Source organism: Kitasatospora purpeofusca, assembly GCF_000718025.1.
GTDB lineage: Bacteria > Actinomycetota > Actinomycetes > Streptomycetales > Streptomycetaceae > Kitasatospora > Kitasatospora purpeofusca.
In genome coordinates this window covers 1-47,432 of record NZ_JODS01000048.1, presented here as the reverse complement: position 1 = coordinate 47,432, position 47,432 = coordinate 1, and the positions used below count along the sequence as shown (strand labels likewise).

Annotated in this window: 42 protein-coding genes and 4 pseudogenes; 27 read left to right on the top strand and 19 right to left on the bottom strand. The window is 71.8% G+C overall.

What is annotated here, in order from left to right; translation table 11 throughout:
• Positions 1-158: 158 nt before the first annotated feature.
• The 4 genes and pseudogenes from IF01_RS43080 to IF01_RS0138800 all read left to right on the top strand — a co-directional run bounded on the left by IF01_RS43080 (position 159) and on the right by IF01_RS0138800 (position 4,080).
• Positions 159-1,945 (top strand): annotated as a pseudogene (locus IF01_RS43080) (thiamine pyrophosphate-requiring protein).
• Between the two features lie 802 nt (positions 1,946-2,747).
• Positions 2,748-3,185, top strand: a complete 438-nt coding sequence (locus IF01_RS0138810) for a hypothetical protein (RefSeq protein WP_051757092.1) — start codon at positions 2,748-2,750, stop codon at positions 3,183-3,185.
• A gap of 4 nt (positions 3,186-3,189) precedes the next feature.
• Positions 3,190-3,660 (top strand): hypothetical protein, encoded by a 471-nt coding sequence (locus tag IF01_RS0138805; protein ID WP_157855473.1) that lies wholly within the window; start codon positions 3,190-3,192, stop codon positions 3,658-3,660.
• A gap of 45 nt (positions 3,661-3,705) precedes the next feature.
• Complete coding sequence (locus IF01_RS0138800) at positions 3,706-4,080, top strand: hypothetical protein (RefSeq protein ID WP_157855472.1); 375 nt, start codon at positions 3,706-3,708, stop codon at positions 4,078-4,080.
• A gap of 96 nt (positions 4,081-4,176) precedes the next feature.
• Here IF01_RS0138800 and IF01_RS0138795 read toward each other — a convergent pair whose 3' ends face one another.
• The 5 genes from IF01_RS0138795 to IF01_RS0138770 form a co-directional block, all read right to left on the bottom strand.
• A complete protein-coding gene (locus IF01_RS0138795; protein WP_063764416.1) occupies positions 4,177-4,512 on the bottom strand; it encodes an STAS domain-containing protein in 336 nt (111 codons plus the stop codon).
• Positions 4,503-5,009 carry a J domain-containing protein gene (locus IF01_RS44730; protein WP_078880707.1) on the bottom strand — a complete coding sequence of 169 codons (507 nt, stop codon included), beginning with the start codon at positions 5,007-5,009 and terminating at the stop codon, positions 4,503-4,505. Before IF01_RS44730 ends, IF01_RS0138795 begins: the two co-directional genes overlap by 10 nt.
• Before the next feature lie 295 nt (positions 5,010-5,304).
• Positions 5,305-5,946: a hypothetical protein gene (locus IF01_RS0138785; protein WP_030398353.1), complete on the bottom strand. Its 642-nt coding sequence runs from the start codon at positions 5,944-5,946 to the stop codon at positions 5,305-5,307.
• A 304-nt stretch (positions 5,947-6,250) separates the two neighbouring features.
• Positions 6,251-8,161, bottom strand: coding sequence for a molecular chaperone HtpG (htpG, locus tag IF01_RS0138780; RefSeq protein ID WP_030398352.1), 1,911 nt, complete (start codon positions 8,159-8,161; stop codon positions 6,251-6,253).
• A 314-nt stretch (positions 8,162-8,475) separates the two neighbouring features.
• Positions 8,476-9,153: a hypothetical protein gene (locus IF01_RS0138770; RefSeq protein ID WP_030398350.1), complete on the bottom strand. Its 678-nt coding sequence runs from the start codon at positions 9,151-9,153 to the stop codon at positions 8,476-8,478.
• A gap of 110 nt (positions 9,154-9,263) precedes the next feature.
• Between IF01_RS0138770 and IF01_RS0138765 the strand changes: the two genes are divergently transcribed.
• The 4 genes from IF01_RS0138765 to IF01_RS0138745 all read left to right on the top strand — a co-directional run bounded on the left by IF01_RS0138765 (position 9,264) and on the right by IF01_RS0138745 (position 11,041).
• Positions 9,264-9,698, top strand: coding sequence for an Hsp20/alpha crystallin family protein (locus IF01_RS0138765; protein ID WP_030398349.1), 435 nt, complete (start codon positions 9,264-9,266; stop codon positions 9,696-9,698).
• A 117-nt stretch (positions 9,699-9,815) separates the two neighbouring features.
• A complete protein-coding gene (locus tag IF01_RS0138755; RefSeq protein ID WP_030398348.1) occupies positions 9,816-10,109 on the top strand; it encodes an STAS domain-containing protein in 294 nt (97 codons plus the stop codon).
• A gap of 66 nt (positions 10,110-10,175) precedes the next feature.
• Entirely contained in the window at positions 10,176-10,580 is a 405-nt protein-coding gene (locus IF01_RS0138750; RefSeq protein WP_030398347.1) for a DUF2267 domain-containing protein, read from the top strand.
• A gap of 56 nt (positions 10,581-10,636) precedes the next feature.
• The gene (locus IF01_RS0138745; protein WP_030398346.1) at positions 10,637-11,041 is read left to right on the top strand and encodes a DUF2267 domain-containing protein; all 405 of its coding nucleotides are present in this window, start codon (positions 10,637-10,639) and stop codon (positions 11,039-11,041) included.
• An 81-nt stretch (positions 11,042-11,122) separates the two neighbouring features.
• On the opposite strand, the gene IF01_RS0138740 is transcribed toward IF01_RS0138745, so the two are convergent.
• A complete protein-coding gene (locus IF01_RS0138740; protein ID WP_208624403.1) occupies positions 11,123-11,416 on the bottom strand; it encodes a helix-turn-helix domain-containing protein in 294 nt (97 codons plus the stop codon).
• A gap of 208 nt (positions 11,417-11,624) precedes the next feature.
• Between IF01_RS0138740 and dnaK the strand changes: the two genes are divergently transcribed.
• From dnaK to IF01_RS0138720, 4 genes are all read left to right on the top strand, one after another.
• Positions 11,625-13,475, top strand: a complete 1,851-nt coding sequence (dnaK, locus tag IF01_RS0138735; protein WP_030398344.1) for a molecular chaperone DnaK — start codon at positions 11,625-11,627, stop codon at positions 13,473-13,475.
• The gene (grpE, locus tag IF01_RS43070) at positions 13,472-14,179 is read left to right on the top strand and encodes a nucleotide exchange factor GrpE (protein WP_037782839.1); all 708 of its coding nucleotides are present in this window, start codon (positions 13,472-13,474) and stop codon (positions 14,177-14,179) included. Before dnaK ends, grpE begins: the two co-directional genes overlap by 4 nt.
• A gap of 152 nt (positions 14,180-14,331) precedes the next feature.
• Positions 14,332-14,760: an STAS domain-containing protein gene (locus IF01_RS44725; RefSeq protein WP_157855471.1), complete on the top strand. Its 429-nt coding sequence runs from the start codon at positions 14,332-14,334 to the stop codon at positions 14,758-14,760.
• 9 nt (positions 14,761-14,769) lie between these two features.
• Positions 14,770-15,003, top strand: coding sequence for a DUF6296 family protein (locus IF01_RS0138720; RefSeq protein ID WP_030398341.1), 234 nt, complete (start codon positions 14,770-14,772; stop codon positions 15,001-15,003).
• A gap of 221 nt (positions 15,004-15,224) precedes the next feature.
• On the opposite strand, the gene IF01_RS44720 is transcribed toward IF01_RS0138720, so the two are convergent.
• The gene (locus IF01_RS44720) at positions 15,225-16,028 is read right to left on the bottom strand and encodes a GNAT family N-acetyltransferase (RefSeq protein WP_051757065.1); all 804 of its coding nucleotides are present in this window, start codon (positions 16,026-16,028) and stop codon (positions 15,225-15,227) included.
• Positions 16,029-16,306: 278 nt separating this feature from the next.
• Here IF01_RS44720 and IF01_RS0138710 point away from each other — a divergent pair, with 278 nt between their 5' ends.
• Positions 16,307-16,519, top strand: a complete 213-nt coding sequence (locus IF01_RS0138710; protein ID WP_030398339.1) for a hypothetical protein — start codon at positions 16,307-16,309, stop codon at positions 16,517-16,519.
• Positions 16,520-16,544: 25 nt separating this feature from the next.
• On the opposite strand, the gene IF01_RS0138705 is transcribed toward IF01_RS0138710, so the two are convergent.
• The 7 genes from IF01_RS0138705 to IF01_RS50635 form a co-directional block, all read right to left on the bottom strand.
• Positions 16,545-17,801: a PP2C family protein-serine/threonine phosphatase gene (locus IF01_RS0138705; RefSeq protein WP_030398338.1), complete on the bottom strand. Its 1,257-nt coding sequence runs from the start codon at positions 17,799-17,801 to the stop codon at positions 16,545-16,547.
• 287 nt (positions 17,802-18,088) lie between these two features.
• On the bottom strand, positions 18,089-19,960 hold the full coding sequence (locus tag IF01_RS49125) for a TniQ family protein (RefSeq protein ID WP_030398337.1): 1,872 nt from the start codon (positions 19,958-19,960) through the stop codon (positions 18,089-18,091).
• Positions 19,957-21,900 (bottom strand): TniQ family protein, encoded by a 1,944-nt coding sequence (locus tag IF01_RS0138695; protein WP_030398336.1) that lies wholly within the window; start codon positions 21,898-21,900, stop codon positions 19,957-19,959. The genes IF01_RS49125 and IF01_RS0138695 overlap by 4 nt, the downstream gene beginning before the upstream one ends.
• Positions 21,897-23,777, bottom strand: a complete 1,881-nt coding sequence (locus IF01_RS0138690) for a TniQ family protein (protein WP_030398335.1) — start codon at positions 23,775-23,777, stop codon at positions 21,897-21,899. Before IF01_RS0138690 ends, IF01_RS0138695 begins: the two co-directional genes overlap by 4 nt.
• Entirely contained in the window at positions 23,774-25,027 is a 1,254-nt protein-coding gene (locus tag IF01_RS0138685) for an AAA family ATPase (RefSeq protein ID WP_051757063.1), read from the bottom strand. Before IF01_RS0138685 ends, IF01_RS0138690 begins: the two co-directional genes overlap by 4 nt.
• Positions 25,024-27,300 (bottom strand): transposase, encoded by a 2,277-nt coding sequence (locus tag IF01_RS0138680; RefSeq protein ID WP_030398333.1) that lies wholly within the window; start codon positions 27,298-27,300, stop codon positions 25,024-25,026. The genes IF01_RS0138685 and IF01_RS0138680 overlap by 4 nt, the downstream gene beginning before the upstream one ends.
• Positions 27,297-28,361, bottom strand: coding sequence for a TnsA-like heteromeric transposase endonuclease subunit (locus IF01_RS50635; RefSeq protein ID WP_078880704.1), 1,065 nt, complete (start codon positions 28,359-28,361; stop codon positions 27,297-27,299). Before IF01_RS50635 ends, IF01_RS0138680 begins: the two co-directional genes overlap by 4 nt.
• 120 nt (positions 28,362-28,481) lie before the next feature.
• On the opposite strand from IF01_RS50635, the gene IF01_RS0138670 reads away from it, so the two are divergent.
• The 10 genes and pseudogenes from IF01_RS0138670 (at position 28,482) to IF01_RS0138625 (ending at position 39,035) form a co-directional block, all read left to right on the top strand.
• Positions 28,482-28,652, top strand: coding sequence for a hypothetical protein (locus IF01_RS0138670; protein ID WP_030398331.1), 171 nt, complete (start codon positions 28,482-28,484; stop codon positions 28,650-28,652).
• Between the two features lie 461 nt (positions 28,653-29,113).
• Positions 29,114-29,971: an acyl-CoA dehydrogenase family protein gene (locus IF01_RS0138665; RefSeq protein ID WP_208624402.1), complete on the top strand. Its 858-nt coding sequence runs from the start codon at positions 29,114-29,116 to the stop codon at positions 29,969-29,971.
• On the top strand, positions 29,968-30,783 hold the full coding sequence (locus IF01_RS0138660) for a PIG-L deacetylase family protein (RefSeq protein WP_051757062.1): 816 nt from the start codon (positions 29,968-29,970) through the stop codon (positions 30,781-30,783). The genes IF01_RS0138665 and IF01_RS0138660 overlap by 4 nt, the downstream gene beginning before the upstream one ends.
• On the top strand, positions 30,780-31,439 hold the full coding sequence (locus tag IF01_RS0138655) for an SAM-dependent methyltransferase (RefSeq protein ID WP_051757060.1): 660 nt from the start codon (positions 30,780-30,782) through the stop codon (positions 31,437-31,439). The genes IF01_RS0138660 and IF01_RS0138655 overlap by 4 nt, the downstream gene beginning before the upstream one ends.
• Positions 31,436-32,152, top strand: coding sequence for a glycosyltransferase family 2 protein (locus tag IF01_RS0138650; RefSeq protein WP_030398327.1), 717 nt, complete (start codon positions 31,436-31,438; stop codon positions 32,150-32,152). The genes IF01_RS0138655 and IF01_RS0138650 overlap by 4 nt, the downstream gene beginning before the upstream one ends.
• Positions 32,153-32,307: 155 nt before the next feature.
• On the top strand, positions 32,308-33,171 hold the full coding sequence (locus tag IF01_RS0138645) for a Rieske (2Fe-2S) protein (protein WP_030398326.1): 864 nt from the start codon (positions 32,308-32,310) through the stop codon (positions 33,169-33,171).
• A 146-nt stretch (positions 33,172-33,317) separates the two neighbouring features.
• The gene (locus IF01_RS0138640) at positions 33,318-33,854 is read left to right on the top strand and encodes a ferritin-like domain-containing protein (RefSeq protein WP_030398325.1); all 537 of its coding nucleotides are present in this window, start codon (positions 33,318-33,320) and stop codon (positions 33,852-33,854) included.
• Between the two features lie 431 nt (positions 33,855-34,285).
• Positions 34,286-36,558 (top strand): annotated as a pseudogene (locus IF01_RS43055) (catalase).
• 172 nt (positions 36,559-36,730) lie between these two features.
• On the top strand, positions 36,731-37,915 hold the full coding sequence (locus tag IF01_RS0138630; RefSeq protein ID WP_030398324.1) for an alcohol dehydrogenase catalytic domain-containing protein: 1,185 nt from the start codon (positions 36,731-36,733) through the stop codon (positions 37,913-37,915).
• Between the two features lie 64 nt (positions 37,916-37,979).
• Positions 37,980-39,035 (top strand): SDR family NAD(P)-dependent oxidoreductase, encoded by a 1,056-nt coding sequence (locus IF01_RS0138625; RefSeq protein WP_063764415.1) that lies wholly within the window; start codon positions 37,980-37,982, stop codon positions 39,033-39,035.
• Between the two features lie 201 nt (positions 39,036-39,236).
• Here IF01_RS0138625 and IF01_RS0138620 read toward each other — a convergent pair whose 3' ends face one another.
• The 4 genes and pseudogenes from IF01_RS0138620 to IF01_RS0138610 all read right to left on the bottom strand — a co-directional run bounded on the left by IF01_RS0138620 (position 39,237) and on the right by IF01_RS0138610 (position 43,721).
• Positions 39,237-39,791 (bottom strand): type 1 glutamine amidotransferase domain-containing protein, encoded by a 555-nt coding sequence (locus tag IF01_RS0138620; RefSeq protein ID WP_030398322.1) that lies wholly within the window; start codon positions 39,789-39,791, stop codon positions 39,237-39,239.
• An 869-nt stretch (positions 39,792-40,660) separates the two neighbouring features.
• Positions 40,661-40,864: pseudogene (locus tag IF01_RS46435) on the bottom strand (integrase core domain-containing protein); the annotation flags it as partial.
• A 56-nt stretch (positions 40,865-40,920) separates the two neighbouring features.
• Positions 40,921-42,120 carry a PP2C family protein-serine/threonine phosphatase gene (locus IF01_RS0138615; RefSeq protein WP_030398321.1) on the bottom strand — a complete coding sequence of 400 codons (1,200 nt, stop codon included), beginning with the start codon at positions 42,118-42,120 and terminating at the stop codon, positions 40,921-40,923.
• Entirely contained in the window at positions 42,117-43,721 is a 1,605-nt protein-coding gene (locus tag IF01_RS0138610) for a sensor histidine kinase (RefSeq protein WP_030398320.1), read from the bottom strand. The genes IF01_RS0138615 and IF01_RS0138610 overlap by 4 nt, the downstream gene beginning before the upstream one ends.
• Before the next feature lie 113 nt (positions 43,722-43,834).
• On the opposite strand from IF01_RS0138610, the gene IF01_RS43050 reads away from it, so the two are divergent.
• A complete protein-coding gene (locus tag IF01_RS43050; RefSeq protein ID WP_030398319.1) occupies positions 43,835-44,611 on the top strand; it encodes a response regulator in 777 nt (258 codons plus the stop codon).
• Positions 44,612-45,081: 470 nt separating this feature from the next.
• Here IF01_RS43050 and IF01_RS43045 read toward each other — a convergent pair.
• A pseudogene (locus IF01_RS43045) lies at positions 45,082-45,360 on the bottom strand (IS5/IS1182 family transposase); the annotation flags it as partial.
• 297 nt (positions 45,361-45,657) lie between these two features.
• On the opposite strand from IF01_RS43045, the gene IF01_RS44715 reads away from it, so the two are divergent.
• From IF01_RS44715 to IF01_RS44710, 3 genes are all read left to right on the top strand, one after another.
• Positions 45,658-46,032, top strand: coding sequence for a hypothetical protein (locus IF01_RS44715; protein ID WP_051757058.1), 375 nt, complete (start codon positions 45,658-45,660; stop codon positions 46,030-46,032).
• 148 nt (positions 46,033-46,180) lie between these two features.
• The gene (locus IF01_RS48755; RefSeq protein ID WP_157855469.1) at positions 46,181-46,348 is read left to right on the top strand and encodes a hypothetical protein; all 168 of its coding nucleotides are present in this window, start codon (positions 46,181-46,183) and stop codon (positions 46,346-46,348) included.
• A 203-nt stretch (positions 46,349-46,551) separates the two neighbouring features.
• Positions 46,552-47,432: NlpC/P60 family protein (locus IF01_RS44710; protein ID WP_510991315.1), on the top strand; the 881-nt coding region annotated here is incomplete at its 3' end.

Below are 47,432 nucleotides of genomic sequence, written 5' to 3'. Positions count from 1 at the left end.
TACGGCACATCCAACTTCGACCCGCCCTTATCGACGGATGCCTGGCCGGCACCGGCCTGCGACTCACCCCACCGACTCCACCCTGAAAGCCTCAGTAGCCGTGCTGGCGAGGCCTCTCCGGAGATCGAGAGGCCGGGGCGCTGCGGAGGAGATGGACGATGGAGGTTTCCGACGACGTGCTGGAGCGGTTGCGCGAGTGGGAGGTGGACCACGTCTTCGCCTTCCCCGGCGACGGGATCAACGGCCTGCTGGCCGCTTGGGGCCGCGCTGAGAACAAGCCGCAGTTCGTGCAGGCCCGGCACGAGGAGATGGCCGCGTTCGAGGCGGTCGGGTACGCGAAGTTCTCCGGGCGCACCGGGGTGTGCGTGGCCACTTCTGGGCCGGGGGCGATCCATCTGCTGAACGGTCTCTACGACGCCAAGCTCGACCACGTGCCGGTGGTGGCGATCGTCGGGCAGACCGATCGCAGCGCGATGGGCGGCTCCTACCAGCAGGAGGTCGACCTGGTCAGCCTGTTCAAGGACGTGGCCTCGGCGTTCTGCGAGATGATCACTGTCCCCGCCCAACTGCCCAACGTGCTGGACCGGGCGATGCGCATCGCGGCGACCCGCCGCACCGTGACCGCGGTGATCGTCCCGGCCGACGTGCAGGAGCTGGACTACGAGCCCCCGGCGCACGCCTTCAAGCAGGTTCCGTCCAGTCTCGGCCTTCCCCGGTACGCCCCGGTCCCCGCCGAGGACGACCTCGTGCGGGCGGCGGAGATCCTCAACGCCGGCGAGAAGGTCGCGATGCTGATCGGGCAGGGCGCGCGCCGTGCCCGCCCGGAGGTCGAGCAGATCGCTGACCTCCTCGGTGCCGGCGTCGCCAAAGCGCTGCTCGGAAAGGACGCGCTGCCGGACACCCTGCCGTACGTGACCGGGTCGATCGGCCTGCTCGGCCCCCGCCCGTCCTACGAGATGATGCGCGACTGCGACACCCTTCTCGTGGTCGGCTCCAGCTTCCCCTACACCCAGTTCCTGCCCGAGTTCGATCAGGCCAGGGCCGTGCAGATCGACATCGACCCGTCCATGGTGGGCTTGCGCTACCCCTTCGAGGTCAACCTCGTCGGCGATGCCGGCGAGACACTGCGCCGGCTGCTCCCGATGCTGGACCGCAAGGCTCACGGTGCGTGGCGCAAGACGATCGAGGACAACGCCGCCCGCTGGTGGGAGGTCATGCAACGTCGCGCCGAGGTGTCCGCGGACCCGGTGAACCCCGAGTACGTGGTGCACGCCCTCGACGCGCTGCTGCCCGACAACGCGATCCTCGCCGCCGACTCCGGCTCATCCGCGAACTGGTACGCCCGGCACCTGCGGATGCGCGGCGACATGCGCGGCTCGTTGTCGGGGACGCTGGCGACGATGGGCCCGGGCGTGCCCTACGTGATCGGCGCCAAGTTCGCCCGTCCCGACCGGCCCGCCATCGCGATCGTCGGCGATGGCGCCATGCAGATGAACGGCCTCGCCGAGCTGATCACCGCCGCGAAGTACTACCGGCAGTGGTCCGACCCGCGCCTGGTCGTCGCGGTACTGAACAACCACGACCTGAACAGGTCACCTGGGAGATGCGCGCGATGCAGGGCGCCCCGCAGTTCGAGCCGTCGCAGAGCCTTCCGGACGTGCGGTACGCCGACATCGCCCAGTCGTTCGGGCTGCAGGGGGTGCGGGTGGAGCGGCCGGAGGACGTGGAGACGGCGTGGCGTCGGGCGCTCGCGGCGGACCGGCCGTTCGTCATCGACTTCCGCACCGACCCGGCGGTGCCGCCGATCCCGCCGCACGCCACCTGGGACCAGATCAAGGCCGCCGCCATGTCGGTCCTCAAGGGCGACAGCGACCGGGGATCGGTGGTCCAGCAGGGCGTGAAGGCGAAGATCCAGGAGTTCCTGCCCGGCAACGGACGGAGCTGACCCGGTGGACCGGCAGCGACAGCGTGGATCCGACCGCGTGCGGCTGGTGCCTTTGGTTGACACATAGCGGGGATAGTTGTCACCAAGATCAACTGCGAGTGGAGCGGAAGGCTGGCAATGAGCTGAGGCGCGAAGAGTAGCCAAGCTGCCGCCCGTATCGACACGTTGCCGACCGACCGCCAGTTGGGTGCCGTCCGACGCTGTGACGGTCAGGGCGGCGCACGCCCGTGGGGGTGTGTCGTGCACCGCCCGACAACCGGCTTAACGAGTGGGCCGCGGGTCAGGTTGCGGGCGGTCCGCGCTACCCGGGCTGGCCCGCAGGGCGTTTGGCACGTAGTGGCACGTGAGTCCTGCTCGCCCATGCCGAGCAATCGGTCCAGCGGACGGGTGGACTGCTCGGAGTCCACCATCCAGGCCCAGCATGCCGTCCACCGACAGCACCTGGACCGGGGTGTTTCTCTGCCCGGGGCGGCGGGCACGTGGAGGTGCGGCTGGTAGTCGCCGCAGCTGCGCAACGCGAACATCCCGGCGCCGCCTATCGGATTACCGCGCCTCGGCACCGGTCCGGGCCTGGAGTCCTCTGTCCACGGCCGGCGGTTCTCCCGATGGCGCCGAAGCCCGCAGTGGCGGTGCAGCGGAAAACCTCCAGGTCGGTTCCGAGAGAACCTGGAGCTCGGGTTGCCTTGATGGGCCATTCGGGGGTATACGGACTGGTAGGGGTCTCCGGGTACCAACGGGCCGAGGCCGTTACGGCGGACCCGGAGCTGAATAGGGTGAAGTGTCGGCCGAGGAGGTGTCGGCAGTGATCACGGAACTGACTCTGGAGCGTGTGGAGTTCACCTGCGGCCATTGCTGGCATCAGTGGAGCATCGACTACGACGTCCAGCACTACCGCGACGGCGAAGGGCGTGACTGGGAGTACTTCTCCCGGGACGGGATCGCTGTGGACTCGCCCTACACCCCTGCGGGTGCGCCGCCGTGTCCCGAGTGCGGGCGCCACTGGGTGGGGCGCTGTGCGGCCCGCCGTCTGATCCCCACGCCGCCGGGTGCGCTCGACACGCCCCGCCAGCCGATCATGGATGGGGCGGGTCACCGGCCGGAGCGGCGCGGCGCGCCGATGCTCGCTGCGCGGGCCCACCGTCAGCCGGACCAGCTCGGCCCGCCCGCTTCCGGGGCGGTCGAGGCGGCCTCGCCCGTGCGGAAGGTGGAGTCGCAGGGTGGCGCCGGTGAGGGGGTGTGAGGCGATGGCGAGGCTGACGGTCGAAGGTGCGGACCTGGTGGTGCGGCTGATCTGGTGGGAGCGGCTCGTGGCGCGCTCGGGACCGGTTCGGGTGCCGCTTGCGGCGGTGGAGAAGGTCACGGTCACCCGGGAGCCGTGGAGGGTTGTTCGCGGGGTACGCGAGAGCGGCGTGCTGGTGCCCGGCCGGCTGTGCCTGGGGGTGTGGCGCCATCCCGGCGGCCGGGATTTCGTGGCCCTGCGCCCGTTCACGGACGTCGTGGTGAGCGTCGACCTGCGTCGGCCTTCTCCGTTCGCGCGCATCGCGGTCCACTCGACCGAGGCGCCGCAAACGGTGGCCGATCTGCGCACGGCGGTGAGCCGGGCCGCTGTCGCGGCGGACGGGCGCGATGAGGACATCCCCGGGGCGATGCCGGAGCCCGAGAAGCCGCTGGCCCGGCCCGGCGGCCGATGGGCGGGCGTTCCGGCCCACGCCTGAACACCGGCCTGCATCGCATGGGGCGCGGGCGATAAGGAGGTCGCCGTGATGCCGACGGAGCGAATGCCGCGTGAGATCGCGGTAGCGGCAGCCGACGAGATCCGCCGCCTCAACGAGTGCACCGGCCGGCCCGGCGCCTATCCGTATCCGACGGATGTCCATCACACGGTCGGCGCACTGGCGGGCCTGCTGGAGCAGCTTCCCCGCACACTGCACCAGCTCGCGGCGGGTCTGAACGCGATCGACCCGGAACATCTCGCGGTCCTGGAGGATCCGCCGACTCCGGTGCAGAAGCAGGCCGACGTCGCCTACGAGCTGGGATGCGCGATCGCGGCGATCGAACGCGCCGGAACCCATCTGCGCCAAGCGCAACACACCGCCGCGGAGCTGGTCTACACCGGACCGGTCCCAGGAGTCTGACCGGCGGCGAGTCTGACCGGCGGCCGGTTGCCGCGCTTACGCGCGAGTCGTGGCAGCGCCCGCGGTGCGCGGCACCCGGCGTCAGCCTGTCCGGGTTCAGCCAGATCGGCGGGGTTCGACCAGGTCGGTGAGGCCGAGAAGGTCGAACAGCCGGGCGACGAGCGGGGCCCGCACATCCGTGACCTTCAGGACGACGCCGTCCTCCTGTGCCTGGCGGTGGAGCCGTTCCAGGGCGTCCGCGCCCGAGCAGTCGCAGAACCTCACCTGCGCGAAGTCGAGGTCGACGCGCCTGGGCCGGCGCGCCAGGCACTCCTTGACGCGGCTCTCGAGCTCGGGTGCGGTGGCGAGGTCGATCTCGCCCGTGACCGCGACGGTGACCTCGCCGTCCCACCGGGAGACGGCGGTACGGAAGTCGTTGCCGTTCACAGCCATGGCTCCACCTCCCACAGCCGGTGCACCATCCACTCCCAGAGGTCGACGGGACCATCCCGCGCCCACGCCGACGCACCCGGCGGTGCGACCCGCACCGGGCCCACCCGCACGAGCGGTTCCGGTCCTCGCCGCATCACTGCGCCGGTGGGAGTGGGCGCCGCGTGCCAGGGCGCTGCGCCACCGGGTTCCCGGATGATGCGTACGGACACCCGCCGGCCCGTGGTCGGGGGGCGGGCCGAGGCGCGGCCGGCCTCCGGGTGGGGCCGGGCAGTCTCATGTTCGGCGTCGTATGCGGCCCGCAGCTCGGGATCGTGCAGGACCGCGTAGGCGGCGACCACCGCGCCGAGTCGCTGCGCCGATCCCGGCTCGACGGGGCGGGTGTCGGGGTGCAGCAGCCGGATCAGGCTGCGATAGGCCGAGGTGACCTGCCGAGCGGACGCCGTGGGCTCCAGTCCCAGCACCGCGTAGTGATCGCGTCGGTCTTGCGATCCTGTCATGGCGGACCACCTCCCGGGTGACCCCGGCAAACCTCCTCATTGACCTGGATAGAACCTTGGCCAGCACTTGTCAAGATGTCCGAAATGGGGCTGTACGGACGAGCGGCCGACAGCGGAGATCGGCGGCGGGACGCTCGCGGCCGACGTCGGCGACCTGTCTCGGCACAGTGAACGTGGCCCGGGTGCCGCCCGTGCCACAACGGCGCGTCCGGCACCCGGCGCCAGGATCCGGAGGGCAGGCCTTCAAGGTGCCCTCGACTACCGGGTGTGGGTCAGGCGCACGGCCTGCCATCGTTCACCGGGCCGCAGCCCATCGGCGGGCCTCGTTGCGGCTCTTGGAGACGACGGCGGCGTAGCAGCTGCCGGGCAGGTCGGTGGCCCAGTCGAAGGCGTCGAGGCTGATGCCGTGCCGGGCGGCGGCTTGGAGCATGTCGGCGAGCAGGGCGGTCGCCGCGGCCTTGTCCTGCTCGGTTCCCGGGTTGCTGCGCCGTTCGGCGGCGTCGTCGATCCGGTCCGGCAGGTGGCGGTTGCGGGCCACGGCGCGGTAGCAGCTGCCGGGCAGGTCGGTGGCCCAGTCGAAGCTGGCGAGTGTGATGCCGTGCCGGGCGGCGGCTTGGAGCATGTCGGCGAGCAGGGCGGTCGCCGCGGCCTTGTCCTGCTCGGTGCCCTGGTCGGGGCGTCGCTCGGCGGCGGCGTTGATCCGGTCTTCCGGGGTGCGGTTCCTTGAGACGGTGCGGTAGCAGCTGCCGGGGAGGTCGGTGACCAGGTCGAGGGTGTCGAGGTTGATGTCGTGCTGGGCGGCGGCTTGGAGCATGTCGGCCAGCAGGGCGGTCGCCGCGGCCTTGTCCTGCTCGGTGCCGTTTTGGGGGTGCCGCTCGGCGGCGGCCTGGATGCGGTCGGCCAGGGTGCGGTTCCTGCGGTCGGTGTACTCGTACACGCTTGGGGTCTCCTTGGTCGGTTCGAGTGGCCGTCGGCAGCGGCCGGTTCCCGTTGCCTGCTGCCGAAGCGGCCGGGTGAGGTGCAGCCACAGGGGCTCCTCATGCCGGCGAGGACAGCGGTGCTCTGCTCATGACTCCTGGAATGGGCACGCCACCGCGCCACGCCTGCTCGATCGGGCCTGACGGTGCGCGATCCGGTGGCGCCCTGTGCGGTGTTGGCCCGCCTGGGTGACGTTTCCTGTCCGGGGTGGGGTGCGGCGGGCCGGGGCCGCGTCGTGCCGCGGCCGGCCGCACCCCGTGCCGTTACAGGGTGTGGGTCAGTCGGTCGGCGAGCAGGCGGGTGAAGCGAGTGGGGTCGGGAAGGTCGCCGCCTTCGGCGAGCAGGGCGCTGCCGTGGAGGAGTTCGGCGATCTCGGGTAGCGCGGGGTTGTCGGGGTTGGCCTGGTGTGCCGTGCGCAGGGCGGTGATCAGCGGGTGGGTGGGGTTGAGTTCCAGGGTCCGCTTGACGGAGGGCAGTTCCTGTCCCATCGCCCGGTACATCTTCTCCAGGGTGGGGGTCATGTCGTGGGCGTCGCCGACGATGCAGGCCGCCGAGGTCGTCAGCCGGGAGGACAGGCGGACCTGCTTGACGTGCTCGGACAGGGTGGTGGTCATCCAGGGCAGCAGTGCGGCGAAGTCCTGCTCGTGCTGGGCCTTGTCGGCGTTGGCCTCCTGGTCGGCGTCGGCGGGTTCGTCGAGGTCGACCTGGCCCTTGGCAATGGACTGCAGGCGGTGGCCGTCGAAGGCCGGGATCCGGTCGGTCCAGACCTCGTCGACGGGGTCGGTGAGGATGATGACCTCGTAGCCCTTGGCTGCGAACGCCTCCATGTGGGGGGAGTTCTCCACCATCGCGCGGCTCTCGCCGGTGAGGTAGTAGATGGCGTCCTGGCCGTCCTTCATGCGCGCCACGTACTCGCGCAGGGTGGTGGTCTTCTCCGGATCGTGCGTGGAGGCGGCCGAGACCAGTTCGAGGAGGGTGTCGGTGTTGTCGGTGTCCTCGATCAGGCCTTCCTTCAGCACGCGGCCGAACTGGGCCCACAGCTTGGCGTAGCGTTCGGCGTCCTTGCCCTGCATGTCCTTGATCGCGCCGAGGACCTTCTTGACCAGCCGGCGGCGCACGCCCTGGATCTGCCGGTCGTGCTGCAGGATCTCGCGGGAGATGTTCAGCGACAGGTCGTGCGCGTCGACGACGCCCTTGACGAAGCGCAGGTAGTTGGGCATCAGCGCGTCGCAGTCGTCCATGATGAACACCCGCTTGACGTACAGCTGGACGCCGCGCCGGGCGTCGAGGGAGAACAGGTCGAACGGTGCCTGCGAGGGGATGAACAGCAGCGCCTCGTACTCGAAGGTGCCCTCGGCGCGCATGTGGACGGTTGCGGCGGGCTCCAGCCAGTCGTGGCTGATCTGCTGGTAGAACTCGTGGTACTCGGCCTCGGTCACCTCGCTGCGCGGCCGGGCCCACAGCGCCTTCATCGAGTTCAGCGTCTCCAGGGCATCGCCGCCGTCGGCGTCGGTGCGCTCGGTGGCCATCCGGATCGGCCAGCGGATGAAGTCCGAGTACTGCTTGACGATCTGGCGGATCTTCCACTCGGACAGGTAGTCGGCGAGGCCGTCCTCGCTGTCGGCGGGCTTGAGGTGCAGGGTGACCGAGGTGCCGGTGGGCAGGCCGTCGACGGCCTGGATGTCGTAGGTGCCCTGGCCGTCGGACTGCCACAAGGTGCCGGAGTCGGTGCCGGCCCGCCGGGTTCGCAGTGTGACCTTGTCGGCGACCATGAACGCCGAGTAGAAGCCGACGCCGAACTGCCCGATCAGGCTCTGCGCGGCGGCGGCGTCCTTGGCTTCCTTGAGCTTGTCCAGCAGGCCGGCGGTGCCGGACTTGGCGATCGTGCCGATCAGCTCGACGATGTCGTCCCGGCTCATGCCGATCCCGTTGTCGCGGATGGTCAGCGTGCGGGCGCCCCGGTCGACTTCGAGGGCGATGTGCAGGTCGGAGGCGTCGGCCTGGAGGCCGGAGTCGGTCAGCGATTCCAGTCGCAGCTTGTCCAGTGCGTCGGAGGCGTTCGAGATCAGCTCGCGCAGGAAGATGTCCTTGTTCGAGTAGATCGAGTGGATCACCAACCGGAGCAACTGACGGGTCTCGGCCTGGAATTCCAGCGTCTCGACAGTGCTACCCACTCTGGGTCTCCTTTTCCGGGTGAGGTGTGGGGAACGGGTTCGGCGTGAGCCCTGACGGCTCGCGCCTGCGGCAGCGGCATGGTAGGTGACCGTGGCTGCACGTGGCGCACTCCGGTCGTCGGGGATCGGGCGGCCAGGTCTCGGACGGGGGGACCCCGAGACGGTCGGCGAGGTCCTGGCGCACGGTGTCGAGCCTGCGCAGGCAGGCGTCGATGGAGGCGATGGCGGAGCCGGTCTCGGTCCGCATGCGGATGCCCACGGTCTCGAGCTGGTCCTGGAGTCTCTGCCAGCGTTCTTCGGCGGCGGCGACGGGGTCAGGTGCGCCGTTGGTCGCTGTCATGGCGGAGTTGGTCGGTGTGGCGGGTGAGGTCGTCGAGGCGGGCGGCGAGGTGGGGGTGGCCCGTGCCGAGGTGGGGGCGCATCGCGGCGAGCGGAGCTATCAGGCCGACCGGGTCGGGGGTGCCGAGGGCGGTGGTGAGGTCGGCGAGTGCAGGGCGAGCCTGGGGGGAGAGGTCGGCGAGTGCGGCGACCTGGGCGGCGAGCACGCGCAGGTCGGCGGCATGGTTGCGGGCCCAGGCGGTGACGGCGCGGTCCGCGGCCCGGCGGTCGCGGACCGCTTTGACGCGCTCGGCGCCGGTCTCCGCGCCGGCGGAGGGGCTCTTGGTGGGGCGCAGGCGCAGGTAGCGGTTCTCGGCGGCCTGGCGGCTGGCGACGCCCATGGGCTGGGCGAGGTCAGCCCAGGTGGCGCCTGCGGCGCGGGCGGTCTCCACCAGTGGGGCCTCCCAGTCGGCGAGCTGGGTGCGCAGCTCCCGCAGCAGTACCAGCGCGGCCAGGGCCTGTTCGGCACCGCCTTCCCGCGTGTCCTGGTCCGCGGGACGGCCGGGTTCCCGGGCGGTGCGGACGGCGTCGTCGATGGCGGCGAGCGCCGCGGCGGCAGCGAGGAAGGAGACCGGATCGGGCCTGGCGGCGGACTTCGGGGGCTTCTTGCTCATGCTGTCATTCTACGGACGACGCTCTACGTTTGTCATCGGATGGATGACGTGTTACAACGGTGTCAGGTGAAGCGCACTGGCACCCATTCGATCAGTGGAGGTGTTTCGCGATGCTGCTGCGCACTGACCCGTTCCGCGAGCTGGACCGGCTGACCCAGCAGTTCTTCAACACGACCGGCACCTGGTCGCGGCCGACTCCGATGCCGCTGGACGCCTACCGCGCCGGTGACGAGTACGTGATCTGCTTCGACCTGCCGGGTGTGGACCCGGAGGCGATCGACATCGACGTCGAGCGGAACATGGTGACCGTCAAGGCCGAGCGCCGTCCCCGCCACGAGGGCGAGGACGTGAAGTGGGAGCTGTCCGAGCGTCCGCTCGGCGTGTTCTCCCGCCAGGTCATGCTCTCCGACACGCTCGACCCCGAGGGGATCAGCGCCGACTACGACGCCGGCGTGCTGACCCTGAAGGTCCCGGTCGCCGAGAAGGCCAAGCCCCGCAAGATCGCCATCGGCCACAGCGGTGGCCGCAAGGAGATCAAGGCCTGACCGCGTCCCTGTGCCGTTCCGTGCCGTCCCCGCCCCCCCGAGGGGACGGCGCGGAACATCCCCGTATCCGGCCCCGCAACCCCCGGTCGGGCCCGCGCCATCGCGACTGGCGACGCCGTGCGCGATGGGCGGCCGGCACCGCTGGTGGTGAGGGTCGGCGGTGAGATCGACCTCGCCGCCGCCCCGCGGCTTCGCCGCCGGCTGACCACCGTGCTTGAGGCGCGCCGGGAGGTGGTGCTCGACCTGTCGGAGGTGACGTTCATGGACTGCTCGGGCCTGGGCGTCCTCGTACGGGCCCGCAACCAGGCCGACCGCAGCGGTAAGCGCCTGGTCCTGCGTGGGGTCGGCCGGCCTGTGGCCCGGCTGCTCAAGCTCACCGGCCTCAGCCGCCGCCTGGCCGGCGAATTCTGATCGGCCCCCCGCGCCCGCACCCCGGCAGGGACCTGGTCCTTGCCGGGAGGAAGGGAGGAATGCGCGGTGACTCTTCGATGGGAGGCGTTCTTGGACCGGGTCCAGGAACGCGGAGAGTACGACACACCCCAGGACGCCGAGCGCGCGGCCCGTGTCGTGCTGGCCCTGCTCGGCGCCCACCTAGTCGGCGACGTGCGCGCGAAGCTCGCGGCCCGTCTGCCCGAGACCTTCGCCCTGATCCTGCTCAACCCCCTGCAAGCCGCCGAACCGCTCAGTCCCAAACGGTTCGTGCGCGCGACTGCCGCCTGGATCGAGGGCGCCACCGAGAAGACCGCCGTGTGGGACATCGGAGCCGTGCTGTCCACGGTGGCCGACGCCGCCGGCGACGACCTCATGGAGGGTGTCCTGTTCCAGCTGCCGCCCGGCTACGACGTCCTGTTCGGCCGCCCTGCCCCCGGCCACCGACCCTGACCCGCTTTCGTGCCGCCGCCCACACGGCGGCGGCCAGCCTTGGAAGGCCACCCGTCATGACCCGGCACCGCCGCCTGATCCAGCAGGTCCGCACCCTCGGCCGCTACCCCAGCGACGAGGAAGCCGAACGCGTCCTCGACACCGTCCTGGCCGTCCTCGGCTCCCAGCTCACCGGCGATGAACGCTGCGAGCTGGCCGCCACGCTCCCCGAGCGGGCCCGCGCCGTCTTCGCCTCGCAGATCCCCCTGCCGAAGCCCGTCGCCGCCCCCGCCTTCGTCGAAGCCGTCGCCCGAGCCCTGAACACCAGCCTCACCGCAGCTCGCTGGGACGCCTCCTCCGTCCTGGCCGCCCTGGCATCCCTCGGCGGCGAGCGGCTCACCGACCGTCTTCTCGCCCGCCTGCCCCGCGGCTACGCGCTCCTGTTCGGCCGTGCCGACCTCACCGCCACCGCCGCCGCCTGAGAGCTGCCCAAGGGCGGGGATCAAGCGGCGGCACCCGGACGCGCAAGGACGCGCGCCCGCGCTACGCGGATGCGCCCGGCATCACTGGCCGCGGGCCCGGTCCAGGTCGGCCTCCAGCTCCTCCACCCGGACCAGGAGATCGAGAACCCGGCGCGCGCCTTCGAGCGTCAGTCCCTCGCTGATCAGCTTCACCAGGGCCGCGACCCTGTCGATCTCCCGGCGCGAGTACCTGCGCTGGCCGCCCGCCGAACGACCCGGCACCACCACGCCCTGCTCGTCCAGCCGCCGCAGGAAGGCCACCTGGACATGCAGCATGGCCGCGACCTGTCCCACCGCGTAGAGCGCCGCGTCCGGATCGTCGATCGGCAGCACCACGGCCTCACCTCGCCGCTCACGAAACCTCACCTCCACGCTACAGATTTCCTCCATCCCCAGCCACGCGTTGTGCAGCGACCCGCGCGCCCCTTCGCATCGAGCAACGCGACCGGCGGACCCCCAAACACAGACTTGACATGAGGAGGCTCAAGTTTTATGTGTCGATGTAGGGAAGTTCTGTAGGTGAATGCGATGAAGGAGGTCGGAGATGACTCGCGCAGTCGGTATCGATCTCGGAACGACGAACTCAGTGGTCTGCGTCCTGGAGGGCGGCGAGCCGGCCGTCATCACGAACGCCGAGGGCGCGCGCACCACCCCGTCGGTGGTGGCCTTCGGCAAGGGCGGCGAGGTGCTCGTCGGCGAGGTCGCCAAGCGCCAGGCCGTCACCAACGTGGACCGCACCGCCCGCTCGGTGAAGCGCCACATGGGCGAGAGCGACTGGCGCTTCCCGGACAAGGGGGATGTGGACGGCAAGCGGTACACCGCGCAGGAGATCTCGGCGCGGGTGCTGCAGAAACTGAAGCGCGACGCGGAGGCGTACCTGGGCGAGGAGGTCACCGACGCGGTGATCACCGTGCCGGCGTACTTCAACGACTCCCAGCGCACCGCGACCAAGGAGGCAGGGGAGATCGCGGGCCTGAAGGTGGCGCGGATCATCAACGAGCCGACCTCCGCCGCCCTCGCGTACGGGCTCGACAAGGAGAGCGACCAGACCGTCCTCGTGTTCGACCTCGGCGGCGGCACCTTCGACGTGTCGCTCCTGGAGATCGGCGAGGGCGTCGTGGAGGTGAAAGCCACCTCCGGCGACACCCACCTCGGCGGTGACGACTGGGACCAGCGGATCGTCGACCACCTGGTCACGCAGTTCAAGAACGGCTACGGCATCGACCTGTCCAAGGACAAGATGGCAGCCCAGCGCCTGCGCGAGGCCGCGGAGAAGGCCAAGATCGAGCTGTCCGCCGCGACCGAGACGACGATCAATCTGCCCTACATCACGGCCTCCGCCGAGGGCGCTCTCCACCTGGACGAGAAACTCACCCGCGCCCAGTTCCAGCAGCTCACCGCAGACCTGCTGGAACGCTGCGAGGGCCCCTTCCACCAGGCCGTCAAGGACGCCAAGATCAAGGTCTCCGGCATCGACCACGTCATCCTCGTCGGCGGATCCACCCGGATGCCCGCCGTCACCGACCTGGTGAAGAAGCTCACCGGCAAGGACCCGCACAAGGGCGTCAACCCGGACGAGGTCGTCGCCATCGGCGCCGCACTTCAGGCCGGCGTCCTCAAGGGCGAGGTCAAGGACGTCCTGCTGCTCGACGTCACCCCGCTGTCCCTCGGCATCGAGACCAAGGGCGGCATCATGACCAAGCTCATCGAACGCAACACCACCATCCCCACCCGCCGCTCGGAGGTCTTCACCACCGCCGAGGACAACCAGCCCTCGGTGACCGTGCAGGTCTACCAGGGCGAGCGGGAGATCGCTGCGTACAACAAGAAGCTCGGCATGTTCGAGCTGACCGGCATCGCACCCGCCCCGCGCGGGATGCCGCAGATCGAGGTCACTTTCGACATCGACGCCAACGGCATCATGCACGTCGGCGCGAAGGACCTCGGCACCGGCAAGGAACAGAAGATGACCGTCACCGGCGGCTCCGCCCTGCCCAAGGACGACATCGACCGCATGATCCGGGAAGCCGAACAGCACGCCGAGGAGGACCGCCGCCGCAAGGAGGCCGCCGAGACCCGCAACCAGGGCGAGCAACTCCTCTACACCACCGAGAAGTTCCTCACCGACAACCAGGACAAGGTCCCCGCCGACGTGAAGAGCGAGGTCGATGCGGCTCTGGCGGACCTGAAGGACAAGCTCAAGGGTGAGGACACCGCCGCCATCCGCGCGGCCAGCGACCACGTCGCCCAGGCCAGCCAGAAGCTCGGCCAGGCCATCTACGCCCAGACCGCGCCCGGCGCACCAAGCGGCGCGAGCGGCCCCCAAGGCTCGGAGGAGGAGGTCGTGGACGCCGAGATCGTGGATGAGGACGAGCACAAAGGAGGCACCGCATGACCACCCCATCCAGGCCGGGCGAGAACACCGAAGACCGGCGCCCACCGGTGGTCATCCGCGACAAGCGGCGCATCGACCCGGAAACCCTCCAGCTGCGACCCGGCGTCGAACGACCCGCCACGCACAAGCCCAGCGGCCAGGGCGAGCAGGGCGCCGGCAGCACCGCAGGCACCCTGCTCGGCGGCGGCGCCACTTCCACGCCCGACCAGGCCCCCACGGGAGCCGGCGGCGAGTCGCTGCGCGCCACGCTGGCCGAGCGCACCAGAGACCTGCAGCGGGTGAAGGCCGAGTACGACAACTACCGCCGGCGCGTCCAGCGCGAACGCCTCGCCATCCGCGAGGGCGTCATGGCCGAGGTACTCCGCACGCTCCTGCCCGTCCTCGACACCATCGACCGGGCCCGCACCCACCAGGACACCGCGGCGGCCTTCGACACCGTCGCCGCCAGCCTCCAGAACCAGCTGGCCGCGCTCGGGCTGCAGCAGTTCGGCACGGAAGGCGAACCCTTCGACCCCACCCTCCACGAGGCACTCAGCTCGACCGAATCCGACCGGGCCGACCACCCCACCTGCACCCACATCCTGCGGCCCGGCTACCGGCTCGGCGAGATCCTCCTGCGCCCGGCCCAGGTAGCGGTCGAACAGCCCCATCCGGACCAGCAGGCTTCCGGATCGTCGTCCTCCGAGCGCACCGGCCCGGCATAGTACGGAGGCTGTCCAATGGCCCCGCGCAGTGCCCCTCGGACGCCGGATTCGCCGCGGTCATCCCTGCGACAGTCCGGCGGGCGGTAGCCGGGCCCCTTCGGCCCCGGCATGATCGAAGTCGGACAGTCCCCGTACCGGAAGGGGGAACGCTCATGTCCGACCGGCATGGTCATCACGCGAAGAACACCGGCGCCACTCCACCGGTCCTGAGGACGACTGCCCGCCGGATTCCCGGCACGGCCGTGGTCTGCCGCCTTGACGGCGAGGTGGGCCAGGACCAGAAGGAGATGCTGGAGGCCCATCTCGCCGAAGTGGTCAAGGCCGGCCAACCGCGTCTCGTTTTCGAGCGACAGCACCTGGGCGAGCGGGGCCAGCGGGCACGCGTAGTCGCCCGCGACTCCACCGGCCTGAATCCTCTCCTGCAGACCCGCAAGGACGCCGAGGCGGCCGGACAACGGCTGGTCCTGGCCGCACCCTCGCCCACGGTCCGGTGTCTGCCGGAGATCACCGGAACCGACGAGGTCTTCACCATCTGCGGCAGTGTCCGAGCCGCCCTCGCCGCCACCGGATCGCCCGGCTGAGGAGCGACCATGGACACGCCCTGGTGCTACGCGATCACCCTGCCCGGCCCACCCGGCTGCCACGCCCCGCCGCAGGTCATCGTCGTCCATGCCACCGGCGAGACCACCAGGAACGGCGAGACGGTGTATGCCGACGCCGCCGGGACTCTGCGCGTCACGATCACCCGCGGGGTGGCCGAACCCATCGACGCCCCTGCCGGCCCAGGTCGGCACACGTGCCTGCATGCCCACCCGCTGCCATGACGGCCTCGGCGCGAATGCCAGCCGATCAGCCGGTCGGCATCCCCCGCGGCACGAGGCGCTTCGGCGCCCGGCGGCGCCCGAGGTCAGAGGACGCCAGTGCCGCGGATCTGGATGGCTGCCAGCAGAGCGGCGGTCGTACCTACGGGCGGTGCCCGTCCAGTGACGGCCGGAATCAGCGGGCAGTGTCGCTTCGCGACGTGCGCCAGCGGATCCACGATCGGTCATGGCCGTCGGCGGAAGGACCGCAGCGTCTCACCGGGGCGGAAGTCCAGTGCCGCCAGGAGCTGGATCGCACCGCCGTCGTCCTCCTCGGAGTCGGCGTCGGGCTCGCGGACCCAGGCGGTCATTTCCCGGGCATCGTGCTCCGCTGCCACATTCAGGCACTGTCCGAGCAGGTGGCGGCCCAGCCCTCGGCGGCGGTGGTCCGGATGGGTGGTCATCGACGTCAGGACAGCCGTCCGGTCCGCCGCCCGGTCGACGGTGGCCTCGCAGACGATCGAGCCGTCGACCTGGCGCAGCTCCAGGTGCCAGCCGGGCGGGTCGCCTCGCCCGGTGACGCAGGCGATGGGGTAGGTGGTAGGGCTCGGCCGATTTTTGAGCGCGTGGTGGAAGCCGTGCCAGGTGTGGCGGGTGGAGAACCCGGCTGCTTCAAGGGTGGTGCGGGTGGCGGGCCGCAGCCGTACGGCCAGACCGGCGGGGCTCTGGGGGTTGAACGGCGGCGGGCCGGCGAAGGCCTCCACGACCCTGGTCCGCCCGAGCGCCGTAAGGGCCCTGCCGATCAGCGCCGCGGCCACGGCATGGACCTCACGGCAGTGCAGCGCCAGGATCTGCCCCGCGCCGTCGCCGGGCGGCGAGGCGAAGACGACGACTCCCACGATGCGACCGGCAGCGTCCTGTGCGACCTCCCAGCGCGAGGCGGGGAGGTCCCGCCCGGCGTCTCCGCGTGCGCGGATCGCCGCGTCGAGGGCGCCCGGAGTGATGTGGGGCTGGTCGGGCAGCCGGTCGGCTTCGATCAGGTTGAGCACCTGGTCCCCATCCGCCGCCTTGCACGGCCGGATGGGCCGGCTGCCCGCTTCAACGCCCGTGATCGCCCCCCATAGCTCGCACGGCCGCCGGTCCTCCACAGAGTGCCGTTCGCATCCCACCCGGGCTGGAGCGCCCGCCGCGTGACAGCGGCGGGATCCACCCGTTCGGTGCAGTGACCGGACGACTGACGGGGTTCACCCGCGAAGAGCCCAGGGCTGGCGACGCGGGCGGCGCGGGGCTTGCCTGGCAGGGCAGGCCCGCCTCCTGGGAGGTCCCGATGTACGAGATGCGTGCTGAATGCGATCCGGCGAAGCCCGACTTCGTGCTGATGTGGCACGCGCTGCCCAAGGACTCGGGCGGCCTGACGCTGTGCGGCCGTCTGCTGCCACCGAGCCCGGCCGTGGCGAAGCCACAGGACGCGCCGACCGACCGGTACTGCCCGCCCTGCATCGCACTGGTCGCACAGGCCATGGAGTCCGCCCCGCGCTGAGACGAACGTCCGTCGGCACCACCCACTACAGGCGTACGACCACCAGGGCGGTGTCGTCGCCGGCGCTGCGGCCATCCGCCACGCCGAGGTCGGCGAGGACGGCGTCGGCCAGCGCCTGCGGGGCGAGCAACCGGTGCCGGGCCGCGCTGGCGGTCAGCCGGGCGAGTCCGGTGTCGATGTCCTCGCCGCGGCGTTCGACGAGTCCGTCGGTGTACAGCAGCACTGTGGCCCCGGGCGCGTAGTTCACCGCGGCCTCGGATCTTGTGGCGGATTCCGTCCATGCGCCGAGCGGCGGGTCGGTGGCGGCGTCCAGCAGGCGCACCGTCGCGTCGGCCTCCACCAGAACGGGCGGCACATGGCCGGCGCTGCTGTAGGTGATGCGGCGGGCGGCGCGGTCGATGACGGTCTGCACGGCGGTGGTGGCCAGCGCCCCTTCCAGGGTGAGCGCGTACCGGGCGAGGGTCTTCAGCGCGAGCGCGGGCTGCGGGGTCGCGCGGATCGCGGCGTTCAGTGCGGCGTGGAGCTGGCCCATGACCCCGGCGGCCTCGACGCCGTGGCCGACCACGTCGCCGACGGCGACCGCCAGGTGCTGCTGGTCAAGGTCGATAAGGTCGTACCAATCCCCGCACACGTTCGCCGCCGCGGTGGCGGGCCGGTAGCGCACGGCGGCCGTGGAGCGGCAGGCTTCGGGCATGGTGGGCAGCATCGCCCGCTGCAGCGTCATCGCCACTTCGCGTTCGCGGGCGTGGGCCTGGCGCAGCTGATCGTTGAGGTCCTGCAGTTCCTGGGCGCGGGTGAGCAGGTCGGCGGCCATCTGCTCCTCATGGGTCAGGGTCCCGCCGGGCGCCTCCCCGGGGCGGTGGGCCATGAGCTGGCGGACCAGGGCGGTGACCTCCTCGACGCGGTGGATGATCAGCGTGACGTTCCCGTCCTGGTCGAGGACGGGGGTGTTGACCGGGCTCCAGTACCGTTCCTCGAACACACCCGGCCGGTCGGGTACCTCCAGGTCGTACTTCTGCAGCGCCATGCTGTCGCGCCGGCCTGTCTGCATCACCCGTTCCAGGGAGGCCCGCAGCGCCCGGGTGCCGGTGGCCTGCGGGTCGGCGGGGTTGTCGGGGAAGGCGTCGAAGACGTTGCGGCCGATCAGCTCCTCCCGGCCCCGGCGGGCGACGCGCAAGTAGGCCGTGTTGGCGGCGGCGATGACCAGGTCCGGGGTCATGATCATCGTCGGGGTGGGCAGGGCCTCGAACACCGCCGCGAAATCGATATCCGGCCAGGCCACACTGCTTCTCTCGACGGCACCGCTGGGTGGGTGACGCCACTGTATGCCCGACCGCCCGCCAGCACCCGGAACCGCCCGCGCAGCCGTTTTCCGTGTCTGTCCGGGCGGATCAGTAGCGAAGGCCAATCGTCGGGGTGGACCGCCGGGCGGGCCGGCGCCACCACCACCGCGTGTCGCTGTCGGCCTGCGACCACGACCCCGCCCATGTGCTGGCGGCTCCGAGCTGGGCCCGCCGTTCATCGTCGGCGGCATCGAGGCCGCCCACCTCAGGGCGCCGTGTGGCGATCTCATCGCACTGACGGGGGCCTTCCGTGGTCGACGAGGGCGGCGAGCCGAGCGGCGTAGGTGTCGAGGCGGCCGCGCAGGATGAGGCGCACAGTGGCCGTCCGATTGACCGGTGTGTAGGCCTGGGCGAGATTGTCAACGAGCCTGCTGGTGTCGTACCCGGAGCGTCGCATCCCGGTCAGGACGGGGCTGTGCGCGTACTCGGCCTGGGTGATCTCGGTCCACACCAGCACGGTGGCCGTGAGCCGCCCGTCCTGGCCGGCCATCCGGACGAACCGCCGGCTCAGGTCGTCGGACAGTTCGGCCCAGTGGGCGGCGGGCATCTGCCAGTCGGCGAGCGCGGTGCGGCGCCTGGCGTAGTCGATGCGGGTCTCGTCGTCGTCCAGACGTTGGGCGATGTTCTCGATCCGGGTCTCGAAGTCGCCCCACAGGGTCCCTCCCGCCATCTGGGGACGCAGTTTGTTCATCGTGCTCATCGCCTTCTCGGCCGGGACGCCGAGTTGGCGCGCGCACTGGGGGTAGGAGCCGCCGGCCGTCATCTCGGCGAGCTTGAGGCTGGCGGCCCTGCGCAGGTGCCGCACCGTGTAGCCGGTCGGGTTGTCAAGGCGGTCGGCGAAGTCGGCGAAGTGATCGTCGTACCAGTGCCTGGGCAGGTAGGGCGGGACGTGCTCGATGCCGAAGCGGCAGTCGCGGGAGGGCACACGCACGCTCGCCTTCTCGGTGCGGCCGGCAGCGTGGAAGCCGTGGACCTGGCGGACGAGCGCGCGGGCAAGCGCTGGTGAGAGGTTCTGGCGCCGCAGCGCGGTGTACGGACCCGGGTGCCGGGCGAACGCGGCCTGGGCCAGCGGCTGGATGCGCTCGCGCAGGTGGGCGCGGTCGTCCGCGGTCAGGAGTGTCGTGGCGGCCAGCAGAAGGGCGCCGCACTGGCCTGCGTCGGGCGGCGCGGACCACAGGGCCGGTGTTCCGCCGGCGGGGCGGGCGTCGGCTCCAGGCCGGACCGCCTCCACGTGGTCGTCGATCAGGTCGAGCAGCGGCCCGGGCAGGGGGAGGATGCCTGGAGGTGGGGGCCAGCTGAGTTTGATCAGCTGGCTGGCGGCGCGCAGGTCCGGGAAGAACCAGGGATCGCGGGCTTCGGGGTCGTGCAGCCGCCCGAGGAGCCGCTGCTGCAGGCGTGTCAGGTGGTTCAGGGTGTCGGCGCTCAGCGCTGTGTCCCGGCTGTGGCAGGGCGTCTCGTCCAGTCGGGCGCCGCACGGTGGCCGCTGCGTCGGCGGTTCGCCGGCCGTGTTCGGGCCGTCGGCACGGCAGCCGGCCGGGTGGATTCCCGTGGCGCTCGGGCGGTGGAGCAGGGTGGCGCGACCGCGGTGGATCGGGTTGGAGGACGCTCCGCAGCTCCAGCATCGGTGCTCCAGGAGCGTGCCGTGGATCGGGCAGGCGAACACGACGGGCAGGTGCCAGGTGCTCTTCCACGCTCCGCCGAGGGTGAGTTGGACCGGGCTGCCGTCCCCGGCGAGGCAGGCGGGGCAGTACCGGGTGGAGAGGGTGAACGCCCAGCTGCCGGCGAAGGAGCCCGCCGTGCGGCTTCGGTGCGCGAACCCGAGTAGCGGGTACGCGCCTTGGTGGCGCCGCAGTCCCAGGGCGGTGACCTCCGCGGGGCTGAGGCGGGCGGCGGCACCGAACGCGGCGGCCGCCTCCGGGAGGAGGCCGAGGAGGAGGTCGGTGCTCAGCCGGTTGGTCTTCGCCGGGCCGAGCCCGGCTAGCTCCGCGACGCGGATCGGGGAGCGGTTCAGCCGGAAGGACAGCCGCAGCAGGTAGCCGGGAAAGGACTCCTCCGGGAGCGGGGCAAGGCTGCGGGCCAGCGCGCGTGGAGGCGTCACCGGGCAGCACTCGGCACTGGCGCCGTGCCCGTCTCGACGCTCGCCAGGACGACGTCGGTGCTCACCTGGAGGACCTTCCCGCGGTCGCTGGCCGCGGCCAGCAGGCAGGCGTAGGTGTCGAGCCGCTGGCGCAGGTGGAGCCGCGCGCCGCGCAGGTGCTCCGCCTGGAGGTGCTTGGCCTCCAGGCTGAGCGTCGCGCAGTCGCCGCCGCGGCGCCGCAGTTCGCGCATGAGGGGGCTGTGGACGGGCTCGCCCCGGGTGGCCTCGCTCCACACGAGGACGGTGCCGATGGCCGGGTCGCCCTGCTGGTGGAGCCTGGTCAAACGGGGAATGCCGTCGGACAGGGCCCACCAGTCCGGGCCGGGCATGTGCCAGGTGGCAAGCCTGCGGCGCCTGTTCGCGTAGTTGACGCGGTCGTCGGTGGTGTCGAGGTGGTCCGCGATCCGGTCGACCCTGAGTTCGAAGTCCGGCCACATCCTGGTGGCGTCGAGGCGGGCGCCGAGAATCGTGAGGAGCTTGGCCGCGATCCCCGGCGGAAGACCCAGGATCTCGGCGCACTCCGTCCACGGGGCGCCGCAGGCGAGTTCCGCCAGTCTCAAAGACGCCGCCCGGCGAACGGCGCGCGCCCTGGGGCGATGAGCCTGCGGGATGCGGTCGAGGAAGCCGTCGAAGTACGCGTCGAACCAGGCCCGGGGCAGGTAGGCCGGCACCTCCTGCGCCGAGTAGCCGCGCTTTCGTCCCGTGGCTCGCAGACTCCGGTGGCCGTGGCTGCCGTAGCTCCTGATCGCAAGGGCCCGCGCGAGGCGGGGTGAGATGTCGAGCGACCTGGAGATCTGGCCGCTGTACATCGGCGCGCTGCTGTAGGCGGCGCGCATCAGCGGTTGGGCCTGCTCGCGCAGCAGGTTCGGGTCGGACTCGCCGATCAGGGTGTCGGCGGCGAGCAACAGCGCCGCGCACTGCGCGGTGTCGGTGGGCGCCGCCCGGGCGCCGGTGCGCCTGGGCTGGTGCCCTCCGGTGGTCTGCCGCCGGACCAGGGCCGTCAGCGGTGCGGCGTGGGCGTCGAGGAGCGTTTGAAGAGGGGCGGAGGGCAGCAGATGGGCGCCGAGCGGCCAGCTGAGCCTGATCACGTGCGCGGCCATGATCAGGTCCGTGAAGTACGACGGGGGTGACGACTCGTACTTCGCCGCCGTGTCCGGGACGTGGTGGAGGTGGTGGTCGATGATGCGTTGGACGTCGAGGAGCCGGTCGAGATCCGCCCGGGACACGAGGGTCTCGGAGCTCTGGCCTGCAACGTCGCGGCCGTCGATCCAGGCTCCGCAGTGGCGGCTGCCTGGGCGGCCGGCCCCCGCGGGGGCGACCTCGTTGCGGCACTGCAGCGCGTGCAGGTGCGACGCGCGGGGGCTGCCGACCAGGTTGAGGCGGTCCAGCGTGGCGGTGTTGAGGGGTCGGCGGCAGGCCGGACAGGCGGCTTCCAGCAGGCGGTGGTGAATCGGGCAGGCGAAGGTGACGGGCAGATGCCACTGGAGCTTGAAGGCTCCGCCGAAGGCGCGCTGGATCGAGCTGGCGTCGCCGTGCAGGCACGGTGGGCAGTAGCGGGTGGAGACGTCGAGTGCCCACTGGGCCTGGAGCATCACGGTGGTCCGTTGCGGGACGCCGTGCACGGCCCGTAGCGGCGGGTAGGCGGTGGTGAACCGTTGCAGTGTCAGTTCGTGGGCCTCGGCGGTGCTGAGGCCCGCTGCCTGGGCGAAGGCCCGTGCCGTGGTGCCGGGCAGTTCCTCCAGCAGGCCGATGGGGATGCGGCCGGACCGTTCGGTGAGGCCGCACAGGGTGGCGAGGCGGCTCGGGGAGCGGCCAAGGCGCGTGGCCAGTCGCAGCAGGAAGCCGGGCAGCGATTCGTCGGGCAGCGGGGCCAGGCTGCGGGCCAGCGGCCGGGCGGTCATGGCGTCGTCCGTGGGTTAGCGGCCAGCGCCCCGTTGTCGCACCAGGCGGCCGTCCGCTGCGTGTAGGCGGCCAGCCGGGCCAGGAGGCGGGCCTTGTCGCCGCGGCGGGCGCCCGTGAGGGAGGGCAGCTCGCAGACGAGGCTCGGGCCGCCCGGCAGTCGCCCGCCCCAGCCGCGGTGCCGGACGAGCGGACTGAACAGGTAGTCGCCCTCGGTGACTTGGGTCCACACCAGGACCGACGCGCAGATCCGCAGCCCGGGAGTCGCGTCGAGCATGGGTAGGCCGTCGGTGAGATGCGCCCAGTCGGCCGGTGGGATGGTCCAGTCCTCGAGCGCCGTTCGGCGGCGCTGGTAGTCGATGCGGTCTTCCTGGTCGTCGAGTTCGGCGGCGATCGCGTCGAGCCCGTGGAGGAACCGCTGCCAGGCGCCCTCGCTGTCCGTGCGCAACCGGAGCTGCTGAAGGCCGGAGAGGGCGTGACCGCGCGGGATGCCGAGCAGGCGGGCGCCGTCGGCCAGGGCGCCGCCGCCGGTCATCTCGGCGAGCTTGAGGGCGGCGGCCCGCCGCACCAGGCGGGCGTTGTTGCGGCTGTCGACGGTGAGGCGCGTGGTGAAGTGGGCCAGGTGGCGCTCGTAGGCGGCGGCCGGCAGGAGCTGGGGGATCTCGCGGGCGGTGAAGAGGCAGGTGCGCGTCGGCACGCGCAGCGCGGCGGATGTGCCGGCGCCGACTGTGGCGTGGAAGCCGCCCCGTTGGACGGCAAGGGCGCGGGCGAGCGGCAGGGAGAACTGTCCGCGCCGGATGATGCCGACGAACCGGGTGCGGTCGCGCTCGACGGCCCGGCGGGCCAGGGTCTGGACGGCTTCGCGGGCTCCGGCCGGATCCGGGTGGGTGACCAGGCGCTCGCTCATGGCGAGCAGGCCCGCGCAGGCGGCGGCCGCGGGTGGCGGTCCGATGACGATGCGGCCGTTGTCCCCGTGGGGGCGGTCGGCCGTGCGGCGGCGCATGGCGTGGACGTGCTCGTCCAGGGCGTCGACCTGCACATCGGGCAGGCTGAGGTCGTCCACGGCGGCCGGCCACGAGATGGTGATCAGCTGGCTGACGGCGATCAGGTCCGGAAAGAACAGCGGCTCGTCGGGATCCGGCGAGGCCAGTCGCGCCAGCAGCCTGCTCTGGAGATCGAGCAGGGTGCCGAGGTCGGCGTCCCCTCTGGCGCCGGTGTCCGCGGCCGTCGCGGTCAGGTCGGCGCCGCATGCGGGCTTGGGTTTACGGGTTCCGGCGTCGAGGGCGTGGTTGCGGCACTGGGCGGGGTGCAGTACGTGACCGGTCGGGTGCAGGATCAGGGCCGCCCGGCCCTGGACGGACACATTCAGGGGCCGGCGGCAGCTCGGGCACAGGTGGTCGAGCAGACGCCGGTGGCGGGGGCAGGCGAAGACGACCGGCAGGTGCCACGGCAGGCGCCAGGGGCCGCCGTGGGCGTCCTGGACCGCGGTGCCGTCTCCTGCCAGGCACAGGGGGCAGAAGCGGCTGGCGGCGGTGAAAGCCCACACGTTGGAGCCGAACCGGCCGTCTGGGCGTTCCCCGGTGTCCGCGATCGGCGGGTACGCCACCTGGTGCGCTCGCAGCCCCAGCGCTTGGACCTCGGCCGTCGTCAGGCGGGTAGCGGCGGCGAAGCGGGCCGCGGACTCCGGCCGCAGGGCGACCAGCAGGTGCGCGGGCAGCTTGACCGTGTGGCCGAGCCGGTAGGGGGCGAGACCGGTGAGCACGGCGATCCGGGCCGGTGAACGGTTCAGCCGGTGGGCGAGCCGCAACAGGAAGCCCGGCAGCGACTCCTCGGGGAACGGGGCCAGGCTGCGGGCCAGCGGGCCGGGTGCCCTGGTCAACCCACCGCTCCCGTCGGGCCGTCGTCGTCGAAAACGGTGTTGCGGCCCGGCCGCTTCTTCTTCGGCACCTGCGGGATCTCGGGCTGCTCGCCGGAGGCGGCGTCCAGGTCGGGCAGGTCGGTGGGGCTGACCGTGCACCGTTGCAGAAGGTCGACCGTCAGACTCTCGGCCCGGGTCTCGATGGCGTGACGACAGCCGGTCTGGACCAGCTTCTCCAGCAGGCCGACCACGCCGTTGGTGCGCCGGAACAGGTACTCGGGCATGCCGCCGGCGGTGAGCATGCCATCGGTGTCGTTCAGCAGCCGCAGACAGCTCTCCAGGCCCCGCAGGTGCGCGGTCCAGGCCTCGATCTGGGCGGGGGTGTCGTAGCTGAACGCATCGAGGTCGATCAGCTCGAAGCGGCGTTCGTGCTGGGTCGCGGCATCCGAGTTGGGGCTGCGGCCGCGGTCCTTGACCGGCGGGAAGACCCACTGCTTGGTGACGGGGTCGCGCCGGCCGTCCCGCAGCAGACCGGAGGTGGGGATGCCGACACCGACGAGGATCAGGGTGACCGGCATGCTCATCATCTCGCGGATCAGGTCCAGCACATCCTGGTCCGCCTCGCGGTGGAGCTTGAGCCTCGTAATATCGTCGATTACAAGCGCCTTGGTGGCATGGTCTGCGATCGCGGCTTTCACCGTGCGGACGAGGTCCTCCAGGCGCATCCCCTTGTAGTCCTCGCCGTAGAAGTCGAGGATGCGCTGGCAGGTGGAGATCGGGGTGGCCTTGACCGGGCACCGCACGTACGCCACCGGGGCGAACAGGTCGCGGGTGCCGGGCATCGCGTCCGGGTTGACCTGCTGGTTCAGGGTCAGCCACTCGTCCTCGAAGGCGGCCACCGCCTCGCACACGGTCTCGGTCTTGCCCTGGGCGCCGCCGCCGTTGACCATCACCCCGGTGCGGGTGCCCGACTTGTGGCTGAACGCGCCGTCCTCGATCCGCGTGCGCACCAGCCAGGCGACGGCCTCGCTCATCGGGGTGGCCTGAACGGGCAGGCTGCTGTGGGTGGCCAGGCGGTGCAGGTCGTAGATGCGGCGCTGGCGCGGGCTCAGCCGCTTGTACTCCTCGACCGACATCACCGGTGCCGGGATGAAGCTCGCGCGTGTGGTGCGCCAGCGCTGCCAGCCGTCGTGGCAGGTGCGGTCCAGTGGCGGCCCGGGCAGGAACGTGGCCGCGCCGGCCCACGGTGGTGTGTTTCCGGCGCCGCTCACAGTTCCCCCTCGGTGTCCTCGTACTCGTCGTCGTCCGGCAGGGCGAGCAGGCTGCGTTCGCGCAGCCGCTGCCCGAGCGCCGGGGGCGGGGCGGGTCGCTCGGGCACCGCGTTCTGGCGCCGGCGGCGGCGCTCGTCGTCCACCGCCGCCTGCCCCTGCCGGGCCCGCTCCCGCCACTTGAGCGGCACGACGTTGGCCGCCTCCCCGGTCGCTGTCCGCCCGGCGGCGCCGGTTGCGCCCGGTGGGCGGTCGGCGGCCGCCGCGGCGGCTTGTGCCACCTCGCGGGCGTGCTCGGTGCGCTGACCTTTGGTCAGCCGGGTCGGCCACTGCTCGACGGGGATGTGGCCGCCGATCAACTCGAGCAGGAGCGGCAGCAGTTCCGCATCGGTCTTCGGGGCCAGGCCGCGGCTGCGGACCTCGCGCATGACCTCGCGCACCCGCGCGTCGCTGAACGCGGGCACCTCGCCCTCCTCCGGCAGGCCGGTCCAGCGCAGGGTGTGCCAGTCGTGGGTGCGCGGGTCCTGGAAGAACACCAGGCACGGATCGCGCGGGTCGCGGTGGAAGACGTACTTGTTCTTGGCAGCCCCGCCCCGCCCAGAGGGCGTGAACCGGTAGGGGTCCAGCGCGGCGCCGTTGTACCAGAGATTCTTGATCTTCACGCCGCGCTTGCCGTGGATCACCACCCGGTGGGTCGGCAGCAGCTGGTAGTACAGCTTCGGGCGAGGGATCTGCAGCGCGAAGCCGCCCTGGGCCATCGAGGCCGCGAACAGGCTGTTCGGGCTGTGGTCGCCGCCCGGGTCCCAGCTCGGCGCATAGGTCCCGAATCGGCGCCGCTGCCACACCGAGACGACCCAGGTCGCAACCAGGTGCTCCATCTCGGCCACGGTCAGGACTGCGTCGCCCTCCGGGTCCACGCCGCGGTCGGCCGCGTCCACCCCCTGGTAGCCCGGCAGGATCCTGAACAGCAGGGACTGGACGGCCCCGAACGCCCGCTCCACGGCCTGCTTGTCGGTCGGACGCAGGACCCGGCTGGGGCGTATGTTCGCCCCGATCACCCGCTGGACCTCGATCAGATGATGGTTCTTGTAGACCGAGCCGTGGTCGGTGGTGACGGTCTCGGGCGCGAAGAACGGCAGGCCCGCGACCTTGTGGCCAGCGAACTCGGCCACCAGCGTGGCCGGGACACCGGGGTAGGCCCACTCCATGTCCTCGCCCCAGTCCGGCCGCATCGGCAGCGGCATCATCACGTCGCGCAGCACCATGGCCACGTCGACCGAGGTGTCGGAGACCAGCGTCAGCCGGAACGCCACGATCGAATGCGTGTACACGTCCAGGGCCAGGGTCAGGTGGACAGAAACGGGGTCGCCGAAGACGTTCTCGCGGACCTTGACCGGCAGGATCGTGGTGTCGAGCGCCACCACTTGGCCCGGCCGGTAGACCACGACGTGCCTGCCGGTCGCGACCTCCTGGGCGCGGGCGGCCGAGCGCAGGTACCGCTGCCGTGCTCCGCTGGAGCCGAACCACTCCTTCCACACCGTCCGCAGCGTCGTGTAGCTCGGCACCGGCTCGTCGGGACCGAAGGTCTCCCGGACGTACTGGTGGATCAGACGCTCGCGGTCCTTCGCGCTGAGCTTGGAACGGTGCAGCGTCTCCGCCCGGACCGCGAACAACGCCTCCCGGACCGCCGGTGAGATCCGGCGCCCGGTCGCCTCGCGAAGCCACCGGTCGTCCGCCAGACCGACCGGGCCGAACCGGCGCCGATCCATGTCCCAGCGGATCAGCGTCCGGTACCCGGCCCGCTTCAGACCAAGCGCAGCGGCCTGGTCGGGGTTCTCGACCGCGGCCAGGCGCAGTTCCTCCGCCTTTGCCTGCCGGCGCTGCGTCAGCGTGGTGGCGTCCGGGTCGTACTGCGGACGCGGTTCGGCTGGTCCCGCCAGCAGCGGGTCACCGCTGAGGAAGCCGGTCTCCACCTCGTTCAGGTGGGCCAGCCGCAACAGGGTCAGCTGCTGCTTCTCCGGCGTCAGGTCGGTCATCGTCTTCGGCTGGCGGCCCCGGCTCGCGGCTGGCAGGTCCCTGCGCGTGCGGGTCGACTGGCGGCACCCGGGGTGGTGCATCAGCTCCCGCACCGAGGTGTGCCAGGAAGGCCCGTCGGCCGGGACCAGGACCACCTTGCCCACCTGGGGCTCGAACGTCTCCACTATCCACTCGGAGCCGTCGATGATCAGCTCGTTGCCGGGCGCCAGATCCCAGGCAGCCGCGGCGGGTGCCGTCACCGCTCTCCTCCGCGCAGGTGGTTGTCCGGCGCCAGGCGGACCAGGCTCGTATCGGTCAGCGGTGCGGACATGTCGATGCCCAGGTTCCGATGCCACAGCAGGTGGAGAGCGTGGGCCCGGGCGATCGCCGGGTAACTGCACTGCTCGACCAGCTCACCGAACGCGAGCGGCCCCGACGCGGCGGCCCGCAGCAACTGGTCCTGGAGGCCGAGTTGATCGGTTAACTCCCGCCGGCCCGCCGACAGAGCATCGACGATCCTCACCACGCGCCTGCGCCAGCCGGTTACCACGCTGTAGTTCCAGCCCACGGCCAGCGCGGCCTCGGCCGACGCCGCGAACTTCACCTCGTCCTCCGGCCGGATGCGTCCGGCCGGCCGGACATCCAGCAGCCACGGTCCCGAGCCGGTCAGCAGCAGGAAGTCCGGGGTGTGCTCGACCCTCCCACCGTCCGCAGTGAGGAACTGCAGCCGAAAGGGCTGGGCCAGCGCCTCCTCCAGATCGCCGACGAAGTCGGCCATGAGGAGCAGCAGCTCCTCCTCGAAGCTCTCGAAGCCGTGGTGCCGGTCGGTACTGACGAGGTACTCCAGGCCCGGCCTGTGCCACTGGCCCGTCCGCCACGTGAAGCGGCGCACCGGCCGACTCCGGGCCGCCTCGACCTCGGCGAGATTCCGTACCGAGCAGGTGACCGGGGTACGGCCGAAGCGCCATGTCGCGGTCCACCGGTCGCTCCAGCCGGCTGCAAGCTTGAGCGTCTTCCTGTAGGCGTCGAACCTCGTGTGGAGGCGAGCGAGATCGCCCAGGTCACAGGCATCGGACCATAAGCCAGTACATGCATCCGGCTCTGCTGAAGAGCCGCCAGATAACGCCGAAGCCACGCCCCAATGCCCTTCCCTGGCGACCGGATCACGTGGGACGAACCTACGGCGAAGATCCCTTCTCAGGGATGGGATTCCGGGAATCCGGTGCACGCGACTTCGACCCTGCTGGAGCGCCACCCGTACGTATGTGACAACAAGACCTGCCAACCCAGACGCAACGGTGTCGCAAGCAACTGACACCATCCCAGGTCAGAGGGCACGACTGGTGACATCTATGGCGGGCAGTCGCACCGCGCCCGAGCGGGCGCTGCGGGCGGAGGTGGGCGGACGGTTCAACATCACCACTGGCCTCGGAGGTCGACCGTGGTTCCTCCTCTCCTTGTCCTGCTGCTGGTCCTGATCCTCTTCGGCGCGGGATTCGCGCTGAAGATCCTCTGGTGGGTGGCGATCGCCGTCCTCGTGATCCGGCTGATCGGGTTCTTCGCGCGCGGCACCAGCGGCTCGGGAGGCCGCAGCCGCCGGTACCGGTGGTAACAGGCGGGACGGGTCCGCCTGTGGCCAACTGTTCACGAACGGGGCCCGAGGTGGTCGTCGGGTCTGTCCGGGCGTCCAGCACGGTGCCGTGTCGGAGTCACGGCGAAGGTCTGCGCTGTGCACGTCCGGCCCGATGGTGAGGAGCAGATCATGACCGCTGGGGTGTCCGTCCGTTCGCCTGCCCTGGTCCCGGGGCCTGCGGAGCTGCGGGGTCGGCCTGGTCCTCAGGGGGAGGGCGCACGATGAGCGCCATGGCGGGCGAGCGCCCGGAGGCCGGTGCGGGTGCGGGTGCGGGTGCGGTGCAACACCGTGCGGGTATCGCGGGTGCGGTGCAACACCGTGCGGGCGTCGCCGAGGCGTTCACACGAATGGCGGCCTGCGGCGACCTGGATCTGCCGTTGCCCGGCGGCGGTCGGACCCGCGCCCGATGGGAATCGCTCACGCGATGGGCGCAACAGGACTTGTCCCTGGCCCGGCTCGTCGAAGGGCACACCGACGCTGTCGCGATCCTCGCCGAACTCGACGCGGAGGGGGCACGCGACCTGCCGACGGGGGCCGACGGGGCTCGCTGGGGAGTGTGGGCGGCCGAACCCCCGGGCTACTCGCTGGAGGCGCGTCCGGCGGCGGACGGCTGGCGGTTGTTCGGGGTGAAGCCGTTCTGCTCCGGTGCCCGGGTGTGTACGCACGCGCTCGTCACCGCCCGCGAAGGCGAGCTGCGGCGGCTGTTCGCACTCGAGGTCGACCAGCCCGGTGTCGAACCGCTGCCGGACAGCTGGCCGGGTCCGGGCATGGCCGGCAGTGACACCCTGGATGTGAACCTCGACGGTGTCCGGGCCGGACCGGTCGGCGACCCGGGCGCCTATCTGGAGCGTCCGGGGTTCCACCACGGCGGGCTCGGTGTCGCGGCGTGCTGGTACGGCGGCGCCCGCGCGGTCGCGAGCACGCTCCTGTCCGCCTCACGGAAGTGGGACCTGGACCCGCACGCGCTGGCTCATCTCGGCGCCGTCGACGCCCGGCTGGCTGCTGTCGAAGCGCTGCTGGACTGTGCCGCCGCCGCGGTCGACTCCGACCCGCTCGACCACGACGGTACCGCGCACCTGCGCACGATGCGGGTACGCGCGGCCGTCGAGGACGCGGCCGCCGAGGTGCTGGTCCGGGTCGGCCGAGCGCTGGGCGCCACCCCGCTGGGCCACGACGCCGCTCACGCCCGCGCCGTCGCGGACCTGACCGTCTACCTGCGCCAGCACCACGCGGAACGGGACCTCGCGGCGCTCGGCAAGGCCGCCTCCGCGACCCACCTGGACTGGGAGGACGCGTGACGCACCGCCAAGCGCAGCCCCTCTCCGCCCGTGGCCCGCGGGCGGTTCCGGCCGACCCGATCCAGGAACCCGGCACCCCCGAACAGGCGTGGGAGTCCTGGTCCGGGCTCAAGGGCCTTCCCACCGTCGACGCGCTCGCCGTCCTGCCGGCCCGCCCGGACCGCCGGCCGCGGGTCCTGGTGGTGGCAGCCCATCCGGACGACGAGGTCCTCGGCTTCGGCGGCACGCTCGCCGTCCTGGCCGCGTCCGGGGTCCGGGTGCGCCTGGTGTCCGTCACGGCGGGGGAGGCCTCCCACCCGCACAGCCGGGCATCGGTGGCCCGCAACCTGGCAGCCGTCCGCAACCGGGAACTGCACGAGGCGCTGGCCCGGCTGGGCGCCGCCGACGTGCAGCGCGTGGCTCTGGCCGTGCCCGACGGCGAGGTCGCCCGGCACGAGCGAGAGGTGTCCGGCCGGCTGACCGAGCTGCTGCGGGACTGCGACCTGTGCGTGGCGCCGTACAGCCACGACCGCCATCCGGACCACGAGGCGGCAGGGCGTGCCGCCCTGGCGGCCGGCGCGTCACGGGGCGTGGCGGTGTGGGAGTACCCGGTCTGGGCCTGGCACTGGGCCGTGCCCGGGGACGGGCGGCTGCCGTGGCACCGCGCCGTCCGTCTCCCGTTGCCGTTCGCCGCCCAGGACCGCAAGCGGGCGGCGCTGGCGTGCTTCCGCAGCCAGATCGAGCCGCTCGGCGATCGGCCCGAGGACGCGGCGATCCTGCCGCCCGCCGAACTCGCCCACTTCCGTCGCGACTTCGAGGTGATCTGGCGATGAGCACCTGTCGACACGGCGCCGCGGACAGGGAAGCCGGCACGCCGGGGGAGTACTTCACCCGCATGTACGCCGCCGCCGACGATCCGTGGCGGCTCGAGGAGCGTTGGTACGAGCGGCGCAAGTACGCTCTCACGCTCGCCGCTCTGCCCAAGCCGGTCTACCGCAGTGCCTTCGAACCCGGCTGCTCGGTCGGCGTCCTGTCCAGCCTGCTCGCCGGTCGCTGCGGGGCCCTGCTCTCCTGCGACCGGGAGGAACGCGCCCTCGGCCGAGCCCGTGGCCGACTCGGTCACCTGCCGCATGTGCGCGTCGAGCGGCGCGTGCTCCCTGACGACTGGCCACGGGAGACCTTCGACCTCGTCGTCCTCTCCGAGCTGCTGTACTACTTCACCGCCGTCGACACCGCCGACATCCTGGAGCGCGCGGTGCGGTCCCTGGAGCCGGGCGGAACCCTGGAACTCGTCCACTGGCGCCACCCGGTCGCCGACCACGCTCGAAGGGCTGGGGCAGTCCACGAGCAGGCGCGCAGTCATCCGGCCCTGGTGCGGATCGCCGCACACACGGAACCGGACTTCCTCCTCGACGTGTTCACCCGACCCGAGCAGCCCGGCACCGCGGCGGAGCGCCTGTCGGTGGCCGCCATGGAGGGGCTGACGTGATCCGTGCCCTGGCCGTCGTCGTGCCGGCCCGCGACGAAGAGGACCTGCTGGCCGGCTGCCTGGGCACGCTGCACCGGGCTGCCCGGCACCCGCTGGTGCGGGACGTGCCGTGCCGGGTGATCGTGGTCGCCGACGCATGCCGGGACGCGACCGCCGCCATCGCACGACGCCACGGCGCGCAGCTGCTGGAAGTGACCGAGGGAAACGTCGGGGCGGCCCGCGCGGCGGGCAGTCGCCATGCCCTGGAGAGTGTCCTCGCCTCCTGGCCGAGCCTCGCCCCTGACGGTGTGTGGCTGGCCCACACCGACGCGGACTCCCGCGTTCCGGCGGACTGGCTCGCACGGCAGCTCGTCCACGCGGCGTGCGGCTGGCACGCGGTCGTGGGCACGGTCCGCGTGGCGGACTGGGGCGCTCATCCGCGGAGCACCGCCGCGGCCTTCCGACTGCTCTACCAGCAGGAGAAGCCTGCCGACGCGCACCGGCACGTCCACGGGGCGAACCTCGCCGTGCGGGCCGACGCCTACCTCGCGGCCGGCGGCTTCCAGCCGCTGCCCGTCAGCGAGGACCGGACGCTGGTCGCCGCCCTGGAGGCCGCCGGCTTCGGCGTGAAACGCACCAGCCGGAGTCCCGTCACCACCTCGGCACGGCGCGATCCCCGAGCCCGCGGGGGATTCGGCGACTTCCTCCGCGACCTCGACGAGCTGACCGGCTGACCGCAGCGCAGGCGCCGCACCCGCACCCGTCGCGGATGCCCGCCCGCCCCGCCCAGCCCGATTCGCAGTAATGCAGGAAGGAGAACAGCGTGATCCCCACGCGATCCCTGATCGGCCGTATCACCGCCGCCGCCCGCTCGGGAGGTGATGACGGCATCGGTGTCCGGACCCTGAAGGCGCTCGACGCCGTTGGGAATGCCGAGGAACTGGACGCGGTCACCGAGCCGTTGAAGCGCATCGTCCAGGGCGTGCCGCTGGGACCGCTGCGCGGTGTGCTGCAGGGCCGTCCTCTGGGTCACCCGCTGCATCCGGCCCTGGTCCAGGTTCCGCTCGGCGCGTGGCTGTCGGCGGGCGTTCTCGACCTCGTGCCCGGTTCGGAGCGCGCTGCGCGCCTGCTGGTCGCGGTCGGCGTCGTCACCGCCGCTCCGGCGGCCTGGGCCGGTTGGGTCGACTGGGCCGAGCAGCACGAGCAGAAGATGCGCACCGGTCTGCTGCACGCATCCTCGATCGCCGCCGCGGTGGGTCTCTACGGCGCGTCGTGGGCCGCACGCTCGCGCGGCCGGAACGGGCCGGGGCGCGCGCTGGGCTTCGCCGGCCTGGCGGCGGTCTGCGCCGGGGCCGCGATCGGCGGCCACCTCGCCTACCGCCAGGCCGCCGGCGCGAACAAGGCGGAGCCTGTTCCCCACCTGGTGGAGCCCGGCTGGCACTCGCTCGGACACGTCGAGGAGTTCGTGACGGGCGAGGGAGCGCGCCGGACGGTCGGAGAGGTGCCGGTACTCGTGGTGCGGGAATCCGACGACGTCTTCCACGTCCTGGCCGACCGCTGCAGCCACTCCTCGGGCCCCCTCTCCCAGGGCGAGGTGGCCGACGGCTGCGTGACGTGCCCCTGGCACGGCAGCGTCTTCCGCCTCCGGGACGGCTGGAACGTGGGCGGCCCGGCCACCGCCCCGCAGCCCGTCTTCGCCACCCGCACGGACACCGACGGCAACCTCCAGGCCCGCCTGCCCGACGCGGGCTGAGCAGGACCACGTCAACTCTGGCAGGCCGTCGGCAGAAGGCCGACGCCGGTGCGAACCGGGTGGTGTCGTGAGCAATCCGGCATGACGTCGCCGGCGGTCGGGAAGACGTGTGCGGACCGTCCTTCCCCGACCGTTGGGAGCACAGCATGACAGGCGACGACTTCGTGATCGACGTGAGCCGGATCCGGGACGAGGCCCGGCAGAAGATGGCCGAGGGCGCGGTGACGAGCACGTACGGCCTGGACACCGGGAAAGTGATCGCGGTCCTGAACGACGTGGTCGCCACCGAGGTGGTCTGCTGGCTGCGGTACACCCGGCACGCGATCTCGGCCACGGGCATCGACCGTGCCCAGGTGGCGGCGGAGTTCACCGAGCACGCCGCCGAGGAGATGCAGCACGCCCTGCGGGCCGCCGAGCGGATCGCCCAGCTCGGCGGTGAACCGGACTTCGACCCCGCCACACTCGCCCGGCGCGCCCACACCGACTACACCGCGCCGGACGAGAAGGACCTGAAGGCGATGCTGGAGCACAACCTGCTGGCCGAGCGGATCGTCATCTCCACCTACCAGGAGATCGCCCGCTGGCTCGGTGACCACGACCCCACCACCCGGCGCCTCATCGAATCCATCCTCGAAGAGGAGGAGGAACACGCGGATGATCTCACCGACCTCCTCGCTTCCTGACCTTCCAGCCGCCGCCATGAGGCCGCTGTACCGGTGGCCGGGACGCAGCCGTCCTTGCCGCCCTCAACTGCTGCGCGACATCCTGCGGCCGCCACGATGACGGGCTGCCTGCTCGAGGGACGCCATCGCGGTCGGCCCCGTGGAACGCGGCGGTCGACCCGTACCCGGGCTTTGCGGCGTACGGATGGGACACCGAGCAGACGAGGGCGGGCCCGGTCCGATGGGCCGGCACCGAAGGGACAGGGGCGTACGCCTCTAAGGCGGGGCGGACGACACGAGCGCGTCGACCGCAGCCGCCGGCCCGGCGCGGGGTGTGTCGTGCCGGGCCGGCCGCCTGTCGCCGGGATAGTCGTTCGTGCAGCATCAATGGGCCCGGGGCGCCGGTCCGGTCGCTCCCGCCCCCATGTACCCGACCCGATGCCGGCGGAACGATGGACGACAAGCAGCCCGGCCCCGTGAAGAAGATCGTGGACGCCCTCACCGAGGCGGTACGCGACGAGGACCGGTCGCCGGCCAGGGCGCCCGGCGCGCCGAGCAGCAAGCCGCCGAAGCCGGCGGAGCCGACCGAGCCGAGGGCTCCGCTGCCCCCGAAGCCGGACCAGAAGGCGCCTCTGCCGCTGTCGGCCACCGGCCGTGACACCGGCGTGCCGGCCGACGCGGCGGCGCAGAACGGCGGCTACCTGACCACCGCACTGGGAGCGCGGCTGCCGGACTCGGACCACTCGCTGAAGGCCGGTCCGCGCGGCCCGGTGCTGCTGCAGGACCACCACCTGCGGGAGAAGATCACGCACTTCGACCACGAGCGGATCCCGGAGCGGGTCGTGCACGCCCGGGGCGCGGCGGCTCACGGTGTCTTCCTCGGGTACGGCGCCGCGGGCGCGGTGACCAAGGCGGCGTTCCTGGCCGAGGGGGTGGAGACGCCGGTGTTCGTGCGGTTCTCCACGGTGCTGGGGTCGCGGGGCTCGGCCGACACGGTGCGGGACACCCGCGGTTTTGCGACGAAGTTCTACACCGGCCAGGGTGTCTTCGACCTGGTGGGCAACAACATCCCTGTGTTCTTCATCCAGGACGCGATCAAGTTCCCCGACGTCATTCACGCGGGCAAGCCGCATCCGGACCGGGAGATCCCGCAGGCGCAGAGCGCGCACGACACGTTCTGGGACTTCGTCTCGCTGCACACCGAGGCGACCCACCACACCATCTGGAACATGTCCGACCGGGGCATCCCGCGCTCCTACCGGATGATGGAGGGCTTCGGGGTCCACACCTTCCGCCTCGTCAACGCCGAGGGCGCGAGCACGCTGGTGAAGTTCCACTGGAAGCCGAAGCTGGGCGTGCACTCCCTGGTGTGGGAGGAGGCGCAGCTGAATGGACCCGGACTTCCACCGCCGCGACCTGGCCGATGCCATCGAGGCGGGCAACTTCCCGCAGTGGGAGCTCGGCATCCAGACCTTCCCCGACACTCCCGAGCAGATGTTCGAGGGGATCGACCTGCTCGATCCGACGAAGTTCGTCCCCGAGGAGCTCGCCCCGGTGCGGCCGATCGGGCTGATGACTCTCAACGCGAATCCCACGAACTACTTCGCCGAGACCGAGCAGGTCGCCTTCCACCCCGGTCACTTGGTGCCCGGGATCGACATCACCGACGACCCGCTGCTCTCCGGCCGCCTCTTCTCCTACCTCGACACGCAGATCACCCGCCTGGGCGGACCGAACTTCGCCCAGATCCCGATCAACCGCACCCATGCCCCCGTCAACGACATGCTGCGCGACGGCTTCCACCAGGACGCCGTGCACAGCGGTGTCGCTCCGTACAAGCCGAACTTGCTGGACGGCGGCTGCCCGTTCTTCGCCGGTGCCGGCGAGCACGCCTTCGTCGAGTACCCGACCCCGGTCGCAGCCTCGGCGAAGGTGCGTGAGGCGCCCGCCTCGTTCGCCGACCACTTCAGCCAGCCACGCCTGATCTGGCTCAGCCTGAGCCCGGTGGAGCGCGAACACGTCATCGCCGCCTACACCTTCGAACTGTCCAAGGTCTACGAGCGGGCGATCAAGGAACGGGTCCTGACCGTGCTGGCGCACATCGACGAAGCGCTGTGCCGCGAGGTCGCCTCGGGCCTGGGCCTGCCGGCACCGACCGCCACGGCCAAGGCCGACACCGCCGCCAGTGCGGCCCTGTCTCAGCTGGGGCAGCGCTGGCCGGCGACGGGCCGCGTGCTCGGCATCATCACCGGCGCCGGCAGCGACCCCGGGGCGGTGCGGGCGATGCGTGACGCCGCCCTGGCCGCAGGGCTGTCGCCGTTGATCAGCGGCCCCACGGGGGCGCCGCTGGCCGATGACCTCGGCGTGCAGCGGACCTTCGCCGCCGCCCGGTCCGTCGAGTTCGACGCGCTGCTGGTGGCCGACGCTCCTGCGCCGGGCGCCGGGCGCCGACGACCGCGGCGCGCGGGACGCCAAGTCCGGTGCGGTCGCGGGCGGCCAGCCGGTACTCGACTCCCGGATCGCCTTGCTGATCAACGAGGCCTACCGGCACGCGAAGCCGATCGCCGGCCTCGCGGATGCCCGCGCACTGTGGGCGGCGGCGGGCGTCGACCCGCAGGCCCCCGGCGTTCTCACCGAGCCCGAGGCCGCCAGGGCCGTCTCGGCCCTGGCGGAGCAGTTGGGCACGCACCGGGTCTGGGAACGCTTCCCGGCAGGCGCGCACTGAGCCTTCCGTCCGCCCGGGGCCGGTTGAAGCAGTCGCTTCGGCCGGCCCCGGGGCAACGTCGGCGCTGCTGACGACGCCGTGAGGAAACGCGCGGCCCGTAGGTCCGTTTCGCGCACCAGGGTGTGGACACACGCCCGAAAGAGCGTCGATGCGACCCCGGCGAGGAGTGATGATGAAGGCCCTGACCTGGCACGGCAGGCGAGATGTCCGTGTCGACAGCGTTTCCGATCCGGCGATCAAGGATCCAACCGATGTGATCATCAAGGTGACCACCAGCGGACTGTGCGGGTCCGATCTCCACCTCTACGAGGTGCTGGGCCCCTTCCTCGACGTCGGCGACATCCTCGGCCACGAGCCCATGGGCATCGTCGAGGGGGTCGGACCCGAAGTCACTGCCGTAACCGTGGGTGACCGGGTGGTGATCCCGTTCAACGTCTCCTGCGGGACCTGCCACACCTGCGAGCAGGGACTCCACTCGCAGTGCGAGACCACGCAGGCGCGGGAGTACGGCAGTGGCGCCTCGCTGTTCGGCTACACCAAGCTCTACGGGCAGGTCCCGGGCGGCCAGGCCGAGCTGCTGCGCGTCCCGTTCGGGAACAACCTGCCGATCAAGGTGCCGCACGGCCCCGAGGACGACCGCTTCGTCTTCCTCTCCGACGTGCTGCCCACCGCCTGGCAGGCCGTCGAGTACGCCGCCGTCCCCGAGGGCGGCAGCCTCGTCGTCCTGGGCCTGGGGCCGATCGGTGACATGAGCTGCCGAATCGCCCTGCACCGCGGCGCATCCCAGGTCATCGGCGTCGACCTGGTCCCCGAGCGTCTGGAGCGCGCCCGCGGCCGGGGCGTCCAGGTCCTGGATCTCGACAAGCACGGTAAGGGCCTCGCTGACACGATCCGTGAACTGACCGGCGGACGCGGCCCGGACGCCGTCATCGACGCGGTGGGCATGGAGGCCCACGGCTCACCCGGCGCGAAGCTCGCCGCGCAAGCCACCAACCTGCTGCCGAGTGCCGTCGCCGCGAAGCTGATGGAACACGTCGGCGTCGATCGCCTCCATGCCCTGTACCTCGCCATCGACATCGTGCGGCGCGGCGGCACGATCTCCCTGTCCGGCGTCTACGGCGGCCAGACCGACCCGCTTCCCCTGCTCACCATGTTCGACAAGCAGATCCAGCTGCGCATGGGCCAGGCCAACGTGCACCGCTGGGCCGGCGACATCCTCCCGCTGCTCACCGACGACGACCCGCTCGGCGTCGACACCTTCGCCACCCACCACGTCCCGCTCGACGACGCCCCTGCGGCGTACGAGATGTTCCAGAAGAAGCGGAACGGCGCGGTGAAGGTGCTCTTCAAGCCCTGAGCCGCCATGCCGGCCGGCCCGTGCCGAACCTACGACGACCGCTCCGGAAACCCGGGAGTCCACCATGACCGCACCACCGCACCGCTTCGCGGGCCGCACCGCCCTGGTCACCGGCTCGTCCCGGGGGCTCGGCCTGCTCGTCGCCCGGGAACTGGCCCGCCACGGCGCCCGTGTGATGCTCTGCGCCCGCGACCCGGAGCCCCTGCGCCGAGCAGAGCGGCGCCTGCGAGCAGAGGGACACGAGGTCGCCTCGTGCAACTGCGACGTCACCGACCCCGACGCCCCGAGCCGGCTCCTCCGAGCGGTGCGCGAACGCTTCGGACCGCTCGACATCCTCGTCAACAACGCCGGGATCATCCAGGTCGGCCCCCTGGAAGCCCTGCGTGAACAGGATTTCCGCCAGGCCATGGAGACCATGTACTTCGCGCCGCTGCGCCTCACCCTGGCGGCACTGCCCGACCTGAGGGCCAGCAGCGCCGCAACAGTGGTGACCGTCTCGTCGGTCGGCGGGCGGATCCCCGCACCCCACCTGCTCCCGTACGCGGCAGCCAAGTTCGCCGCCGCGGGATTCTCCCAGGGCCTGCGCGCGGAACTCGCGGGCACAGGCATCAGCGTCACCACCGTCCTGCCCGGCCTGATGCGCACCGGATCGCACACCGCGGCGCGCTTCCACGGCCGTCCCGGGGCCGAGTACAGGTGGTTCGCTGCCGCCGCCAGCCTGCCGCTGCTGTCCATGGACGCCGAGCGGGCGGCCCGCGCGATCGTGCGGGCAGCCGAGCGGCGCCGTCCCGAACTGGTTCTCACGCCCGCGGCGAAGCTCGGTGTCCGGGTGCAGGGCCTGGCGCCCGCCACCACCGCCCGGCTGCTCGCACGCGTCGCCCGGATCATGCCCGGCGCCGGGGACCAGCCGCGTCACGACGTCGAGGGCGCCGACGCGGCCGAGTCGTCGGGCCTGCCCGCATGGGTCACCGCCCTCGGCGACCGGGCCGGCGCCCGGTTCGCCGAACCCCGTCCGAACCCGAGGCCCTCCGCACCAGGCGCCCGAGGCGTCTCCGAACGTGCGACCCGCACACGGCGGGATACCGGCGGAGCAGGCACGGGCGCGGCTTCCGCCACCTGACGCCCGACGGCGCCCCGGTCAACGGAGAAGAGCCGACTCGGCCCGCAGACGCCCTGTCCGTCATGAGGCCCCGCGTCGGCGGTCGGTGGCTCAGCCTTCGACGCCGGTGGAGGTGTGGGCGGCGCCGACCGGCTTCGACTCGGGTGATCCGCGTTGGCGGAGCTAGAGGGAGAGGATCGCCGCGGAGGGCGTTGGCTTCGGTCAGGCCGCGGCGAAGACGGAGACCAGCGTGTCGTTGAAGGCAGGCAGGTCATCGGGCTTGCGACTGCTCACGAGGACGTTGGGTCCGTCGGTGCACACCGTGACCTGTTCGTCGGCCCAGTGCGCCCCCGCGTTGACCAGGTCGGTGCGCAGGCTCGGCCAGGAGGTGAGGTTGCGCCCGCGGACCACGTCGGCCTCGATCAGCGTCCACGGGGCGTGGCAGATGGCGGCTACCGGCTTCCCGCTGTCGAAGAACGACTTGGTGAAGGTGACCGCGTCCGGGTTCATTCGCAGGGCGTCGGGATTGGCGACGCCGCCCGGCAGCACGAGTGCGTCGTAGTCGTCCACGGAGGCGTCGGCGACCACGGCGTCGACCTTGAAGGTGTCGCTGCGGTCGAGGTGGTTGAACGCCTGGATGCTGCCGCTGCTGGTGGACACCAGACGCGGGGTGCCGCCCGCCTCCTGGACGGCCTGCCAGGGCTCGGTGAGCTCGACCTGTTCCACACCCTCGGTCGCGACAAGAAAAGCGACAGTCCTTCCCTGCAACGTGACCACGTCGGGCTCCTGTTCTCCTGACCAAGCAGGGGGCGGTCGGTGATGTAGGGCGGCCGCTTGTGGCGGGTCGGCCACGTCCCGCCGAGCACCTGCGCACCCGTTGACGGGGCTCACCCACTGAACGCTCCCACGCTGGCACAGCCCTCCGCTGCCCGCCTTCGGTGAGAGCCGATGGACGGACGGGTCCGGCCGCGTGCGGGCTTCCTCATCCGCAGCCCCCGTCGCGATGTCCTTCGTCCCAGTCTGCCCTCCGAATGCCCCCGGGACCATGACGCCGGCCCGGACGGGCCGGAGGGCCCCGAGTGCGTACAGGCTTGCGCGGCAGAGGAGTTGGGTCCGCTGGTGCTGCCGGTCCCGACCTGGCGCGAGTCGGTGGCCGCGCTGGGTTCCGCTCCGGACGGATCCGTGGTGGGAGTAGCGGGTGCTGCACGCGAGGCTCTGCCCGGCGAGGGGGCCGCCTGGTGTGACGTGTTGTGCTCTGTGGGCGTGTTTTGGCCCTCATGTCATGTTGTCTGGACCTTTGCTTGGACGTGTTGGGGGTGTTCGGCCCCCTGCGCGCGGGCCGGCGTCCGCGACGGCTCCCGGATCCTGCCGAGCCTGATCGACGCGGGCCCCGCTGCCGAGTCCGGCCGCGGCATGGCGCTGGTCCACCACCTCACCGGCGGCCACTGGGGTCACCCCGGAGCCCTACGGCAAGACCGTCCACGCCGACCTGCGCGCCCGTTCGACAGCAGCCGGCTGACTTCCGCCGCGCGCGTTCCAGGCCGCCTTCGCGTGCCTGCGCCCGGCCGAGCCCCTCGGCTCCTGCCTTCCTCGTTCCGGCCACGCCGGGGGAGTTGCGCTGTTCAAGCCTGCGTACTGTTCGGCTAGCACCGGTGGTAGTTGTAGGTATGGAGGAAGTCGGCCAGGGGTTCAGTGCGTTCGGCATTGCTGGAGTACGGGCGCACATACGCCCACTCGTCGAGCAGAGTGGGATTCAGGCGCTCAACCTTGCCGTTCGTCTGCGAGCGATACGGGAGCGTGTGCTTGTGGACGATCCCGGTGGCGTTGAGCGTCTGAGCGACCGGTCGGGCCGACGTCGTGGCCGCTGCCGGCGACGACGACCACGGTGCCGGTGAGGCGGGGGCGGTCATCGCTTCTGTCGGCCCTCCCAGTCCAGGCGCAGGACGGCGAGGTCGTCGGTGTGCCGACCGGCGTTGAGGGTGTGGGTCTCCTTGATGAGGAGGTCGACGTGGGTGGCCGGGTCACAGGGCGGCAGGTTGCCGATCAGTGTGAGCAGGCCTTCGACGCCGAGCCGTGTGCCGGTGGTGCCGTTGTGGCCTTCGGTGAGGCCGTCGGTGTAGATGGTCAGGGATCCGCTGGGCGGTAGCGGGACGGTGGTGTGGGGCCAGTTGCGCAGGCCGGGGAGGATGCCGAGGGCGATGCCGTGGGCGGCGGCGACCTCGCGGGTGCCCTCGGTGGTGGTCAGGAGAGGTTCGTGGTGGCCGGCGAGGTGGAGGGTGGCCGTCGCGGCGTTCTGGTCGAGGGTGAGGAGGGTGCAGGTGGCGAACATGGAGAGGTTGCCGCGTTCGGCGACCAGGATGCGTTCCATCAGGTGGAGGAGGTCCTCGCCGCGGTGGCCGCCGAGGATCAGCGAGCGCCACGCGATGCGCAGCAGGACGCCGAGGGCGGCGGCGTCGGGGCCGTGTCCGCTGACGTCGCCGACGACGGCGTGGAGGAGGCCGTCGTCGTCGACGACGTCGAGGAAGTCGCCGCCGAGCAGGGCTCGGGCGCCGCCGGGCAGGTAGCGGCTGGTGACGGTGACGGTGGAGGTGTCGAGGATCGGTGGGGGCAGCAGGCCGCGTTGCAGGCGCGCGTTCTCCTCGGCGCGCAGCTGGGTGGCCTGGGCCTCGATGCCGGCGCGTTCGGTGCGACTGCGGTAGACGGCGTAGCGCACGCTGCGGCTCAACAGGTCGGCTTCGACCTTGCCCTTGACGAGGTAGTCCTGGGCGCCGGCGGCCATGGCGTCGGCACCCGCCCGCGCTTCGGACAGGCCGGTGAGGACGATCACGGCGGTGTGGGGGGCGAGGGTGCGCACGGCGGTGACTGCGGCTGTTCCCGCGGCGTCGGGCAGGTGCAGGTCGAGCAGGATGCAGTCGACGCGTGCGGTGGCGAGGGCGGTGCGGGCCTGCGCGAGGGTGGGGCGGACGGTCAGCTCGACGTGCAGGCCGGTGTCGTGGAGGAGCTCCTCCACGAGGAGGGCGTCGGCGGCGTCGTCCTCGATCAGGAGGATGCGGTAGAGCGACTCGTCGGCGGTGGCCGCGGGTACGGCGGCTGCGGTGACGGTCACGCCGCGGCCTCCCCGGTGTGCTCGGCGGGCGGGAGGACTTCCGGTGGGTGGGGAGCGAGGGTGAAGTGGATGCGCGCGCCGCCGTGGTGGTCGGGGTCGACATGGATGGTGCCGCCGTGGAACTCGACGATCTTCTTGCACATGGCCAGGCCGATGCCGCTACCGGAATAGGCGTCCTTGGTGTGCAGGCGCTGGAAGATCACGAAGACCGTCTCGGCGTATTCCGGTGCGATGCCGATGCCGTTGTCGGTCACCGAGAACCGCCACGACCCGTCGTCGTCGCCGTGGTCGTCGCGTTCGGCGGTGATGTGGATGCGGGGGGCCTGGTCGGGGCGGCGGAACTTGACGGCGTTGCCGATCAGGTTCTGCCAGAGCATGCCCATCTGGGTGGGGTCGGCGGCAAGGGTCGGCAGCGGGTCGTGGGTGATGTGCGCGTCCGCCTCCTCGATGGGGACGCTCAGCGCGGCCAGGGTCTGTTCGAGGACCTGCTCCAGGTCGACGTCCTGGTGGGTGTGGTGGAGGCGTCCCACGCGGGAGAAGTCCAGCAGGTCGTTGATGAGGGTCTGCATGCGGTTCGCGCCGTCGACCGCGAAGGCGATGTACTGGTCCGCCTTGGCGTCCAGTTGCCCGCCGTAGCGGCGCTGGAGGAGCTGGGTGAAACTGGAGACCTTGCGCAGCGGCTCCTGCAGGTCGTGGGAGGCCACGTAGGCGAACTGTTCCAGCTCGGTGTTGGACCGCTGGAGGTCCGCGGCCTGGGCGTCCAGGCGGGTGCGGGCCTCCTCGGTGAACGCCAGCTCACGCACCAGGCGCCGGCGCATGAGGTCGATCTCGGCGCCGAGCAGCCGCAGGTCGGCGGGGCCGGTAGGGGTGATGGGGTGGTCGAAGTCGCCGCCGGCGACGGTGCGGGCGTCGGTCCCGAGGCGTTCCAGGGGAGTGGTGATACCGCGGCGCAGCCCTTCGAAGACCAGGACGGTCAGGACGGCGACAAGTGCGGCGATCGCGGTGAACAGCCCGTTCCTGAGCCGTGTGACGCCGGCCAGGTCCTCGCGTGCCCGCGCGCGCTCCGCGGTCAGCCTGCCCTGCTGGTCGCGCAGGGCGGCGCGCAGTTCGTCGAAGGCGGCTTTGCTCTCGGCCGCGCGTTCGGCGGCCAGCTGCACGGGCGCGCCGGGAGGCTGGGCGGCGATCGGCCGGGCGATCCGGTCCTGCCATCGCGATATCGCCGCCCGGACCGTCGAGAGGTCCGCGAGCGCGGCCTCGTCCCCCTCCAGCAGCTGCGAGAGCCGGTCGGTGTGGGTGGTCTGGTCGGTGAGGCCCTGCCGGTAGGGCTCCAGGAACTCCGGGTTGCCGGTGAGCCCGTAGCCGCGAATACCGGTCTCCTGGTTGAGGACGGCCGACTCCAGGCGGAACGAGGTGGTGACGGCGGGCGACTTCTTGTCCACGAGGCCGTCGCTGATCTCGGCGGTGCGGTCCAGCACCCACGCCCCGCTCACGCCGAGTACGCCCAGGACCGCCAGCGAGACACAGGCCCCGACACGCAGCCACAACCTGGTCGTCCACCCGGTGTGCCCGCCTGCACGGTGAGTCCCCTCATCGCCGGTCATCGTCTGAAACCCTCCACTGAGACAGCCGCCGCCCAAGAGGCGCAGCGCACACTGTAGAGGGTCGTTGACAATGTTTGTTGTCGCGGGGTCCTGCGGCGGCCTAAAGTGCGGGTGTGCCTGGCAAGAACTTCGTCCTGCGGACCACCCAGCACCAGACGGCGGCGGTCGCGGACGCGGCGGTGGGCCGGCTGGCGCGAAGGCTTGCACTGGAACTGCTGGAGGACCCCTCGCTGGCCGCTACCGGCGGGCCGGCGGGCGCACTGAGCCTGCTGCACGTCCTGGACCACCTCCAGCACGCCACCGAGCGCCTCCAGTACGAAGCCGCCCTGACGGCCGCGCGGGCGGGCGCGGGTTACCCGCAGCTGGGAGCAGCGTGCGGCATGACCCGTCAGGGCGCACGGCGCCGCTGGCCGGGACTCTTCGACCGATCCGACAAGAAACCTGCGGAGCAACCTGTGATGACCACCAGCCCTGGCCGGGCCGTCGACGTCCTGCTTGTCGAGGACGACGTGGCCGATGCCATGCTCATCGAGGAGGCCCTCAGCGAGCGGGGTACCCGCAACCTCGTTCAGGTCACGGACGGAGTCGCCGCGCTGGAGCACCTGCGCGACCCCGCGAGCGCGCGCCCGGACCTGATCGTCCTCGACCTCAACATGCCCCGCATGAACGGCCGTGACCTGCTGAAGGTCCTGAAGAGCGACGAGGACCTGCGGACCATTCCGGTGGTCGTCCTCACCACCTCCTCGGCGCCCGACGACGTCACCGGCGCGTACAGCAGCCACGCCAACGCCTACGTCACCAAGCCCGTCAACCTGGCGGACTTCGAGCAGGCCGTCCAGAGCATCGACGCCTTCTACGTCGACACCGCCACCCGGCCGCCCCGACGCTGACCTCGCGGACGCACCCCTTCGGAGTCAGCCAGTCCGGCGGCAATTCGGCGAAGACCGGCTGCCGGAGATGCAGTCACCGTTGAGCGCATCACGGACCGGTGTGCGCGGATCGGTGTCCGCGAAGGCTCCCGCATTCCGCTCTGCCTGATCGACGCCGGCCCCGCCGCCGAGTGCGGCCGCGGCACGGCCCTGGTCCACCATCTCACCGGCGGCCAGTGGGGCGCCGCACCCGAGCCGGAGTAGGTGCCGCCTTCGGGGTATGCCCGGGTCTGCTCGATGGCTTCGTCGCGCAGGCCGTGGTCGGTCATGAGCGGCGGTCGTGGTCAGGAAGGAGCCCATTCCTCCTCACCGTCACGCCGCTCCTCGAGGGCGTCGAGGTGGGACCGAGCCTCCTGAGTACGGCCGCGCGACACCCCCTGAGGGGGTGTCCGCCGCCGTACACGCTGCCTAGGTCGCGTATTCAATTCTGATCAATCGGTGGCTCGGGCGAGGTCCTTGAGCCAGATCATCGAGCCGCGGAGATGCAGGCCGGCGAGGTAGCTCGCGGGGGTTTTGTCGTACCTCGTGGCGATGCCGCGCCACGTCTTGAGTCTGTTGATCAGGCGTTCGACGGTGTTCCGCTCCTTGTAGAGACCGGCGTCGTGCCCCACGGGCCGCCCGCCCCTGCTGCCTCTGCGCTTGCGGTGGGCGGCTTGGTCCCGCTTCTCCGGGATGACGGCTTTGATACCGCGCGAACGCGGTCCAGACCGTGGGAGAGGGCCGCCAGCCGGTCCCGGACCTGGTCCAGCCCGAGCAACTGCTCGATCCCCGGACGGCTTGTGGCCGGGCCCAGCTCCGCGAACTCCGCGATGAGCTGGGCCGCCGCCACCCGCGAGGAATCGATCCGCGCCTGCTGAGCCGCCAGCTCGGCCTTCTGGCGGCCCATCAGTAATTCCATGCCGATCTCCGGTGGAACGGCACGGAGTCCACCCTGAACCGGCCACGGCCGGAATCGTACAAGTTGGCCCCCTGTGCGCGAGTTGAACGGTTTGGGAGGCTCGCCGCATGTGTATCTCGTCCACATTCCACTCACCGCCCTCGGGCCGGGTGCCGAGCTTCCGGCCGAGCTCGCTGCACTGCTGCTCTCCGGGACGGCGCCGCCGAAGGAGCTGGAACACATCTCGGTGCACCGGCACGGCCACGCCGGCCCGGTAGTCGGGCTGTACCTGGTCGCCCCCACCCTGGAGCACGCCGAGGCCGAGGCGGCTGCCTTCGTCCGGCGCGCCCTCGACGAACTGCCCGCACTGCCCGCACTGCCCGCACTGCGCGGCTGGACGGCCGGGCAGGCCGCGGCCCCGCTGGTCGCAGCGCTCTACGAGCGGCTGATAGCGTCCCCGACCGGCCCTGGCCGATTCGGTCCAGGACCCCTTCCGTCCACCTGACAGGCCTTCCAGGCGGACTGGGCGGCGACGAAGCTTGTGCGTGCCGCCGGGGAACACCGACCCGGAGGACAGCACCGGTTGACGGGCCACCGCGGGGCGCGCAGCCGGTGAACCACCGCCATCCCTACTCTCCTGAAGGACACCCCACATGCTGCGTATCCGTCTCGTCCGGGCCGCCGCGGTCGCCTCGCTCGCCCTCGCCGCCGTGGCGGCCGTAGGCCCCCAGGTGGTCGACACCGACCGGCGCGCTTCCACCGGCACCACCGTCGCAGCCGCCGCTCCGGCGCCGCAGCTCGACAACATCATCTGGGAGTAGCCGCCCGGCGACTCCGCCGCGCCGCCCCGCGCCGCGCACCGTCAACTCCGCGCACCTCGCGTCGCGTATCGCCCACCGTCAACGCCGCACCAACAGCCCGCGTCGACCTCTCCCGGGTCCGGGGCCCCTTTCTCCGGCCGCCCGGCGGTTCCGCACGCCTTGGAGCAGGCCTCCACCCCACGACCCAGCCATGGAGCACACGTATGTCCGTCTCGACCCGTCCCGCCGTCCGCGCCGCCTCCGTCCTGCTCGCCGCCGGTCTGTCCGCCCTCGCCCTGGGCGCCGCCCCGGTGCACGCCCAGCCGACCACGAACGCGCCGTCGGACGCCCCGTCAGGCACCGCGTCGGGCGCCCCCATACCCGGCGCCGGCGACAAGGGCAGCCCGGGGCAGGGGTCACCCGACCCGGGCAAGGCGCAGGACGCACCCGCCGCCGGCCCGTTGACCCGGGCGGCCGCCCCGCAGGTCAGCCGCTCCGAGGCGACCGCCCGGGCCAACTCGTGGGTGTCGCTGGGCCTCGACTACAGCTGGTCCACGTACCACAACGGCTATCGCCAGGACTGCTCCGGTTTTGTCTCGATGGCCTGGAAGCTGGGCACGCCCGGCCTGGACACCACCAGCTTCATCCCCGCGGGCGTCGCGTCGAAGATCTCCAAGGAGGAACTCAGGCCCGGCGACGCGCTCCTCAACGAAGCCGCCGGCGCCCTGGGCCATGTCGTCCTGTTCGACCGCTGGGCCGACACCGCCCACAGCGCCTACGTGGGCTACGAGTTCAGCGGGAGCGGCGTCCACCACCGGACGATTCCCTATCCCTATTTTCCCGGCTCCATCCCCGCAGGCACCAGCTACAAGCCGGTCCGCAACAACAGCATCGTCGACGACCTGACGGCCCCGGCCCCGACCCCCACCCCCTCGGGTACGTCGCCGGCTGCGGCGACCGTGTACAACCCGGAGACCGGGACGACGGAGGCCTTCGCCGTCGGGGCCGACGGGATCATGGCTCACACCTACAGTACCGGCGGCGGTGCGTGGGCGGCCTGGAGCACGCTGGACCCGTCGTTCCGGTTCACGGGTAGTGCGAGTGC

Coding starts and splice junctions, on each gene's coding strand:
- IF01_RS0138805 (WP_157855473.1), top strand. CDS start 3,190: ATGGCGAGGCTGACGGTCGAAGGTGCGGACCTGGTGGTGCGGCTGATC.
- IF01_RS0138795 (WP_063764416.1), bottom strand. CDS start 4,512: ATGGCTGTGAACGGCAACGACTTCCGTACCGCCGTCTCCCGGTGGGAC.
- IF01_RS44730 (WP_078880707.1), bottom strand. CDS start 5,009: ATGACAGGATCGCAAGACCGACGCGATCACTACGCGGTGCTGGGACTG.
- IF01_RS0138770 (WP_030398350.1), bottom strand. CDS start 9,153: ATGAGCAAGAAGCCCCCGAAGTCCGCCGCCAGGCCCGATCCGGTCTCC.
- IF01_RS0138765 (WP_030398349.1), top strand. CDS start 9,264: ATGCTGCTGCGCACTGACCCGTTCCGCGAGCTGGACCGGCTGACCCAG.
- IF01_RS0138745 (WP_030398346.1), top strand. CDS start 10,637: ATGACCCGGCACCGCCGCCTGATCCAGCAGGTCCGCACCCTCGGCCGC.
- dnaK (WP_030398344.1), top strand. CDS start 11,625: ATGACTCGCGCAGTCGGTATCGATCTCGGAACGACGAACTCAGTGGTC.
- grpE (WP_037782839.1), top strand. CDS start 13,472: ATGACCACCCCATCCAGGCCGGGCGAGAACACCGAAGACCGGCGCCCA.
- IF01_RS44725 (WP_157855471.1), top strand. CDS start 14,332: ATGTCCGACCGGCATGGTCATCACGCGAAGAACACCGGCGCCACTCCA.
- IF01_RS0138720 (WP_030398341.1), top strand. CDS start 14,770: ATGGACACGCCCTGGTGCTACGCGATCACCCTGCCCGGCCCACCCGGC.
- IF01_RS0138710 (WP_030398339.1), top strand. CDS start 16,307: ATGTACGAGATGCGTGCTGAATGCGATCCGGCGAAGCCCGACTTCGTG.
- IF01_RS0138695 (WP_030398336.1), bottom strand. CDS start 21,900: ATGACCGCCCGGCCGCTGGCCCGCAGCCTGGCCCCGCTGCCCGACGAA.
- IF01_RS50635 (WP_078880704.1), bottom strand. CDS start 28,361: ATGGTGTCAGTTGCTTGCGACACCGTTGCGTCTGGGTTGGCAGGTCTT.
- IF01_RS0138655 (WP_051757060.1), top strand. CDS start 30,780: ATGAGCACCTGTCGACACGGCGCCGCGGACAGGGAAGCCGGCACGCCG.
- IF01_RS0138640 (WP_030398325.1), top strand. CDS start 33,318: ATGACAGGCGACGACTTCGTGATCGACGTGAGCCGGATCCGGGACGAG.
- IF01_RS0138630 (WP_030398324.1), top strand. CDS start 36,731: ATGAAGGCCCTGACCTGGCACGGCAGGCGAGATGTCCGTGTCGACAGC.
- IF01_RS0138625 (WP_063764415.1), top strand. CDS start 37,980: ATGACCGCACCACCGCACCGCTTCGCGGGCCGCACCGCCCTGGTCACC.
- IF01_RS0138610 (WP_030398320.1), bottom strand. CDS start 43,721: ATGACCGGCGATGAGGGGACTCACCGTGCAGGCGGGCACACCGGGTGG.
- IF01_RS48755 (WP_157855469.1), top strand. CDS start 46,181: ATGCTGCGTATCCGTCTCGTCCGGGCCGCCGCGGTCGCCTCGCTCGCC.